This is a genomic window from Variovorax sp. UMC13, assembly GCF_014170375.1.
In the GTDB taxonomy this organism is placed as follows: Bacteria; Pseudomonadota; Gammaproteobacteria; order Burkholderiales; family Burkholderiaceae_C; genus Variovorax.
The window spans coordinates 1-46,583 of the sequence record NZ_LZZW01000034.1 but is presented as its reverse complement, the minus strand read 5'-3'; the positions used below and the strand labels follow the sequence as shown (position 1 = coordinate 46,583).

Below are 46,583 nucleotides of genomic sequence, written 5' to 3'. Positions count from 1 at the left end.
GGAAGGGAGTCCACACCCAGCACCCACGATGACCACCGCCACCCCCCTGATCGAAGTCCGCGGACTCAAGAAGTACTTCGGCTCCGGCGCGCGCCCGGTGCGCGCGGTCGACGACGTCTCCTTCGCCATCCGCCCCGGCGAGACCCTGGGCCTGGTGGGCGAATCGGGCTCGGGCAAGAGCACCATCGGGCGCACCGTGCTGCGGCTGGTGGAGCGCACCGACGGCGCGGTCTTCTACCGCGGCGAGGACATCGGGAGCTTCTCCGGCGAACGCCTGCGCAAGCTGCGCGGCAAGCTGCAGATCATCTTCCAGGACCCGTACGCCAGCCTGAACCCCAAGATGCGCATCAGCGCGATCCTGGGCGAGGCGCTGTCCACCCACGGCCTGCACAAGGGCGCCGCGGCGCGCGATGCGCGCATCGCCGAGCTGCTGGAGACCGTGGGCCTGCGGCCCGAGCACGCCAGCCGTTTCCCGCACGAGTTCTCGGGCGGCCAGCGCCAGCGCATCGGCGTGGCGCGCGCGCTCGCGGTCGAGCCCGAGTTCATCGTGGCGGACGAGCCGCTGTCGGCGCTCGACGTCTCGATCCAGGCCCAGGTGATCAACCTGCTGGCCGACCTGCGCGAGCGTCTGTCGCTCACCATGCTGTTCATCTCGCACGACCTCGACGTGGTCGAGTACCTGTGCGACCGCGTGGTGGTGCTGTACCTCGGCAAGGTGATGGAGGTGGCGAGCACGGCCGAACTGTTCGCGCGGCCCACGCACCCCTACACCCAGGCGCTGCTGGCCGCGAGCCCCAAGCCCGACCCGCTGCAGCCGACGCAGCATGTCGCGCTCCAGGGCGACATCCCGAGCCCGATCGCGCCGCCCTCGGGCTGCGTGTTCCGCACGCGCTGCCCGCATGCGATCGAGGCCTGCGCGCAGACCGTGCCGCCGCTGGTCGAAGTTTCCCCCGGGCATCATCGCGCCTGCCTCCGCACCGATCTGCTGGCGCACACCGCCGAAGGACGACTTCCATGACCTCTCACCCGACTGACAGAGACTTCCTCGACCCCCTGCTCGACGGCAGCTACAAGGGCTACCCGCGCACCCAGGCCGCGCGCCCGCGCAGCGCCGTCGGCGACGCCGGCTGGAACCTGCTGGCCGGCGACCTGCCGCTGCCGCTGGCCGTGCTCCGGCGCGAGGCGCTGGCGCACAACCTGGCCTGGATGCAGACGCGGGTGGACGCCTGGGGCGTGAGCTTCGCGCCGCACGGCAAGACCACGATGTCGCCGCAGCTGTTCCGGCGCCAGCTCGAGGCCGGTGCCTGGGGCCTGACCTTCGCCACCGTCACGCAGCTGGCGGTGGGCGTGGCCGCCGGCGCGCGGCGCACGCTGATCGCCAACCAGGTGCTGAGCGACGAGGACCTGGGCGGCATCCAGCAGCTGCTGCGCGCGCATCCGGGCCTGCGCATCGTGTTCCTGGTCGACTCGCTCGCGCAGCTGGCGCTGATCGACGACTGGGCCGCGCGCCATCCGGGCAGCCTGCCCTTCGAGGTGATGGTCGAGATCGGCATCGACGGCGCGCGCACCGGCTGCCGCACCCACGCCCAGGCGGTGGCGCTGGCCGCGGCTGTCAAGGCCAGCGCCGCGCTGCGGCTGGTCGGCATCGAATGCTACGAAGGACAGGGCGCGACCGGCGACAGCGGCCACGACCGCGCCTACACCGACGCGCTGATGGACCGCATCGACGCCGTCGCGCGCGAGGCCGTCGCGAACGACTGGTTCGAAGCCGAGGAGGTGCTGGTGTCGGCCGGCGGCTCCGCCATCTACGACATCGTCTCGGCGCGGCTCGCGCCGGTGCTGGGCCGGCCGGTGCGCGGCGTGCTGCGCTCGGGCTGCTACATCACGCACGACCATGGCACCTACCAGCGCTACCAGCGCGCGGTCGATGCGCGCCTGGGCTGCGCGGCCGGCGAGAGCCTGCGCGCGGCGCTGGAGGTCTGGGCGACGGTGCAGTCGGTGCCCGAGCCCGGCCTGGCGATCGTCGCCATGGGCAAGCGCGACGTGTCCTTCGACCTGTCGATGCCGGTGCCGATCGCGCGCGCCGCGCGCGGCGCCGTCGCCACCGCGCCGGTGCCGCCGGGCTGGACCGTGAGCGGCCTCAACGACCAGCATGCCTACCTGCGCTGGGAGGCCGGCGAAGAAGCGCTGGCGCCGGTGGTGGGCGAGCGCATCGGCTTCGGCATCTCGCATCCCTGCACCACCTTCGACAAATGGCACTGGATGCCGGTGGTCGAGAACGACTACCGCGTGAGCGACGCGGTGGTCATGCACTTCTAGCCATGACGAACCCTTCTTGCCCGCGCGCGCTGTGCGCCGCCTTTCCCCTTCCCCTGCCGGCGGCCCGGCCCCGGAGCCACTGATGTCACCGTCCCTTCTTCAACGCGTCGCCGAGATCCGCAGCGGCGCACCCGCGACGCGGCGCGCCATCCTCGACCTGATCCTGGAAGACCCGGACCGGGTGCTCGAAGAGAACTTCGAGATGCTGGCCGAGCGCTCGCGCAGTTCGGTGCCGACCATCATGCGCACCTGCCGCGACCTGGGCTTCGCCGGGCTGCGCGAGTTCAAGCTCGCGCTGGCGCAGGAGCTCGCGCTCGGCGGCTCGCCGCTGCACCGGCGCGTCAACATCTCGGACGCGGCCGACGAGGTGGTGGCCAAGATCTCGCGCAGCGCCGCGGCCTCGGTCGCGGGCGTGCGCAGCCAGCTCGACATGGCGGTGCTCGACGGCGCGGTGGCCGCGATCGCGGCGGCGCCGCACGTCGACCTGTACGGCGCGGGCGCCACCTCCTGGTTCATGGCCAGCGACCTGCAGGCGCGGCTGTTCCGCCTCGGCCTGTCGGCCAACGCCTGGTCCGACTACCACCTGCAGCAGGTGGCGGGCGCGGCCCAGCGGCCGGGCGGCGTGGTGATCGCCATCTCGCACGTGGGCGGCATGCCCTCGCTGCTCGATGCGGTCGACATCGCCCGCGGGCAGGGCGCGCGCGTGGTCGCGCTCACGCGGCCCGGCACCGCGCTGGCGGCCAAGGCCGACTTCCTGCTGGGCCTGTCGGTGCCCGACGATGCGGTGATGCACGTGGGCATCGACGCCTACCTCACGCACCTGACGGTGATCGAGATCCTCACGGTGCTGGTCGCGCAGCGCCGCGGCGACCCCGCGATGCAGCGCCTGCAGCGCGCGCGCGAGGCCTTCCAGCGCCACGGCATCGATGCCACCACGCACCCGCTGCAGAGCTGGGACGGCGGCGGGCTGGTGAGCGGCCCGGCCGCCCACGAGACGCCCGGCGGCGGCCGCGGGAGCGCCTCGTGAGCCGGCCGGTGCTGCTCGAGCACGGCCTGGTGATCGACGGCTCCGGCGGCCCGGCCTGGCCCGGCGACGTGCTGCTGGTCGGCGACCGCATCGCGGCCCTGGGCGAAGGCCTGCGCACCCGCCTGCCCGCGGGCATGGCGCCGGAAGAGCTCGAGGTGGTCGACTGCCGCGGCAAGGTCATCGCGCCCGGCTTCATCGATGCCCACACCCACGACGACGCGATCGTGCTGCGCGACCCGCTGTGCCTGCCCAAGGTGTCGCAGGGCATCACCACGGTGGTGACCGGCAACTGCGGCATCTCGCTCGCCCCCTACCGCACGCCGCAGTCGCGCCCGCCGCTCACGCTGCTGGGCGCCGATTCGTTCCGGCATGACACCATGGCTTCGTACCGCGCCGCGGTCGATGCGGCGCAGCCGGCGCTCAACGTGGCCGCGCTGGTCGGCCACACCACCCTGCGCTTCGCCGCCATGGCCGCGCTGGACCGGCCGGCCGATGCCGAGGAGGCGGCACGCATGGCGGCCCTGCTCGAGGGCTGCATGGCCGATGGCGCGCACGGCCTGTCCTCGGGCCTGTTCTACGAAGAGGCCTTCCAGGCGCCGGCCGAGGAGGTGACCGCGCTGGCGCGCATCGTGGCCCGGCATGGGGGCGTGTATGCCACCCACCTGCGCAGTGAGATGGCGAGCATCCTCGAGGCCATGCACGAGGCCGGCGACACCGCCTTCAGCGCGGGCGTGCCGCTGGTGCTCTCGCACCACAAGTGCGCCGGCCCGGCCAACTGGGGCCGCACGAAGGAGACGCTGCCGCTGGTCGAGGCGCTGGCGCTGCGCCAGCCGATCGCGATGGACGTCTACCCCTATGTCGCCGGCTCCACCGTGCTGCGCGAGGACCTGGTCGACGGCGTGATCGACGTGCTGCTGACCTGGTCCGACCCGCATCCCGAAGTGACCGGGCGGCTGCTGTCCGACGTGGCGGCGGAATGGGGCGTGGACCAGCAGGCGGCCTGCCGAAGGCTGCAGCCCGGCGGCGCCTGCTACTTCCAGATGAGCGAGGACGACGTGGAGCGCGTGATCGCCCATCCGCTCACCATGATCGGCAGCGACGGCCTGCCGCACGACCGCCATCCGCACCCGCGGCTGTGGGGCGCCTTCCCGCGCGTGCTGGCGCGCTACTGGCGCGAGCGCCGGCTGTTCACGCTCGAGCAGGCGGTGCACAAGATGACCGGCATGACCGCGCGCAACCTGCGCATCGGCGAGCGCGGCCTGCTGCGCGTGGGCCTGATGGCCGACGTGGTGGTGTTCGACCCCGAGACCGTGCGCGACACCGCCACCTACGACCGGCCTCACGGCGTCAGCGAAGGCATCGACCATGTCTTCGTCAACGGCCAGTGCGCCTACCGCGGCGGCGAGGCCCGGGTGCTGGCGCGCGCCGGCCGCATGCTGAGCCGCGCCGCCGCCTGAGCGCGTCTTGCGGGGCCGCGGCGGCGGCCTTCATCCCCTGACGCCGTCCTGGCATGCACCAGGTCAAAGCAGGGCGCCGCACCAAACAGGCCTCAAAATGCACGTTTTTTGACAAAGTGCACCTTTGAGGAGCGAGATGAAGCACGCGACCGTCGAACAGTTCATGGCCCATGTGGCGCAACGCAACCCCGGGCAGCCGGAATACATCCAGGCCGTGACCGAGGTCATGCAGAGCCTCTGGCCCTTCATCGCTCGCCATCCCAAGTACCTGACACACAGCCTTTTGGAACGCCTGGTCGAGCCCGAGCGCATCGTGATGTTCCGCGTGTCCTGGACCGACGACCACGGCGAGGTGCAGGTCAACCGCGGCTACCGCATCCAGCACAGCCTGGCCATCGGCCCCTACAAGGGCGGCCTGCGTTTCCACCCCTCGGTCAACCTGTCGATCCTCAAGTTCCTGGCCTTCGAGCAGACGCTCAAGAACGCGCTGACCACGCTGCCCATGGGCGGCGGCAAGGGCGGCTCCGACTTCGACCCCAAGGGCAAGAGCAACGGCGAGGTGATGCGCTTCTGCCAGGCCTTCGCGAGCGAGCTGTTCCGCCACGTGGGGGCCTACACCGACGTGCCGGCCGGCGACATCGGCGTGGGCGGGCGTGAAGTGGGCTACCTGACCGGCATGGTCAAGAAGCTCACCAACCGCGCCGACTGCGTGTTCACCGGCAAGGGCCTGTCCTTCGGCGGCTCGCTGATCCGGCCCGAGGCCACGGGCTACGGCAACGTCTACTTCGCGCAGGAGATGCTCAAGCGCCAGGGCCGCAGCTTCGACGGCCTGCGCGTGAGCGTCTCGGGCGCGGGCAACGTGGCGCAGTACACCATCGAGAAGGCCCTGGCGCTGGGCGCCAAGGTGGTGACGGTGTCCGACTCCAGCGGCACGGTGATCGACGAGGAAGGCTTCACGACCGAAAAGCTGGCCGAACTCATGGAGGTGAAGAACCACCTCTACGGCCGCGTGAGCGACTACGCCGAACGCGTGGCCGGCACCCGCTTCGAGGCCGGTGCCACGCCCTGGCACGTGCCGGTCGACGTGGCGCTGCCCAGCGCGACCCAGAACGAACTCGGCGAGGAAGACGCGAAGACGCTGGTCAAGAACGGCGTGGTGTGCGTGGCCGAAGGCGCCAACATGCCTTCGACCATCGAGGCGGTGCATGTGTTCGAGTCCAACGGCGTGCTGTTCGCGCCGGGCAAGGCCAGCAACGCCGGCGGCGTCGCGACCTCGGGCCTGGAGATGAGCCAGAACGCCTCGCGCCTGTCGTGGCCGCGCGAGGAGGTCGATGCGCGCCTGCTGCAGATCATGCAGAGCATCCACGAGGCCTGCCTGCATTACGGCGAAGGCGAGGGCGGGCGCATCAGCTACGTCGACGGCGCCAACGTCGCGGGCTTCGTCAAGGTGGCCGACGCCATGCTGGCGCAGGGCGTGGTCTGACGCGACCCGGTTCCGCGCCAAAGGCGGCAAGATCCTTTCTTTTTCTCAGCCTCTTGAGAAGCCATGAAAGACCTTGCCGCGCTTCCCGATCCGGTGCGATGGCCCGGACCTGACCCGGCGCCCCTGCTGCAGCGGCTGCGCCTCGGCCTGCTGGCCTTGGCGCTGCTGCTGTGCGGCGCGGCGCATGCCGCGGGCCAGGCCGGCCCGGCGCCGTGGATCGAACTGCGCGCCGGCAGCGTGGTCAGCACCGTCGACGGCGTGACCGGCGGCGAGGCCGTGACCCTGCCCTACCACTGGGACCGTCGGCACGACGGGCGGCCCGGCAGCGCCGTCTTCGACCTGCCCTTCACCATGGCGCAGGTGCCCGCCGAACCCTGGGGCATGTACATCCCGCGCGCGGGCAGCGCCTTCGAGGTCGGGCTCAACGGCCATCTGCTCCAGACCTTCGGCGACCTGGTCCATGGCGGCGGCGCCGACTATGCCAAGACGCCGGTCTACGTGCCGGTGCCCCCGCACATGCTGCGCGCGGGCGACAACCGGGTGCAGGTGCGCATCCGCGCCGACTCCGGGCGGCGCGCGGGCCTGTCGCCGATCACCTTGGGGCCGGCGGTGCAGGTGCGCAACGCCCTGTTCTCGCCGGCCTACGCCTGGCGATTCACCGGCACGGTGCTGCTGACGGCCTTCAGCATCGTGGTGGGGGCGGTCGCCCTGGCCCTCTGGCTCACGCAGGTCGACATCGGCGCCGACGGCCGCCGGCGCCGCGAACGCCTCTACCTGTGGGCGGCGCTGGCGGAGTTCTGCTGGGCGCTGCGGGTGGCGGACGGCGCCATCCGCCACCCGCCGCTGCCCTGGGTCGCCTGGGGCGTGCTGATGACGGCCTGCTATTCGGGCTGGGCCGCCTCGGTCGTGATGTTCTGCCAGCAGCTGGCCGGCTGGCAGGACCGGCCGGGCATGCAGTGGCTGCGGCGCGCCGTGGTGGTGGTGTTCACCATGCCGGTGATCACCTGCTACGTCGCGCTCACCCGCGCCGAGCCGCGCTGGCTCACCGGCTGGCTGGCGCTGGAGATCGTCGCGGTCACGGCCTATGTGCTGTTCTTCATGGGCGCGACGGTGCGGCGGCCGAACCTGGCGCGGGTGCTGGTGGCTTCGGTGGCGGCGCTCACGGTCGCGGTGGCGGCGCGCGACTGGCTGGTGATCCGCATGAGCGACGCCTACGGCGAGACCACCTGGGTGCGCTACACCTCGACCCTGTTCGGCCTGGCGCTGCTGGGCATCGTGGTCGGGCGCTTCCGCCAGGCCAGCGTGCAGGCGCACGAGCTGCTGCACACGCTGGCGGCCCGGGTGGCCGACCGCGAACGCGAACTCGCCTTGGCCTACGCCCAGCTCGAGCGGGGCGCGCGCGAGCAGGAGCGCACGCAGGAACGCGAGCGCATCCTGCGCGACATGCACGACGGCGTGGGCTCGCACATCAGCGCCGCGATCCGGCAACTGCAGTCGGGCCAGGCCACGCAGCCCGAGCTGCTGCGCACGCTGCGCGATTCGCTCGACCAGCTCAAGCTGTCCATCGACTCGATCCAGCTGCCGCACGGGGACGCGGCCGCGCTGCTGGCCGGCCTGCGCTACCGGATGACGCCGCGCTTCGCCAGTTCGGGCATCGCGCTGGAATGGGCGGTGGACGAACTCGATCACGTGCCGCGGCTGGATGCGCCGGCCATGCGGCAATTGCAGTTCCTGCTGTTCGAGGCGATCTCGAACGTGCTGCAGCACGCGCAGGCCAGCGTGCTGCGCATCGAGGCGGCGATGCGGGGCACCGCGGTGTGCATTCGCGTGATCGACAACGGCATCGGCTTCGATGCCGCGCGGCCGCCGCGCGCGCTGCAGGCCCGGGCGCAGGCTCTCGGCGTGCCCTTGCGCATCGAAAGCCGACCTGGGCGCACGGTCGTCCGGATCGATTTCGTGTGAGAGGGGCGCCGGCGCGCCGATAATCGCGGCCCATGTCGGCCGTCTTCCAGCAACCCTCGCTCCTGCGGCGCATCGCCCCCATCTTCCAGGGCTTCGACGGCTTTCTCGCGTTCGCGGTGTTCCTGCTGGCCTGCGCCGGCCTGCTCACCATGTACTCGTCGGGCTACGACCACGGCTCGCGCTTCATGGACCACGGCCGCAACATGCTGCTGGCGGGCTTCATCATGTTCGTGGTGGCGCAGGTGCCGCCGCAGCGCCTGATGAACTTCGCCGTGCCGCTCTACGTGGCGGGCGTGGCGCTGCTGATCGCGGTGGCCATCTTCGGCATCACCAAGAAGGGCGCCAAGCGCTGGATCAACGTCGGCATGGTGATCCAGCCCAGCGAGATCCTCAAGATCGCCACGCCGCTGATGCTGGCCTGGTGGTTCCAGCGGCGCGAGGGGCAGCTGCGGCCGCTCGATTTCGTGGTCGCCACCGTGCTGCTCGCGGTGCCGGTCGGCCTGATCATGAAGCAGCCCGACCTCGGCACCTCGCTGCTGGTGCTGGCGGCCGGCCTGTCGGTGATCTTCTTCGCCGGCCTGAGCTGGAAGCTGATCGTGCCGCCGGTGCTGATCGCCGCGGTCGCGATCACGCTGATCGTGGGCTTCGAGTCGCAGCTGTGCGCCGACGGCGTCGACTGGCGCGTGCTGCACGACTACCAGAAGCAGCGCGTGTGCACGCTGCTCGACCCGACCAAGGACCCGCTGGGCAAGGGCTTCCACATCATCCAGGGGATGATCGCCATCGGCTCGGGCGGCATCGGCGGCAAGGGCTTCATGCAGGGCACCCAGACGCACCTCGAATTCATCCCCGAGCGCACCACCGACTTCATCTTCGCGGCCTACTCCGAAGAGTTCGGCCTGGCCGGCAACCTGGCGCTGATCGGCGCCTTCATCTTCCTGATCTTCCGCGGCCTGGCGATCGCGCTCGACGCGCCCACGCTGTTCTCGCGCCTGCTGGCCGGCGCCGTGACCATGATCTTCTTCACCTATGCCTTCGTGAACATGGGCATGGTCAGCGGCATCCTGCCGGTGGTGGGCGTGCCGCTGCCCTTCATCAGCTACGGCGGCACCGCGATGGTGACGCTGGGCCTGGCGCTGGGCATCCTGATGTCGATTTCGCGCGCCAGGCGGCTGATGCTGTCCTGACCCGGGGCGGTGCCGAAGCCTGGGCGCCGCGCAATGGTGTTCGGGGCGAGCAATAATCCCCCATGATCTCCCGCGAACCCACCATCGAGCGCCTCGCCACGGCGCAGCGCCTCCTGCTCACGCCCTTCGGTCTGGACGAGTCGCACCTCGGCAAGGCGCTGGCCGAAATCAAGGCGCACCAGGTCGACGAGGCGGATCTCTACTTCCAGTACACCCGCAGCGAAGGCTGGAGCCTGGAAGAGGGCATCGTGAAGACCGGCAGCTTCAGCATCGACCAGGGCGTGGGCGTGCGTGCCGTGAGCGGCGAGAAGACGGCCTTCGCCTATTCCGACGACATCTCCGAAGCCTCGCTGATGGACGCGGCGCGCACCGTGCGCTCGATCTCCTCGGCCGCGCGCAGCGGTCGCGCCCGGGTGCCGGCGCGCAAGATCGCGTCGAGCCGCTCGCTCTACGACGGCGTCGACCCGATCTCTACGCTCGACAGCACTGCCAAGGTCAAGCTGCTGGAGAAGGTCGAGCAGCTGGCGCGCAGCCGCGATCCGCGCGTGGCGCAGGTCATGGCCGGCCTGGCCAGCGAATACGACGTGGTGCTGGTGGCGCGTGCCGACGGCACGCTGGCGGCCGACGTTCGGCCGCTGGTGCGGCTCTCGGTGACCGTGATCGCCGAGCAGAACGGCCGGCGCGAGATCGGTTCGGGCGGCGGCGGTGGCCGCTTCGGCCTGGCCTATTTCGACGACGAACACATCGCCGAGTACGTCGACCAGGCCGTCAAGGCCGCGCTGACCAACCTGGAGGCGCGCCCGGCCCCGGCCGGCGAGATGACCGTGGTGCTCGGCCCGGGCTGGCCCGGCATCCTGCTGCACGAAGCCATCGGCCACGGCCTGGAAGGCGACTTCAACCGCAAGGGCTCGAGCGCCTTCTCGGGCCGCATCGGCCAGCGCGTGGCGGCCAAGGGCGTGACCGTGCTCGACGACGGCACCATCGCCGACCGCCGCGGCTCGCTCAACGTCGACGACGAGGGCAACGCCAGCCAGCGCAACGTGCTGATCGAGGACGGCATCCTCAAGGGCTACATCCAGGATTCGATGAACGCGCGCCTGATGGGCGTCAAGCCCACCGGCAACGGCCGGCGCGAGAGCTACGCCCACGTGCCGATGCCGCGCATGACCAACACCTACATGCTGGGCGGCGACAAGGACCCGCAGGAGATCGTCGCGAGCATCAAGAAGGGCCTCTACGCCACCAACTTCGGCGGCGGCCAGGTCGACATCACCAGCGGCAAGTTCGTGTTCTCCGCGAGCGAGGCCTACTGGGTCGAGAACGGCAAGATCCTCTACCCGGTCAAGGGCGCGACCATCGTGGGCAACGGCCCGGACGCGCTCACGCGCGTGAAGCTGATCGGCAACGACATGGCGCTCGACTCCGGCGTCGGCACCTGCGGCAAGGAAGGCCAGAGCGTGCCGGTGGGCGTGGGCCAGCCCACGCTGCGCATCGACGGCCTGACGGTCGGCGGCACCGCCTGACGCGGCGGCGCAACAGCGATCTTCCAAAGCCTGTGCTAGAGTCCTCCCCCATGTCTCTGCGCGCTGCTTTTTATTTTTCGTACTTTTGGTTCCGGATCTCCGGCGGCCTAGAGGCGAGCGCGTAAAGCAAACGTACACCCCCTCCAAAGACCGCCGGCGCTCACGCCCCGGCGGTTTTTTTATGTCCTTTTGTTTTTGATCAGGAGCACACGATGAGTCAGCCCACGGCCCAAGCCAGCGACAGCTGGTATGCGAGCGTCGAGAAAACCAGCCGAACCGACGACGAACGCATCAAGGACATCAACGTGCTCCCGCCTCCAGAACATCTGATCCGCTTCTTCCCGATCCGCGGCACCGCGGTGGAAACGCTGATCTCCGACACCCGCCGCAACATCCACAACATCATGGACGGCAGCGACGACCGGCTGCTGGTGGTGATGGGCCCGTGCTCGATCCACGACCCGGCCGCCGCGCTCGAATACGCGCGCCGCCTCAAGGTGCAGCGCGACAAGTACGCCGATTCGCTGGAGATCGTGATGCGCGTGTACTTCGAGAAGCCGCGCACCACCGTGGGCTGGAAGGGCCTGATCAACGACCCGTACCTTGACGAGAGCTACCGCATCGACGAGGGCCTGCGCATCGCGCGCCAGTTGCTGATCGACATCAACCGCATCGGCCTGCCGGCGGGCAGCGAGTTCCTCGACGTGATCTCGCCCCAGTACATCGGCGACCTGATCGCCTGGGGCGCGATCGGCGCGCGCACCACCGAGAGCCAGGTGCACCGCGAGCTGGCCTCGGGCCTGTCGGCGCCGATCGGCTTCAAGAACGGCACCGACGGCAACATCCGCATCGCCACCGACGCCATCCAGGCGGCGGCGCGCGGCCACCACTTCCTGTCGGTGCACAAGAACGGCCAGGTCGCGATCGTGCAGACCAACGGCAACAAGGACTGCCACGTGATCCTGCGCGGCGGCAAGGCGCCGAACTACGACGCCGCCAGCGTCGCCGCGGCCTGCAAGGACCTGGAAGCCGCCAAGCTGCCGCCCACGCTGATGGTCGACTGCAGCCACGCCAACAGCTCCAAGCAGCACCAGAAGCAGATCGACGTGGCAGGCGACATTGCCGCCCAGATCGCAGGCGGCAGCCGCAGCGTGTTCGGCGTGATGGTCGAGAGCCACCTGCAGCCCGGCGCGCAGAAGTTCACGCCCGGCAAGGACCGGATCTCGGACCTGAGCTACGGCCAGAGCATCACCGACGCCTGCATCGGCTGGGACGATTCGACCGCCGTGCTCGACACGCTGTCGCAGGCGGTCAAGCGCCGCCGCGGCTGAGCGGAAAGAGAAAGAGGCCGCTCAGCGCCCGGCGCGCAGGGCGGCCAGCAGCTTGTCGTGCACGCCGCCGAAGCCGCCGTTGCTCATGCAGACGATGTGATCGCCCGGCTGCGCGGCTGAAGCGACCTGCGTGACCAGCGGCTCGATCGCATCGACCACGCGCGCGCGCTCGCCCATCGGCGCCAGCGCGGCGGCCGCGTCCCAGCCCAGCCCGCCGCTGTGGCAGAAGGACAGGTCGGCCGCCTCCAGGCTCCACGGCAGCTGCGCCGCCATGGTCCCGAGCTTCATGGTGTTGCTGCGCGGCTCGAACACCGCCAGGATGCGCTCGCGCTGCCTGCCCTGGCCGTCGAGCTGGCGGCGCAGGCCGTCGAGCGTGGTGCGGATCGCGGTCGGGTGGTGGGCGAAGTCGTCGTAGACCGTGATCGCGCCGCCGGTGCGCTCCACCGTGCCGCGCAGTTCCATGCGCCGGCGCACGTTGTGGAAGCTGCCCAGCGCCGCGGCCGCCTCGGCCGGTGCCACGCCCAGGTGTTCGGCCGCGGCGATGGCGGCGAGCGCGTTCATCTGGTTGTGCCGGCCCGACAGCGTCCAGGCCACATGGCCGACCTTCCGGCCCGAGCGCAGCACGTCGAAGGCGTCGTGGGCGCCCTCGGCCTGCCATTCGGCGCCTTCGCCGAAGCCCGCCACCGCGCTCCAGCAGCCCTGGGCCAGCACGCGCCGCAGGCTTTCCTCGGTGGCGTTGACCACCACCCGGCCGCTGGCCGGCACGGTGCGCACCAGGTGATGGAACTGCCGTTCGATGGCCGCCAGGTCGTCGAAGATGTCGGCGTGGTCGAACTCGAGGTTGTTGAGGATCGCGGTGCGCGGCCGGTAGTGGACGAACTTGCTGCGCTTGTCGAAGAAGGCGGTGTCGTATTCGTCGGCTTCGATCACGAAAGGTGCCCCCACGCTCGGCACTGGCGTGTCCTCGCTGCCCCCCGAGGGGGCGCTCGCTGGCTTGGGGCGGCCCGGCGCTGCGCTCGGGCCGCCTCCCAGTCTTGCGGAAACGCCGAAGTCCAGCGGCACGCCGCCCACCAGAAAGCCCGGCGCATGGCCCGTGCGCTCGAGCACCCAGGCCAGCATCGAGGTGGTGGTGGTCTTGCCGTGGGTGCCGGCCACGGCCAGCACGTGGCGGCCCTGCAGCACGTGCTCGGCCAGCCATTGCGGGCCGCTGGTGTAGGCCGCGCCGGCATCGAGGATGGCTTCCATCAAGGGAAACTTGGGCGTGCCGTCCGCCAGGCGGGCGCGCGACACCACGTTGCCGACCACGAACATGTCGGGCGCGAGCGCCATCTGGTCGGCGCCGAAGCCTTCGATCAGTTCGATGCCGAGCGCGCGCAGCTGGTCGCTCATCGGGGGGTAGACGCCTGCGTCGCAGCCCGTCACGCGGTGGCCGGCTTCGCGCGCCAATGCGGCCACGCCGCCCATGAAGGTGCCGCAGATGCCGAGGATATGAATATGCATCGGTCGATTCTAGGGATGCTGTCCGGTCTTCTTCTTCGGCTGCTGCAGTGCGGGCAGAATGCCGCCATGGACACGTCCAAGCGTGAAATTGCCGCCACCGCCGCCCGCCTCGTCGTCGAGGAGGGGATGGAGTACGGCCCGGCCAAGCGCAGGGCCCTGCGCGAGCTGGGCTTGCCCGCGCGCACGGCGCTGCCGCACAACGACGACATCGAGGCCGAGGTGCGCGACTACATCGCGCTCTTCTGCGCCGACACCCAGCCGCAGGAGCTCAAGGCGCTGCGCCTGCTGGCGCTGGAATGGATGGAGCGCATGGCCGCGTTCCGTCCGCATCTCGGCGGCGCGGTCTGGCACGGCACCGCGACGCGGCTGTCGGACATCTACATTCAACTCTTCTGCGACGACTGCAAGTCGGCCGAGATCGCCCTGATCGACCACCACGTCGACTACGAGCCCCGCATGGTCGCGGGCTTCCATGGCGAGCAGGTCGAGGCGCTCAGCGTGCATGCCATGAGCCGGCTGCTCGGCGAGGAGATCGGGGTGCACCTGCTGGTGTACGACCTCGACGACCTGCGCGGTGCGCTCAAGCCCGACGGCCAGGGGCGCACGCCTCGCGGAGACCTCGCCGCCCTGCGGCGACTGATCGAAAAGGACACGATATGAATCCCACCTCGACCCGGCGCCGATGGCTGGTCAGCGGTGTGGCCGGTGCCGCCGCCGTGGCCGGCATCGGTGCGGCCTGGTGGCGCCACGAATCGGCGTCCGGCGCGGGCGGCGAGCGCCTGCAGCCCGAGTTCTGGAGCGCGCGCTACGAACGCCCCGAAGGCGGCGAACTCGACTTCGCCACGTTCAAGGGCAAGCCGCTACTGCTGAATTTCTGGGCCACCTGGTGCCCGCCCTGTGTCGAGGAATTACCGATGGTCGATCGCTTCTATCGCGATCATGCCGCCAACGGCTGGCAAGTCGTTGGTTTGGCGATCGACAAGCCCGAGGCCGTGCGCAAGTTCCTCGTTCGTACCCCGGTCTCCTTCCCCATGGGGATCGCCGGCCTGCAGGGCACGGATCTGGTGAGGAACCTGGGCAATACCGCGGGCGGATTGCCCTTTACCTTGGTCGTGGGAGCCGACGGGATTGTTGCGGCACGTAAAATGGGCCAGTTGTCGCCAGCCGACCTCGAGGCTTGGCAACGTGCGGAAGTTCACAGTTAGAATCCCGCCGCACAACCGGTAGTTGGCGTACGAACGCCGAAATAAGCCGGTTTTCAGGTAAGTTCAATCCGAATGACCGGCAAAGCTGGCAATGGAGTCCCATGGATCTGCGCAAACTCAAGACACTGATCGACTTGGTGTCTGAATCGAATATTTCCGAACTGGAGATCACCGAGGCCGAAGGCAAGGTCCGCATCGTCAAGGCCGGCGAAGCCGCCCCGGTGCAATACGTTCAAAGCGTGGCCGCCCCCGCGGCCGCCGTGGCGGCACCCGTCGGCGCCCCCGTGTCCGCCGCTGCGGCACCGGCCGTGGCAGCGCCCGCCGCCGGCCACACCGTCAAGTCGCCGATGGTCGGCACCTTCTATCGCTCGTCCAGCCCGGGCGCGGCCGCCTTCGTCGAAGTCGGCAGCCAGGTCAAGGAAGGCGACACCATCTGCATCATCGAAGCGATGAAGATCCTCAACGAGATCGAGGCCGACAAGTCCGGCACCGTCACGCAGATCCTCGGCGAGAACGGCCAAGCGGTCGAATACGGCCAGCCGCTGTTCATCATCGAGTGACCATGTTCAAGAAGATCCTGGTCGCCAATCGCGGCGAGATCGCCCTTCGGATTCAGCGTGCCTGCAGCGAGATGGGCATCAAGGCCGTGATGGTCTATTCCGAAGCCGATCGCGACGCCAAGTACGTCAAGCTGGCGCAGGAGGCCGTGTGCATCGGCCCGGCGCCGTCGGGGCAGAGCTATCTCAACATGCCGGCGATCATCTCGGCCGCCGAAGTGACCGATGCCGAGGCCATCCACCCCGGCTACGGCTTCCTGAGCGAGAACGCCAACTTCGCCGAACGCGTGGAGCAGAGCGGCTTCCAGTTCATCGGCCCGACGCCGGACAACATCCGCACGATGGGTGACAAGGTCTCGGCCAAGCAGGCCATGATCAAGGCCGGCGTGCCCTGCGTGCCCGGCTCCGAAGGCGAACTGTCGGACGACGCCGCCACCAACAAGCGCATCGCGCGCGCCATCGGCTACCCGGTGATCATCAAGGCCGCGGGCGGCGGCGGTGGCCGCGGCATGCGCGTGGTCCACACCGAAGCGGCGCTGATCAACGCGATCCAGATGACCAAGGCGGAGGCCGGCGCGGCCTTCAACAATCCGGCCGTGTACATGGAGAAGTTCCTCCAGAACCCGCGCCACATCGAGATCCAGATCCTCGCCGACAAGCACAAGAACGCGGTCTACCTGGGCGAGCGCGATTGCTCGATGCAGCGTCGCCACCAGAAGGTGATCGAGGAATCGCCGGCGCCGGGCATCCCGCGCAAGCTGATCGAGAAGATCGGCGAGCGCTGCGCGGCGGCCTGCAAGAAGATCGGCTACCGCGGTGCCGGCACCTTCGAGTTCCTCTACGAGAACGGCGAGTTCTACTTCATCGAGATGAACACGCGCGTGCAGGTCGAGCACCCGGTGACCGAGTTCACCACCGGCATCGACATCGTGAAGACGCAGATCATGGTCGCCGCGGGCGAGAAGCTGCCCTTCACGCAGCGCCAGATCGAGATGCGCGGCCATTCGATCGAATGCCGGATCAACGCCGAGGACGCCTACAAGTTCACGCCTTCGCCGGGCCGCATCACGATGTGGCACGCACCGGGCGGACCGGGTGTGCGCGTCGACTCGCATGTCTACACCAACTACTTCGTGCCGCCGAACTACGACTCGATGATCGGCAAGATCATCGTGCACGGCGACACGCGCGAACAGGCGCTGGCGCGCATGCGCACCGCGCTGAGCGAGACCGTGGTCGAAGGCATCCAGACCAACATCCCGCTGCACCGCGAGCTGATGGTCGACGCCAAGTTCATGGCCGGCGGCACCAACATCCACTACCTCGAAGAGTGGCTTGCGGCGCGAGCCCGGTGACCCGACGTGTTTGAACTCCGCCTCCTCGCCCCCGAAGACCGCATCGAGACCCTGAGCGATGCGCTCGACGCGCTCGACGCGCTGAGCGTGTCGGTGGAAGACGCCGACGCCCAGACCGATGCCGAGCAGGCGCTGTTCGGCGAGCCCGGCATGCCGCCGCCCAAGGATGGCTGGCAGCGCTCGCGCGTGATCGCGCTGTTCGCCGACGAGGCGCTGGCCCGCGGCGCGGCCGCGGTGCTGGCGGCGCAGGACTTCTTCGAGGGCTGCGAGACCATCGGCGTGGCCGAGGTGCCGGAGCAGGACTGGGTGCGCCTGACGCAGTCGCAGTTCGCGCCGGTCGAGATCACGCCCGAATTCTGGATCGTGCCGACCTGGCACGAGCCGCCGGCGCAGGCGCGCCAGGTGATCCGGCTCGATCCGGGCCTGGCCTTCGGCACCGGCACCCATCCCACCACGCGCATGTGCCTGCGCTGGATCGCGACCGCGCAGCGCACGGCTTCGGCCCGCGTGCTCGATTACGGCTGCGGCTCCGGCATCCTGGCGATCGGCGCGGCCAAGTTCGGCGCGGCGTCGGTCGACGCGGTGGACATCGACCCGGCCGCCGTCGAGGCGACACGGCTCAACGCCGATGCGAATGCGGTGCAGCTGCAGTCCGGCCTGCCCGATGCGGCGAGCGGACGCTACGAAGTGGTGCTGGCCAACATCCTGGCCACGCCGCTCAAGGTGTTGGCGCCGCTGCTGTGCGCCCATGTGCAGCCCGGCGGCTCGCTGGTGCTGGCCGGCATCCTCGAGCGCCAGGCCGACGAGCTCAAGCAGGCCTACGCGCCTTATGCCGCGCTCGAGGTCAGCGACAGCGAGGACGGCTGGATCCTCATGACCGCGCGCCTGTAGGCTGCCGCGGGCCCCGGGGCCCGCACCTACAATCCACGCCTCATGAGTCTCGCCACCCGCTGCCCCGCCTGCGGCACCACCTTCCGCGTGGTGCGAGACCAGCTCCGGATCTCGGACGGCTGGGTGCGCTGCGGCCGCTGCAGCCATGTTTTCGACGGTGCGGCCGAACTGCACGATCCGCTGTCGGGACCGCTCCCGGTGACGCCGCCGGCCGTGCCGGTAACCGATACCCCCGCCGCGCCCAGCGCCGGCATCGATTTCTTCAGCGACGCCCTGTCGCGCTTGCAGGCCGACGGACCGCCGCCGGCGCAGCGCGCGCCCGTCGAACCGTCGGCATGGCCGGCGCTGGACATCCCGTCGTCCGCCTGGCCGGCGTCTCCGGTGCGCGAGGACCCGACGCTGGACGAGGTCGCCGAACTCGAAGAAGAGCCGGTGCCAACGCCTGCCTTGGCGTTGCCGGTGCCGCCCGACGACGGCTGGGCGCGCCTGCCCTCGCTGCAGTTGGATGCGGTGCCGATGACGCCTGCCGTCGCGGCCCCGCCGCCGGACCTGCCAGAGGTCGAGGCCGAGATCGAAGACGCAGGGCCCAGCGCCCTGCGGCAGTCGCGCCTCGCGGCGCTTCAGGCGGCGCGCGCCCGTCGTGCCGCCGAGGCCGAACGCCCATCCGCGCTCCAGGACGAGGCGATCACGCTGGCCCTGACGCCCAGCGAGCCCCTGGCGGGCGATGCGACGGGCGTGCCCGTGTTCGGCATCGCGCGCAGCTTCCGCGCCAACCCCGGCGCCCAGCCGATGCAGCCGCCCTCGCGGTGGGCGCCCCGCCTCATGAGCGGCTTCGTCCTGCTGGCCCTGGTGCTGCTGTTGCTCGCGCAGGTGCTCTACCAGCAGCGCAACGCGATCGTCGCGCGCCAGCCGGCGCTGCAGCCCTGGTTCGCGACGGCCTGCGAGCGCCTGGGCTGCCAGCTCTCTGCCTTGCGCCGCATCGCCGACGTCACCATCGACGGCGCCTCCTTCCTGCGCGAGAAGGACGGCGAGGGCTACCAGTTCAGCTTCACCCTGCGCAACCGCGCCGCCATCCCGCTGGCCATGCCGGCGGTCGAACTGTCCCTGCTCGACCTGGAGGAGCGTGTCGTGGTGCGGCGTGTGCTGCGCCCGGCCGAGTACGGCGCGCCGGCGGTGCTGGCGGCGCATGCGGAGCGCATGACGCAGCTGCCGATCGTGCTGGTCGGCGAAGACGCGTCCTCCGCCTCGCGCGTGGCCGGCTTCCGGCTCGATGCCTTCTATCCCTGAGCGCGCCCCTTGTCGCGCGCTCCTTTCATCCTTTCATTCCTCTAACCGGCGGCTCAACCATGGCAGCAGTGATTTGCGGTTCTCTCGCGTTCGACACGATCATGACCTTCGAGGGCCGGTTCGCCGACCAGATCCTCCCTGATCAGTTGCACATCCTCAACGTGTCCTTCCTTGTGCCGGCGCTGCGCCGCGACTTCGGCGGCTGCGCGGGCAACATCGCCTACGCGCTGAACGCGCTGGGCGGGCGCGCGCTGCCGATGGCCACCGTGGGCAGCGACGGCGCGGACTATGTCGCGCACCTCCAGGGCCTAGGCATCGGCACCGAGTTCGTGCGCGAACTGTCCGACACCTACACCGCGCAGTGCTTCATCACCACCGACCTGGCCAACAACCAGATCACCGCCTTCCATCCGGGCGCGATGCAGCAGGCGCACGTCACGCGCATCACGGCGCGCGACGACATCCGCCTGGGCATCATCTCGCCCGACGGCCGCGACGCCATGCTGCAGCACGCCGAGCAGTTCAAGCAGGCCGGCATTCCCTTCGTGTTCGATCCGGGCCAGGGCCTGCCGATGTTCAACGGCGACGAGCTGGCGCGCTTCATCGAGCAGTCCGACTGGGTCACGGTCAACGACTACGAAGGCAAGATGCTGAGCGAGCGCACCGGCTGGGACAACGCCGAGATCTCGCGCCGGGTGCGCGGGCTGGTGGTCACGCTGGGCGAAGAGGGCTGCGACGTCTGGGTCCAGGGCGAGCGCACCCATGTGCCCGCGGTCAAGCCGACGGCGATCGTCGATCCCACGGGCTGTGGCGACGCCTGGCGCGGTGCCTTGCTGTTCGGGCTGGAGCAGGGCTGGCCGCTGGAGAAGTGCGCGCTGCTGGGCAACCGCATCGGCGCCTTGAAGATCGCGCAGCGCGGCCCGCAGAACTACACCGTCGATCGCCAGCAGCTGGGACTCTGAGTCGGCGGCACCAAAGAAAAAAGCCCGGGACCTTGCGGTACCGGGCTTTTGACCTTCAGGGCCCCGAGAAATCTCAGGGCTTGCTGGCGGTCGGGAAGGGCCAAGCGGCCTGTGGGTTCAGCGTCGTCTGCGCAGCAGGGGCAGGCGCTACGGCAGCCTTCGCGGGCGCCTTGGCGGCCTTCTTGGCAACAGGGGCCTTGGCAGCGGGCTTGGCGGCAGGGGCTTTGGCGGCAGGCTTGGCAGCGGGCTTCTTCGCGGCTTTCTTGGCGGCGGGCTTCTTGGCCGCTGCCTTCTTCGCGGGGGCCTTCTTCGCCGGCGCCTTCTTGGCAGCGGCCTTCTTGGCCGGTGCCTTCTTGGCGGCGACGGCCTTCTTTGCCGGAGCCTTCTTCGCTACGACCTTCTTGGCAGCAGCCTTCTTGGCCGGCGCCTTCTTGGCAGCGACCTTCTTTGCCGGAGCCTTCTTCGCCGCGACCTTCTTGGCAGGAGCCTTCTTCGCCGGCGCCTTCTTGGCTACGACCTTCTTGGCCGGAGCCTTCTTGGCGGCGACGGCCTTCTTTGCCGGAGCCTTCTTTGCTGCGGCTTTCTTAGCCGGCGCTTTCTTTGCAGTTGCCATTTCTTTCTCCTTGATCAAGTTGAAAAATCAACCTTTTGAAGCACTCCACGCACGCTTGTGTACGTGAAGCGATCCATGGCGTTGGGAATCAAGCCCCAGCACCATGAACACCTGCGCCCTCGCCACGCCGCGTTCTGTGACGCAGTGGGTGTCGAAGGCAATTCCTGAATTCATCGATTCTTTTCGTTCAAAAGTTCAGTCCCAGGAGAGCGCACCACCCGACTGGTATTCGATCACGCGGGTTTCGAAGAAATTGCGCTCTTTCTTCAGGTCGATCATTTCGCTCATCCAGGGGAACGGATTTTCTTCGTTCGGGAACAGTGTCTCGAGGCCGATCTGCTGCGCACGCCGGTTGGCGATGTAGCGCAGGTAGCCCTTGAACATGGAGGCGTTCATGCCGAGCACGCCGCGCGGCATGGTGTCCTCGGCGTACTGGTACTCGAGCTCGACCGCCTTCAGGAACAGGGCCTTGATCTCGGCCTTGAACTCCGCCGTCCACAGGTTGGGGTTTTCCAGCTTCAGCTGGTTGATCAGGTCGATGCCGAAATTGCAGTGCATCGATTCGTCGCGCAGGATGTACTGGTACTGCTCGGCGGCACCGGTCATCTTGTTCTGGCGGCCCAGCGCCAGGATCTGCGTGAAGCCGACGTAGAAGAACAGGCCTTCCATCAGGCAGGCGAACACGATCAGCGACTTGAGCAGGGTCTGGTCGTTCTCGTGCGTGCCGGTGTGGAAGTTGGGGTCGCTGATGGCATCGATGAAGGGGATCAGGAACTGGTCCTTCTCGCGGATCGACTGCACTTCGTTGTAGGCGTTGAAGATCTCGCTCTCGTCCAGGCCCAGCGATTCGACGATGTACTGGTAGGCGTGCGTGTGGATCGCCTCTTCGAAGGCTTGGCGCAGCAGGAACTGGCGGCATTCGGGCGCCGTGATGTGGCGGTAGGTGCCCAGCACGATGTTGTTGGCGGCCAGCGAGTCGGCGGTCACGAAGAAGCCGAGGTTGCGCTTGACGATGCGGCGCTCGTCTTCGGTCAGGCCGTTCGGGTCCTTCCACAACGCGATGTCGCGCGTCATGTTCACTTCCTGCGGCATCCAGTGGTTGGCGCAGGTGGCGAGGTATTTTTCCCAGGCCCACTTGTACTTGAAGGGCACCAGCTGGTTGACGTCGGTCTGACCGTTGATGATGCGCTTGTCGGCGGCGTTGACGCGGCGTGCGACGGCCGGCACGGCCTGTGGTGCACCAGCGGCTGCGGTGCGCTGTGCGGTGGGTGTTTGCGAAGTCGGGACTTCCATCGAGCGCGCGATCGGTGCGCCGTTCTGCGATGAATGATGCAAGCCTTGTTGCATGTCCTTTGGCAAGGAGGGTTTGACTTCTTCGTCCCAGGTCAACATAGAAAAATCCAATGCTCAAATTATGTGAGCAACGATGTGAGTTGCAAAGTGCCTCTCACATCGTGCTCGGATTATGTCGTGCTTATGTTGCTCGCATGCATCGCATTTCATGTCGGGCGATGCCGCGAATCACATTCGCATCAGGCTGACGTCACTGGCAGGCTTCGCAGGTCGGATCGTCGACGCCGCAGAAGGCGATGTCGGTGGCCGGCATCGCGGCGAGCTGCGCCTGCGCGGCGAGTGCGGCGGCTTCGATCGCGCTCAGGCCCGACGACGATTCGTTGCTGCCGCCGGAAGACACCGCGTTGAGGCGGCCCGATTGCACGGTCGACTTCTCGGCGTGCGTCGCGCTCTGCGTGCGCAGGTAGTAGGTGGTCTTCAGGCCGCGCAGCCAGGCGAGCTTGTAGGTGTCGTCGAGCTTCTTGCCCGAGGCGCCGGCCATGTAGATGTTCAGCGACTGCGCCTGGTCGATCCACTTCTGGCGACGTGCCGCGGCTTCCACCAGCCACTTGGTCTCGACCTCGAAGGCCGTGCCGTAGAGCGCCTTGATGTCCTGCGGCACGCGGTCGATCGGACGCAGCGAGCCGTCGAAGTGCTTGAGGTCCATGACCATCACGTCGTCCCACAGGCCCAGGCGCTTCAGGTCGCGCACCAGGTAGTGGTTGATCACGGTGAACTCGCCCGACAGGTTCGACTTGACCGACAGGTTGCCGAAGCAGGGTTCGATCGAGGCGTCGACGCCGATGATGTTCGAGATGGTCGCGGTCGGGGCGATGGCCGTGCAGTTGGAGTTGCGCATGCCGTCGGCCTTGATCTTCTGGCGCAGCGCGTCCCAGTCGAGCGTGGCCGAACGGTCGACCTCGACGTAGCCGCCGCGGGCCTGTTCGAGCAGGTCGAGCGTGTCGATCGGCAGGATGCCCTTGTCCCACAGCGAGCCCTTGTAGCTCGAGTACTTGCCGCGTTCCTTGGCCAGGTCGGTCGAGGCCCAGTAGGCGTAGTAGCAGATGGCTTCCATCGACTCGTCGGCGAACTGCACGGCTTCCTGCGAGGCGTAGGGGATGCGCAGCTCGTACAGCGCGTCCTGGAAGCCCATCAGGCCCAGGCCCACCGGACGGTGGCGAAGGTTCGAGTCGCGCGCCTTCTTGACCGCGTAGTAGTTGATGTCGATCACGTTGTCGAGCATGCGCATTGCCGTCGAGATCGTCTTCTTGAGCTTGGCCTGGTCGACCTTGCCGTCCTTCAGATGCTGCAGCAGGTTGACCGAGCCGAGGTTGCAGACCGCGGTTTCGGTGTCGCTGGTGTTCAGCGTGATCTCGGTGCAGAGGTTCGACGAGTGCACGACGCCGGCGTGCTGCTGCGGCGAGCGCACGTTGCAGGCGTCCTTGAAGGTGATCCAGGGATGGCCGGTCTCGAACAGCATCGTGAGCATCTTGCGCCACAGGTCGGCCGCCGGCAGGGTGCGCGAGGGCTTGATCTCGCCGCGCTGCGCCTTCTCTTCGTAGGCGACGTAGGCGCGCTCGAACTCGGCGCCGAACAGGTCGTGCAGGTCGGGCACGTTGTTGGGCGAGAACAGCGTCCAGGTGCCCTTTTCCATCACGCGGCGCATGAACAGGTCGGGGATCCAGTTGGCGGTGTTCATGTCGTGCGTGCGGCGGCGGTCGTCGCCGGTGTTCTTGCGCAGCTCCAGGAACTCCTCGATGTCGAGGTGCCAGGTTTCCAGATAAGTGCAGACCGCGCCCTTGCGCTTGCCGCCCTGGTTCACGGCCACGGCCGTGTCGTTCACCACCTTGAGGAAGGGCACCACGCCCTGCGACTCGCCGTTGGTGCCCTTGATGTGGCTGCCCAGCGCGCGCACGCGGGTCCAGTCGTTGCCCAGGCCGCCGGCGAACTTCGACAGCAGCGCGTTCTCCTTGATCGACTCGTAGATGCCGTCCAGGTCGTCGGGCACGGTCGTCAGGTAGCAGCTCGACAGCTGCGAGCGCAGCGTGCCGGCGTTGAACAGCGTGGGCGTGCTCGACATGAAGTCGAAGGACGACAGCACTTCGTAGAACTCGATGGCGCGCGCTTCGCGGTCGATCTCGCCCAGCGACAGGCCCATGGCCACGCGCATGAAGAAGGCCTGCGGCAGCTCGATGCGGGTCTTGCGCACGTGCAGGAAGTAGCGGTCGTACAGGGTCTGCAGGCCGAGGTAGTCGAACTGCAGGTCGCGTTCGGCCTTGAGGGCGGCGCCCAGGCGCGGCAGGTCGAACTGCAGCAGCTTCTCGTCGAGCAGCTCGTTGTCGACGCCCTTCTTGATGAACTGCGGGAAGTAGTCGACGTAGGCCTGCGAGCGTTCGGCCGGCATCACTTCGCGGCCGATGATCTCCTTGAAGATCGTGTGCAGCAGCAGTCGCGCGGTGGCGAAGGTGTAATCCGGGTCCTTCTCGATCAGCGTGCGGGCGGCCAGGATCGAGGCCTTGTAGACCTCGTCGAGCGGCACGCCGTCGTACAGGTTGCGCATCGTCTCGGCCTGGATCGGCGCGGCGGTGATGGTGTCGCCCAGGCCTTCGCAGGCGGACTCGATCAGGCCCTTGAGTTCGTTCAGGTCGAGCGCGACGCGCTCGCCGCGTTCGAGCACGTGCAGCGCGGGCGCGGCCGGCGCGTCCTGTTCGCCCTGCTTGGTGCGTTCCTGTGAACGGCGTTCGCGGTAGAGCACGTAGGCGCGTGCGATTTCATGGTGGCCGCCGCGCATCAGGCCCAGCTCGACCGCGTCCTGCACGTCTTCGATGTGGAAGGTGCCGCCGCTCGGGCGCGAGCGCACCATGGCGCGCACCACCGACTGCGTCAGCGTGTCGACGGTCTCGCGCACGCTGGCCGAGGCCGCACCCTGCGTGCCGTGCACGGCCAGGAAGGCCTTCATCAGCGCGATGGCGATCTTGTTGGGCTCGAAGGGCACGACCGCGCCGTTGCGGCGGATGATCTGGTAGTGCGTGAGCGCTTCGTTGGTGGGCGTGCCTGCGGTGTCGCGGGCGCCGGCGTTCTGCTGCGGCACGTTGGCGCGGGCGGCGGACGGTGTGTTCAGGGCTGTTTGCATGCGGTCCTCTGTTTGGCGATTTCTTGTTGGGGGAACGGCGAGGCGGCTCGGCGTTCGGCCGTCGGGGCCACGCTGCGTTCGTGGCCGTTGGAGCGGGCAGGCACACTATATCTAGTGTGTGGGGTGCCCACAATCACTAGATGTAGTGTTTTTCACGGACTTCAATGCAGGTGGAAGTGCGTGCTTCGCGGCTGAGGCGCGTGCCATGCGGCATGGTTACTGGATCAGTTTGCACGAAGCCAGCAACCACGCCGCTTTCCGGCGCTTTTGGGCTTGCAGGCCCCGTGGTTACTGGGCCGCGCGTCCTGCAAAGCATGCGCAGTCCGGCGCGAGTCGCAGGGCATCGCCGATGCCCGAGCGATTGAAAATCTTTAGCGCCCCACTGTGCCCGCAGGGAACATCGCGGCCGGCCAGCCGGTGTCGGCCTGCAGCCGCGGCCAGGTGAAGCCCGGGCCCGGATCGATCTTGCGGCCCGGTGCGACGTGCTCGTGCCCGGCCACGAAGGCGATCGCGTAGTGCTGCGCGATCGCCGGGCAGAGGCTGGCCAGCGTCTCGTATTGCGCGTCCTCGAAGCGTTCGCCTTCCAGGCCTTCGAGCTCGATGCCGATCGAGTCGTCGTTGCAGTTGCTCCGGCCGCGCCAGGCCGAGGGGCCCGCATGCCAGGCGCGCGCGTCGCAGCTCACGAACTGCCAGAGCTCGCCATTGCGCCGCACATAGAAGTGCGCCGACACCTGGGTGCCGCGGATCTGCTGGAAATAGGGGTGCGCATCCCAGTCGAGCTGGTTGGTGAACAACTGCTGCACCTCGTCGCCGCCGTAGCGGCCGGGCGGCAGGCTGATGGAGTGCAGCACGATCAGGTCGATCTGCGCGCTCTCGGGCCGCGCGCCGAAGTTGGGCGAGGGCATCGCCCGGGCGAAGCGGTACCAGCCCGCCTGCCACAGTGCGTCGGCCTCATCCTTCATCGCCGGCACCCGCGCTTTCCTCGCCACCCGGGGTGCTGATGCCCAGGCGCGCGATGCGGTAGCGGATCTGGCGCAGGCTCAGGCCCAGGCGCGCGGCCGCGGCGGTGCGGTTGAAGCCGCTTTCGCGCAGCGCGCGCACCAGGATCTCGCGCTCCTGCTGGTCGAGGTAGGTCTGCAGGTCCGGCGGCACGGCGGGCGGCACGGCCGCTGGCGGGGCCTGCGGCGTGGCGGCCACCGGCAGCGCCGCGGCGGCCGGACGTTCGAGCGGCGCCGCGCCGCTGGCCTCGAAGTCCAAGTGCAGCTCGTCGCCGTCGTTCAGTGCGACCGCGCGGTGCAGCAGGTTCTCGAGCTCGCGCACATTGCCCTGCAGCGGATGGGCCGTCAGGCGGTCGACCACTTCCGGCGAGAGCACGGGCACGCTCATGCCGGCGTCGCGGGCGATGCGGGCCAGCAGCGCGGCGCACAGCAGCGGCAGGTCCTCGCGCCGGTCGCGCAGGGCCGGCACCGCGATCTCGATCACGTTGAGCCGGTAGAACAGGTCCTGCCGGAAGCGGCCGCCCTGGACCTCGGCCTGCAGGTCCTTGTGGGTGGCGCTCACGATGCGCACGTCGACCGCGTCTTCCTGCGTCGAGCCGATCGGCCGCACGCTGCGTTCCTGGATCGCGCGCAGCAGCTTGGACTGCATGGCCAGCGGCAGGTCGCCGATCTCGTCGAGGAACAGGGTGCCGCCGCGCGCCGCCTGGAAGTAGCCGTCGCGGTCCTGCGACGAGCCGGTGTAGGAGCCCTTGCGTGCGCCGAAGAACTCGGCCTCGAGCAGGTTCTCGGGAATCGCGCCGCAGTTGACGGCGACGAAGGGGCCTTCGCTGCGCTGGCTGCAGGCATGCACCGCGCGCGCGACCAGCTCCTTGCCGGTGCCCGATTCGCCGCGCACCAGCACCGGCGCCATGCCGCGCGCCACCTTGGCGATGCGCGACTTGACCAGGCGCATCGGTTCCGAATCGCCGACCAGGCGATCGAGCGCGGCCGTGCCGCTGCCGCCGACCGCCTCGGCGCGGCCCGATGGTGCGGCGGGCACCGCGCGCGCGGGCACGGCCGGGGGCTGCACCGCCGAAGCGACCACGGCGCGGAACTGCTTGAGGTCCACCGGCTTGGTGAGGTAGTCGAAGGCCCCGGCCTTCAGCGCCTCGACGGCGTTCTCGGCCGAGCCGTAGGCCGTCATGACCACGCAGCGCTCGCCGCGCTGCTCGCGCTGGATGCGTTGCAGGATCTCCATGCCCAGCCCGTCGGGCAGCCGCATGTCGGTGATCACCGCATCGAAGCGCTGGCCTTCCAGATGCTGCCAGGCCTCGGCCACGCTGCCGGCGGCCTCGACGCGGTAGCCCTCGCGCAGCAAGGTGAGCTCGTAGAGCGTGCGCAGGTCGGGCTCATCGTCGACGACCAGGATCTGCGCCGTGCGCGCGGCGGGGGGATGGTTGGAACTCACGGGGCTATTGTGTCAGTCGCCCTTCGGCTTGCATGAAGCTCACGAAGAAGGCATTGCCCTCCGGCCCGGTCGGCGAGACGGCGCGCCGCTCGTAGCCGATGGTGGCGCCGTGGCGTTCGCAGAGCTCGCGACAGAGAAAGAGGCCGAGGCCGCTCGAGCGGCTCTCGGACGAGAAGAAGGGTTCGAACAGGTGGCGCTGCACGGCCGGCTCCAGCGGGGCGCCGTCGCTCCAGACCTGCAGGCCCGCGCGGCCCTTGGCGTTGCGCCGGGTCGTCAGCTGGATCGAGCCTTCGCGCTCGCCCGCGTAGCGCGCCGCGTTGTCGAGCAGGTTCACCAGGATGCGGCGCAGGTGCTCGATGTCGAAGCTCACGTCGCTGCCGCCGGCCTCGAGCATCAGCAGCACGCCGTGGCGCCGGGTCTGGCGCACCCATTCCTCGGCGATGGTGCGCACCGTCGGGTCGAGCGCGAACTGCTCGCCCAGCGGCAGCACGCGCTGCTGGCGCACGCGGGCGACGTCGAGCACGTCGTCGACGATGCGCGAGAGCCGTTGCGCGTTCTGCTCGACCATCGCGATCAGGCGGCGGTGCGCGGGGTCGGTCAGGTCCTCGCTGAGCAGTGCGCCGGCCTGGGTGATGGCGGCCAGCGGGTTGCGGATCTCGTGCGCCACCGCCGCCGACATGCGGCCCATGGCGGCCAGCTTCTCGGTGCGGATGCGGGCCTCGAGCTCGCGCAGGTCCTGCAGGAACATCACGCAGAGGCCGTCGGCGCGGCCCTCGGTGGCGGGCGTCAGGCGGGTGCGCACGCGCACCTCGCGCGCCGCGCCCTGGGCCTGGGCCACCGGCAGTTCGCGCATCTGCGCGGCCTGCCGGCTGAAGGTCTGTTCGGCCACCGCCGCGAGCGGCCGCCAGGCGGGCTGCGTGCCCAGCGCGAAGGGCAGCACCATCGAGGCCAGGCCCTGGCCGAGGATCGCGTCGGCCGCGGGATTGGCCGCGTGCACCCGGCCGTCGGCACCGATCACCAGCACGCCTTCGCTGAGCGTCTCGATCACCAGGTCGTTGACCTGGGCGTGCATCTGGGCGGCGCTGCGCCCGCGCTGCGCCAGCGTGACCTCGCGCGCCAGCCGGCGCGACAGTTCGTTGGCCAGCAGCGCCACCACGAACAGGCCGGTGCCGGTCAGCGCGGCCTGCACGAAACGCGGGCTGACGTCGCCGCTCATGTCGAGCCAGCGCCAGCCGGCATCGGCCAGCAGCAGCAAGGTGACCGCGGCGGTGGTGCCCAGCCCGACGATCAGCGTGCCCAGCACGGCGCCCATCAGCACCGGCAGCGCGAACAGCGGCGTGTAGTTGATGCTGCCGATCTGCAGCAGCTGCAGCGCGGTGAAGGCGGCCAGGTCGATCGCGATGGTCGTGCCCCAGGCGATGCCGAAGCTGCGCAGCGGCAGGTGGAAGGGCGCGAAGCGCGCGCTCAGCAGCGTGGCGACCAGGTAGCCGGCCGAGATCAGGGCCGCCACCGTGTGCACCGTCTGGCCGAGGGCGTAGGCCAGCAGCTGCAGCAGCAGCAGCACCATCGCGACGAAGCAGCGCGCGGTCATGAAGCCGCGCCACAGCCGATGCAGCGCGGTGTCGCGGTCGGCCAGCGGTTCGAGCTCGGCCCAATCGGTCGCAGGCTCGCCGCGGGACCAGATGAAGGGGGCCATCGCGCCGCGGGTCAGCCGGCGCCGGCGCGGCGGTGGTCGACGCTGCAGTAGACCCCGCCCGGGCCCGGCAGCGCATCGGTGGCGGGCAGGTGCAGGCCGCAGTGCGCGCAGCGCACCATGGCTTGCGGCGGCCCGACGGCCGGTGCGGCCGGCTTCTTGGGCGCGGCGGCGCGCTTCTCGCGCATCTCCTCGCGCCGGCCTTGCCGCCAGGCCCAGATGCCGATCGCGACGACCAGCAGCACCAGCAGGTACTTCATGCGATGGCTCCCCGGTTCAGCAGCACCTCGAGCACGAAGCGCGAGCCCACGTAGGCCAGCAGCAGCAGCGCGGCGCCGGCGTAGAGCACGCGCCGCGCGGTGCGGCCGCGCCAGCCGAAGCGCGCCCGGCCGACCAGCAGCACCGCGAAGGTGAGCCAGGCCAGCACCGAGAAGGTCGACTTGTGGTCCCACTTCCAGGCGCGGCCGACCGCGCCGTAGAGCGTCTCGCTGAACAGCAGGCCGGCCAGCAAGGTGGCCGACAACAGCACGAAGCCCGCGGTCACGAAACGGAAGGTCAGGCGTTCGAGCGTCAGCAGCGGCACCTCGGCCTGCGGCGCGGTGGCCATGCGGATCTGCTTCTCGGCGCGGGTCGTGAGCCAGGCGTGCACCACGGCCGCGCCGAACAATCCATAGGAGGCGATGCCCAGCGCCAGGTGCAGCGGCAGCCAGGGCGAGGCCGCCACATGCAGCGGCGTGCCGGGGAACAGCACGGCCAGCAGCACCACCACGGCGCCCAGCGCGGCCAGCACGCGGCGCACCGTGAGCTGCGGGAACATGCGGCTCTCGACCGCGTACACGGTGAGCACCAGCCAGGCCATGACCGACAGCGCCGGCGCGAAGCCGAAGCGCGGCACGGCGCTGACCAGGCCGACGGCCAGCGCCAAACCATGCAGCAGCCACGCCAGCCCGAGCGCGGATTGGGTGGCCTGGCGGTTGAGCCGGGAGGCAGCGGCCGCCGTCAGCCCGTAGGCGGCGGCGGTTGCGATGCCCAGCGCCACGCCGAGTGGGGAGGGGATCGCTAAAATCATGGGGTCAGTTTATCTCCCCCAGGCGTCCGTTCTGCGTGACGCCGCGCCAGCCCCTACACAGGGCCCATGATGCGGAACGGCCCGGCCGCACCCGCGATCGTTGGTGCAGGGGAGCGGCCGCGACCGGGCTTCGGGTCACGACTTTTCACAGCTTCGCCGCGAGCGGAGAACCAGGTACTTTCCTTCATGGCCACCGCCCTTTCCGAAAAATTCTCCCGCCTCGTCAAGACGATGAGCGGCCAGGCGCGCATCACCGAGAGCAACGTGCAGGACATGCTGCGCGAGGTGCGCATGGCGCTGCTCGAGGCCGACGTGGCGCTGCCCGTGGTGCGCGACTTCGTCGCCCGCGTGAAGGAAAAGGCGCTGGGCCAGGAGGTGCTGGGTTCGCTCAAGCCGGGCCAGGCGCTGGTCGGCATCGTCAACCGCGAACTCGCCGCCACCATGGGCGAGGGCGTGTCCGACATCAACCTCGCGGCCCAGCCGCCGGCGGTGATCCTGATGGCCGGCCTGCAGGGCGCGGGCAAGACCACCACCACCGCCAAGCTGGCCAAGCACCTGATCGAGAAGCGCAAGAAGAAGGTGCTCACGGTCTCGGGCGACGTCTACCGGCCGGCCGCCATCGAGCAGCTCAAGACGGTCACGAAGCAGGCCGGCGCCGAGTGGTTCCCGAGCACCGCCGACCAGAAGCCCATCGACATCGCGCGCGCCGCCATCGACCATGCGCGCCGCCACTTCTTCGACGTGCTGCTGGTCGACACGGCCGGCCGGCTGGCGATCGACGAGGTGCTGATGAAGGAGATCAAGGAGCTCCACGCCGAACTGAAGCCGGTCGAGACCCTGTTCGTGGTCGACGCGATGCAGGGCCAGGACGCGATCAACACCGCCAAGGCCTTCAAGGACGCGCTGCCGCTGACCGGCATCATCCTGACCAAGACCGACGGCGATTCGCGCGGCGGCGCGGCGCTGTCGGTGCGGCAGGTCACGGGCGTGCCGATCAAGTTCGCCGGCACCAGCGAGAAGATCGACGGCCTCGAGGTGTTCGACGCCGAACGCCATGCAGGCCGGATCCTGGGCATGGGCGACATCGTCGCGCTGGTCGAGCAGGTCACGGCCGGCGTCGACGTGGCGGCAGCGCAGAAGCTCGCGGCCAAGGTCAAGAGCGGCGCGGGCTTCGACCTCAACGACTTCCTGTCGCAGCTGCAGCAGATGAAGCAGATGGGCGGGCTCTCCAGCATCATGGACAAGCTGCCGCAGCAGATGGCGGCCAAGGCCACCGAGGCCGACATGACCCGCGCCGAGCGCGACATCCGGCGCAAGGAAGGGATCATCCAGAGCATGACGCCGCTGGAGCGCCGCAAGCCCGAGCTGCTCAAGGCCACGCGCAAGCGCCGCATCGCGGCCGGCGCGGGCGTGCAGGTCCAGGAAGTCAACCGCCTGCTCAACGAGTTCGAGCAGATGCAGGGGATGATGAAGAAGATGAAGGGCGGCGGCCTGATGAAGATGATGAAGAAGATGGGCGGCATGAAGGGCATGGGCGGGGCGGGCGGTCCCAAGCTGCCCTTCTGAGAAAGCGCACTTTCCCAACGATCGAAGCCCGCCGGGGTCTGCCCCGGCGGGCTTCTTCGTTTGCGCTGGCCCAATGGGGGCCTTCTTCGGCACCATGAAAAAAGCCGACCCGGAGGTCGGCTTCGTGTCGCGGAGGCGGGACGCTCAGGCGGTGGCCAGCGCCGCCGGACGCGCCAGGCGGATCGCATGCATCCAGGCGCGGCGCAGCACGGCCGGCGAACGCGATTCCTCGGGGATCAGCAGGAAGCCGCGGTCGCGCAGCGTGGTGCCCAGCGCGATCTGGCTGGTCAGCACGGTCAGCGGGATCGCCAGCAGCAGCGGCAGGCCCACGGGCATCAGCCAGATCAGCGCGCTCGGGTCGATCAGCGCGATGCCGACGGCCAGCAGGGCGATGATCGCGGTCATCGGCGCCAGCTGCGAGAAGGCGATGCGCCACGGCACGGCAGCGGCTTCACGCGGGGGCGACTTCCAGTTCAGCTTGACGCCGGTGAGGGCGACCAGCACGAACAGCGAGTGGGCCAGCATCCGGACCGGTGCCTGCACGATCGCCAGGCCGCTCTCGAGCATCGAGCTCTTGGCCAGGCCCCAGACGCCGCCGTACTGGCGTTGCTCGCCGCGCATCAGCACGGCGGCGATGCCCAGCAGGCGCGGCAGGAACAGCAGGGCCAGCGTCCAGATCCACAGGCCGGCGAGTTCCATCGGCAGCACGTTCCAGCTCGACACGATGCTCGAGCCGCTGAGCCACAGGGCCGTGCCCAGGGTCAGGAAGGCCAGCCACAGGGGGGCCGAGACATAGGCCATGGTGCCGGTCACGAACATCGCGCGGTGCACCGGGTGAATGCCGGGTTCGGCCATCAGGCGGGCGTTCTGCAGGTTGCCCTGGCACCAGCGGCGGTCGCGCTGCAGTTCGGACAGCAGGTCTGGCGGTTGCTGCTCGTAGCTGCCGACCAGGTCGGACACCAGCCACACGTGGTAGCCGGCGCGGCGCATCAGCGCGGCTTCGACGAAGTCGTGCGACATGATGCCGCCCGACATGCCGCCGGTGCCTTCGATCGGCGCCAGCGCGCAGTGGTCCATGAAGGGCTTGACGCGGATGATCGCGTTGTGGCCCCAGTAATGCGATTCGCCCAGTTGCCAGAACTGCATGCCCAGCGTGAACAGGCGGCCCGTCACGCGGGAGGCGAATTGTTGGGCACGTGCATGCAGCGTGACGTGGCCGATGGCCTGCGTCGCGGTCTGGATGATGCCGGCGGTCGGGTTGGCTTCCATCAGCTTGACCATCGAGGTCAGGCAGTCGCCGCTCATCACCGAATCGGCGTCGAGCACGACCATGTAGCGGTAGTCCTTGCCCCAGCGGCGGCAGAAGTCCGCCACGTTGCCGGCCTTGCGGTGCGTGCGGCGGGTGCGCAGGCGGTAGTAGACCTCGACCTGCGGCTGGTTCGGGCTTTCGGCCAGCGCGGCGCGCAGGTCTTCCCAGGCGGCGCGCTCGGCGGCGGCGGTCTCGGGGGTGTAGCTGTCGGACAGCACGAACACGTCGAACTGCTTGGCGTGGCCGGTGGCGGCCACCGATTCGCAGGTGGCGCGCAGGCCGGCGAACACCGTGGCCACGTCCTCGTTGCAGATCGGCATGATGATCGCCGTGCGGGCTTCCGGGTTCATCGGATGGTCCACGACCTGCTTGGCCGAGAGCGCGTGCTTGTCGCCGCGCACCGAGACGTAGAAGCCCATGAGCGCGGTCACGAAGCCGGTCACGACCCAGCCCGAGAGCAGGCCGTAGAGGCCGATCTGGCCGTATTCGAGCCAGACGTTGTCGTAGTCGGGCTGGACGCCGGCGAACAGCGTCGAGGCGATCGCGGTGCTGACCAGCGCCAGCAGCATGAAGGCCAGGCGGCGCTGCTTGGCGGCGCGCTGCCAGGGTTGTTCGGGGCCGAGTTCCTTGGCCTGCTCGCGGGCGGTGGTGCCGCCGGCGCCGAGCTTGACCAGCATGGCGGTGCCGATGCTGTTCCAGAAACCGCGCCACGGACGCGGCGCCATCGAGCCGCGGTTGACCGGCGGGGCGGTCACGGCGTTCGGGTGGCGGTCTTCGCGCAGCGTGCTGCGCTGGCGCAGCTCGACTTCGTTGGCGAGAACGTTCAATTGGGAGAAATCGTTGGGCTTCATGTGCGGCTCACCCACGTTGCTTGGAAAGGGAAGGCGTGTCGCCAATTGCCGGAAAGCGCTTGAAGACGCTGTCGGCAGCGGTACCACCCAGGCCGTCGTAACCCGGCGTCGAAACACCGGCGGCACGGCTGCGCGAGAGGGAAGACTGCTTGGAACGCAGGCTGTCACGCTGCGGGCGCAGTGCAAAAGAGGGGCTGGAGAGGGCTGTCATGCGAGTACTAGGGCAAAGCCCGTGCCAGCATGGAAAACCCCAATGAAATCAGCGACTTGCGGGCGCTCGGCCGGCTGTGGCGGCCTTTTGACGGCGCGGATGGCCTGAAAAGCCCTCTTTTTGTCGCCAAACCCCGACAGCCAAGCGGGGGGCTGGGCCAAAGCCCAGCAAAATCAACGACTTACTTGCGTCGCTCGTCAGCGACAGGCTCGGCGCCCCCGGCCGGCGGCGTGTCGGCCTTGAAGTGGCCGGGCGTGAGTTCGTGCTTCTGCAGCAGCCGGTAGAACTCGGTGCGGTTGCGGTCGGCCAGGCGCGCGGCGTCGGCCACGTTGCCGTCGGTCAGCTTGAGCAGGCCCACCAGGTAGTCGCGCTCGAAGCGCTGCTTGGCGTCGGCATAGGTCTGCACTTCCACGCTGGGCACGCGCAGCGCGCGCTGCACCAGCGCCAGCGGGATCAGCGGCGAACTCGAGAGCGCGCAGACCTGCTCGACCACGTTGAACAGCTGGCGCACGTTGCCGGGCCAGGAAGCGGTGGTCAGGGCCTTGAGCGCCTCGGGCGCGAAGCCCGACAGCCGCTTGCCGTACTTGGTCGACAGGCGCTGCAGGAAGTGGTTGGCCAGGAGCGGGATGTCCTCGCGCCGCGCCGACAGCGGCGGCAGCGTGAGCGTCACCACGTTGAGGCGGTAGTAGAGGTCTTCGCGGAACTGGCCGGCTTCCATGGCCGCGTCGAGGTCGCGGTGGGTCGCCGAGACGATGCGCACGTCGACCGCGATCGACTGGGCCGCGCCCACCGGCCGCACCGCATGCTCCTGCAGCACGCGCAGCAGCTTGACCTGCAGCGCAGGCGGCATGTCGCCGATCTCGTCGAGCAGCAGCGTGCCGCCGTCGGCCTGCTGGAACAGGCCCTTGTGGTTGGCGTGGGCGTCGGTGAAGGCGCCCTTCATGTGGCCGAACAGCTCGGACTCAAGCAGGGCCTCGGGGATGGCGCCGCAGTTGACCGCCACGAAGGGCTTGTCGGCGCGTGCGCTGGCCTTGTGGATGGCGCGCGCGAGCACTTCCTTGCCCGCGCCGCTGTCGCCGCGCAGCAGCACGCTGGCGTCGGACTTGGCGATCATGCGGGCCTCGGCCAGCACTTCGGCCATGCGGCTGCTGCGGCTCACGATCTCGGAACGCCAGCTTTCGTCGCCGCCGCTGCTGGGCGCGGCCGAGGGCGCGCCCAGCGCCAGCGCCTGGCTGATCTTCTCGAGCAGCTCGCGCGCGTCGTAGGGCTTGGTCAGGTAGGTGAACACGCCGCGGGCCGTGGCCTCGACCGCGTCGGGGATGGTGCCGTGCGCGGTCAGCAGGATCACCGGCAGCGTGGGGTGGTGCTTGCGGATCTCGTCGAACAGCGCGAGCCCGTCGCGCCCGGGCAGCCGCACGTCGCTGAGCACCAGCTGCGGATGCTCGATCTCGAGCTGGGTGAGCGCCGATTCGGCCGAGGTCACCGCGGTCACCTGGTAGCCGGCGGAGTTCAGCCGCATCGAGAGCAGGCGCAGCAGGTCGGGGTCGTCGTCGACCACCAGCAGGCGGGCGCCCTTGGCGTGCACGTCGGTCGGCTTGGATTCGCTCATGGTGCAGGCGTGGTGGCGGGCTTGCCGCCATTGGTGTGCGGCGCGGGCGCGCTGGCGGGCCGCGCGAAGCTGCGCTCGATGGCGCGCAGCGCCTCGATGCGGTCGTTGAGCTGGTCGATGCGGCGCTGCGCGTCGCGCGCCTGCTGGGCCTGCCGGTCGCGTTCGTCCTCGACCTTGCGCTGTTCCAGGTAGCGCGCCGCCAGCACGCGCGCCAGCGGCTGCAGCGGCTGCGCGTCGGCCGTGGGGTTGGCGATCACGCGTTGCAGCAGCCCGAGCGAGCGGGCCAGGTCGGCCGGCACCCGGGTCTGGGCCAGCACCAGCGCCAGCTGCATCTGCACGACGGGCGCGTCGCCGGGGTCGCCCAGGCGCGCGATCTCGGTCGCCAGCTCGGGCGTGCCCAGCGGGCGCAGCTTGTCGGCATAGGCCAGCATGGCGTCGACGGGCGGCGTGCCGCGCGGCGTGAAGGCCAGCGCGGGCTGGGTGGCGGGGGCGATGGGCTCGGCCTCGACCGGCCTCACCTGGATCACCGGTGCGGGGGCCGGGGCCAGCACGGGCGGCGCGGGAGGGGCCGAGCGCGGTGGCGTGACGCAGGCCGCCAGGGCCATCGACGAGCAGATCGCCGAGGTCAGGGCAGCGCGGCGGACGAACGAAAAAGACATGGTTCGGAAAACGCGGGGTGCGGGCTTGTGTTCTGGAAAAAAGCGAGAGGGCGGGGGCGGCTCAGACGGAGCGGGGCAGCTCGATGCGGAAGCGCGCGCCGGGTCCGCCCGGCAGCAAGGCGATGCGGCCGCCGTGGGCACCAATGTACTCCTGCACGATCGACAAGCCGATACCGGTGCCTTTCACCGTGTGCTCGGGCTGGCGTTCGCCGCGGTAGAAGGGCTCGAAGATCCGGTCGCGGTCGCCCTCGGCGATGCCCGGCCCGGCGTCCGCGATGTCGATGCGGGCGGTGTCGCTGGTGCTGGAGACCTCGACCTGGATGGTGCCGCCGCTGGCCGAGAAGCGGATCGCGTTCGACAGCAGGTTGGCCACCGCGGTGCCCAGCTTGGCCGGGTCGACCGTGATCGACAGCGGCTCGCCCTCGACCCGCACCTGCAGCCCGTGGGCCTGCCACTGCAGGCGCTGCGCCTCGACCTGTTCCTCGATCAGCGGCAGCAGCGCGGTGCGCTCGCGGTGCAGGTCGCGCGCCTCGAAGGCGGCCGCGTTGAAGCGCAGCAGCGCCTCGATCTGGCCCTGCAGCGAGATCGCGTTCTGCTGCAGGATCTGCGCGACCTCGCGCTGCGCCGGGTTGAGCGCGCCGGTCACGCCATCCTCCAGCAGCGAGATGCCTTCGCGCAGCGCGGCCAGCGGCGTCTTGAGTTCATGCGACACATGACGCAGGAAGCGTGCCTTGTCGGCATCCAGCTCGGTCAGCCGCAGCCGCAGCCACTCGAGCTGCTGCGACACGCGCCGCACGTCGGCCGGGCCGCGGATGTCGATCGGCACGTCGAGCCGGTTCTCGCCCAGGCCGACGATCGCGCGCTCCAGCCGCTTGAAGGGCCGTGCCAGCCAGACGCCGAAGGCCAGCGCCAGCGCCACCGCCAGCGCGCTGGCCGCCAGCACCTGGCGCATCAGGCGGGTGCGGGCGTCCTCGATGCGGGTCGACAGCGCGGTGTTCTGCGCCTCGATCTGGGTCTGCGCCTGCTGGGCGATGTCGGTGTTCACCGCATCGAGGTCGCGGAATTGCATCGCCAGCGTGCTCTCGCGCGCCAGCGCGGTCTCGGCCGGGCCGGCCAGCAGGCGCTCCATGGCGTCGAGCTGCATGCGCCAGGCGTCGATCGAGCTGCGCGGCACGCCGTTGTCGGCCAGCCGGGTCAGCACGTTCTGCGCATCGCGCGCCGCGTCCTCGAAGCGCCGGCGCAGCACGCCGTCGTTGAGCACCAGCGACTGGCGGCCGGCGCGTTCCATGGCGGCGCTGCGCTCGGCCAGCGACTGCGCCGCGCCCGAGAGCGCCAGCGCGCGCGAGGCCGCGTTGCGGCTCTGGGTCATCAGCGCGTCGTACTGGAACACCGAGCGCAGCGCGACGCCCACCAGCAGCGCGGTGATCAGCAAAAAGGCGAACAGCAGCAGTTGCTGGAACGAGCCGCGGGCGGATTTCAGCGGCGTCATCAGAGGGCCAGCGATGCCGTGGCGGCCGCCGTGCCCGCGCGTTCGCGGGTCGGCACCTCGCCGCGCAGCGTGTAGGCCAGCGAGCGCGTGATGTCCAGGTCGATCATCTGGCCGACCAGGCGGGCGTCGCCCTCGAAGTTCACCACCCGGTTGCAGTCGGTGCGGCCCATGAGCTCGTTCGCGTCGCGGCGCGAGGCGCCTTCGACCAGCACGCGCTGCGTGGTGCCGACCAGCGCGGTGCCGAAGCGCTTGACGTTGCGGTCGATCACGGCCTGCAGCTCGTGCAGGCGCGCCAGCTTGACCTCGTGCGGCGTGTCGTCGTGCAGGGCCGCGGCCGGTGTGCCGGGACGCGGGCTGAAGATGAAGCTGAAGCTGGCGTCGAAGTCGAGGTCGATGATCAGCTTCATCATCTTCGCGAAGTCCTCGTCGGTCTCGCCGGGGAAGCCGACGATGAAGTCGCTGCTGAGCGCGAGCTCGGGCCGGATCGCGCGCAGCTTGCGCACCGTGCTCTTGTATTCCATGGCGGTGTAGCCGCGCTTCATCGCCATCAGGATCCGGTCGCTGCCGTGCTGCACTGGCAGGTGCAGGTGGCTCACCAGCTGCGGCACCTTGGCATAGGCCTCGATCAGCCGTGGCGTGAACTCGTTGGGGTGGCTGGTGGTGTAGCGGATGCGCTCGATGCCGGGGATCTCGGCCACGTACTCGATCAGGAGCGCGAAATCGGCGATCTCCGAGGTGCCGCCCATCGTGCCGCGGTAGGCGTTCACGTTCTGCCCCAGCAGCGTGATCTCGCGCACGCCCTGGTCGGCCAGGCCGGCGATCTCGACCAGCACGTCGTCGAGCGGCCGGTTGACCTCCTCGCCGCGGGTGTAGGGCACCACGCAGTAGCTGCAGTACTTGGAGCAGCCTTCCATGATCGAGACGAAGGCGGTCACGCCCTCGACGCGCGCCGGCGGCAGGTGGTCGAACTTCTCGATCTCGGGGAAGCTGATGTCGACCTGCGGCTTGCCCTGCATCTCGCGCTGGGCCAGCATCTCGGGCAGGCGGTGCAGCGTCTGCGGGCCGAACACGATGTCGACGTAGGGCGCGCGCGCGATGATGGCCGCGCCTTCCTGGCTGGCCACGCAGCCGCCCACGCCGATCTTTACGCCCTTGGCCTTGAGGTGCTTGACGCGGCCCAGGTCGCTGAAGACTTTTTCCTGCGCCTTCTCGCGCACCGAGCAGGTGTTGAACAGGATCAGGTCGGCCTGCTCGATGTCCTGCGTGGGCTCGTAGCCTTGGGCGGCGTTCAGCACGTCGGTCATCTTGTCCGAGTCGTACTCGTTCATTTGGCAACCGAAGGTTTTGATAAAGACTTTTTTGCTCATGGCGTGGGGGGATGGCGGGCCATCGGGGAAAGCGGCCGGCGCGCCGGTGGCGCGGGCGGAAAGAGGAAGTAAAAGGCGTGTCGGGCGCCGTCGTGGGACCAGGCTATTCGCCGAACTTCGGCAACTGGTCGAAGGGCGTCTTGCCGTCGTCGCGCGGTTGGCTCGCCGCCACGAAGGGCCAGAAGTTCAGGAAGGGCCGTTCGACCGAGGCGCGCGCGACGCTGGCCTCGGTCGGCGTGAGGATCCACACCTCGCGCACCAGCCCGGCGGCATCGCGGGTGTAGTTGACCAGCAGGTCCTGGCCGGTGATGGCGCCGGTCGTGACCACCATGTTCTGGGCGCTGCGGATGCGCGCGCCGGGCGACAGCCGATCGGGCTGGCCGTCGAGGCGGATCTCGGGCGCGGCCACCACCGTGAGCTTGCCGCGCAGCGTGCCTTCGGGGAAATGACGGCCGCCCTTGGTGGCCTCGTTCTGCACCTGCCCTTCGAGCGCGTCCTGCGCCAGCGCCTGCGACGCGGCACCGAGGCCGGCCGCCAGCGCGCACGCCAGGGTCAGGGCGGCGTAGAGGGCGGGGGGCTTCTTCGGGGGGCGGTGGCAGCGGTTCATGGCATCTGTCCAGAGGCTGTGGAGCCCCCGATTTTAGCGGCGCACCTCCGGCGCGCCGTGCAGGCTCAGCTGCAGGACGCGAGCGCGGACGCGGGGCGCCGGCCGGGCGACGGTCCCTGACCGAGGCGCAGCGCGAGCGAGGCGACCAGGCCCTCGCCGAGCGCGAGCGGCTGCAGCCAGATCCGCTCGACGCCGTCGGTGGTCGCGATCTCGACCGCCCGCTCGTCGGTCCCGGTGCCCACCTCGAAGCCGGCGGTGGCCAGGTGCAGCCCGATGCCGATCGCCTTGAGGCTGGCCTCCTTGCGGGTCCAGCAGCGCAGGAAGGCCGCATCGCGAACGGTCGTGTCGTCGATGGCCGCGATCGCCGAGCGTTCGGCGGGCGCGAAGTAGGCATTGGCCAGCGTGATGGCGTCGGGCATCGGCCGCAGCAGCTCGACGTCGATGCCCATGTGCTGGCGCTCCGACAGCGCGAGCACGCCGGTCGCGCCGCTGTGGCTCAGGTTGAAGTGCAGCCCGGGGGCCGTGGCCAGTGTCGGCTTGCCGAAGGGGCCGGCCGTGAACGCCAGCGCCGCGGGCGACAGCCCGGTGCGCTGCGCGAGCAGCTGGCGCAGCGCGGCCCGCGCCGCCATGAAGTGGTGCCGGTCCTTCTCGAACACGAAACGGCGTGCGCGTGCGATCTCGTCGGGCGAGAGCGTGGCGATGGCCGCGGCCGGCAGGTACTGGTCCAGCGGGAAGCGCCAGAGTTCGCAGGGCTCGGGAGTGGAGGCCTCGACGGGCGAGACGATCAGCCGCATCAGTGTTTCCAGAAGGGCAGGGCGCGCAGCCGGGCGAGCAGGCGGCGCACGGGGGTCTGTGCGGCGGCATGGCGCGGGCGCGCGGCCAGCTGGGCCAGGGTTTCGGAGAGGTAGCGGCTGGGTTCGGTGCGCAGGCCCAGCAGTTCCTCGGCCTGCTGGATCACGCGCATCGCCAGCACCGAGTGGCCGCCCAGCGCAAAGAAGTTGTCGCCGCTGTGGATGTCGTTCACGTCCAGGCCGATCGCGCTGGCCCAGAGCTGGGCGAGCTGGGCCTGCTCGGGCTGCAGCAGGGGGCGCGTGCTCGGCATCGGGCTGATGCTGCTGCTCGGGCGAGGTTGCTGTTGCTGCTGCTGTCGGGGCGGCGCGGGCGGCGCAGCCACCGCGCGCGGCGGCTCGAGCGCCGCGGCCGGGCCCGGCTGCCGGCCCCGGAACTCGATGCTGCCGTCGGGCCGCAGGCGTGCGCGGTCGCCGGTGCGGTAGAGCCGGCCTTCGGCGGCGAAGGGGTCGGCGACGAAACGCTCGGCGGTGAGCGTGGGGCGGCCAATGTAGCCGCGCGCCACGCCGCGCCCGCCCAGGCACAGCTCGCCGACCAGGCCGGCCGGCAGCAGGTCGAGCGTGGGGCCGGTGATGTAGGCCGTGGTGTCGGCGATGGGGTGTCCGATCGGCAGGCTGGCCGTGTCGTCCGGCAGCCGGGCAGGCACCGTGTGGGTCAGGGCGATGGCCGTGCATTCGGCCGAGCCGTAGGCCTGGACCAGCTGCAACGCCGGCAGCGCCGCGAGCGCCCGCCGCACATGCGGCACCGAGAGCGGCTCGCCGCCGACGAACAGCTGGCGCAGTCCGCGCAGCGAGGCCGGGTCCTCGTCGACCAGCCGGTTGAACACCGTGCCGGGCAGGAACGCGGCGCTCACGCCGTGCTCGGCGATCGTGCGCGCCAGGCCGCGCCCGGTGGGCGGGGCTTCGTCGTGCACCACGCAGCAGCCGCCGTTGAGCAGCGGACCCCAGATCTCGGCGGTCGACACGTCCATTCCAGGCAAGGCGGCGTGCAGCACCACCGCCCCAGGCTGGAAGCCCAGGTCGCCGGGTCCCACGGCCAGGATCGCGCGATGCAGGATCTCCGTGCCCTTGGGCACGCCGGTCGTGCCGGCGGTGTAGAGCACGCAGGCCAGCGAATGGCCGTCGAGCGCGACCGGGGCCGGCGGCAGCGCGGCGTCGGTGTCCTCGGTGTGCAGCAGGGTCACGCCGGCCGGCAGCGGGTGGGGCCATCCCCCGGGGCCGAGCAGCAGCCGGGCCCCGGCGTCGTCCATGCGGAAGGCCAGCGCTTCGTGCGGCAGCCGGGCCTGCAGCGGCAGGTAGGCCGCGCCGGCCTTGAGCACCGCGAGCAGCGCGACGATCGAGGCCGTCGACTGGTCGAGCAGCACGCCGACGGTGGTGCCCGGGGCGGCGCCCGCGGCCTGCACACGCGCCGCCAGCCGGGTGGCGCGGGCCTCGAGCGCCCGATAGCTCAGGCGTTCGTCGCCCCGGGCCAGCGCGATCGCATCGGGCCGGGCCGCGACCTGGGCGCCGAACAGCGAGACGACGGTGCGCGTCGCATCGCAGGGCGGCGTCGGCCGGTTCCAGTCGTGGAGCTGTTGCGCGCGCTGCCGTGTCGACAGCGAGGCGATGTCGCCCAGCGTGCGCCAGGCGGGCGCTTCGGACAGATGTTCCGCGATGGCCGCGACCGCCTCGAGCAGTTCCGCGGCGGTGGCGTCGTCGACCAGGCCGGCCTCGCGGTCCAGTCGCAGGCGCGGCGCCTCGGCGTTGTCCAGCCCGATCAGCAAGGGCGGCGTGCGGCCAGCGCCCTCGCCCTGCGGGGGCAGGCCCCAGGCGTGGACCGGCATGCGGGCCTCGTTGAAGGTGCCGGAGGCGGCCATGCGGGAGGCGTCGAGGGCGGCCAGCCAGGCGCCCGTGGCCAGCGTGCTGCCGCAGTCGATGGCGCGTCGCAGCCCGCGCGGCCATTCGGTCAGCGCGGGGGCGGCGGCGCCGGTCCAGCGCGACAGGGCCAGGATCCAGGCGCCCAGGTACACGGTGTCGGGAAGGCGGCCATGCTCGGCCGCCTGCGAGCGCGTGCGCTCCACCAGCGCGGCGGGCAGTGTCAGTGCGGTCGCTTGCCGCGCGCCGTCGCGCACCGGCTCGCCGCGGGCGAACAGGTCCAGCAGCGCGTCGGACGCCTGCAGCGGCTCTGGCAGTGTGGCGTTTGCCATCGATAGGGCGGTGTGAAGAAAAGCGGGCCCGGAAGGGCGCTCACAGTGTGTCTAACTGTAATGTAAACATAAAGTACTCGTGTAACCAGGCTTTTCTGCACGATACAGTCATTTGGCAACGCGCGACGGACGGATCGGTGGACCGTTGCGGTAAAAGGCGCGCGCGTTCGTCCGGAGGAGGTCCATCACCGGCCCCGCAGGCGGTGAGGGGGCGGCGATGCCGTATCAGGCCAGGTGGCCGACGTCGCCCCAGCCCACCAGCGAGAAGCCCTGCGGCGTCCAGAGCAGGCGGTTGATGGCGGCATTGCCCAGGTGCCAGGTGCGCGGTGCCTGCAGCTCCTGGCCGGTGGCGGCGCGGTAGAGCACGTCCATCACGCCGCCGTGGGCCACCAGCACCACCAGGGCGCCGGGATGGCGCGCCGCGAGTTCGGCGGCCACGGTCGTGACGCGATGGCGGAAGGTGATCAGCGACTCGCCGCCCTCGGGTTCGAATTCGGGGTCGCGGGTGCGCCAGCGCCGGGCCTCGTCGGGCGAGTTGGCCTCGATGTCGGCAAAGGTGCGGCCCTCCATCTGGCCGAAGGCGCGCTCGCGCAGGCGCGGCTCGGCGATCACCTCGAGGCCCCGCGGCGCGGCCACGGCACGGGCCGTGTCCCAGGCGCGCGCCAGGTCGCTGGCGTAGATGGCCTCGATCGATTCGTCCGCCAGCGCCTGGCCCAGCTGCCGTGCCTGGCGCTGGCCGGTGGCGTTGAGCCCGATGTCGAGCTGGCCCTGGATGCGGGTGTCGACATTCCAGGCGGTCTCGCCGTGGCGGATCGCGATCAGGCGGGTGACGTCCATCTCAGGCGGGTCGCGTCACTTGGACGCCGGCGGGATCTCGATGTCGACCCGGCGCTCGCCCTGCGGCGGCGTCGGGAAACCCTGCAGCGCGGCCTGGAACATCATCGGCAGCACGCGCGCATCGAGGTTGTAGGGGCCGTCGTTGCGGGCCCGGGTCTCGTAGACCACCTTGTTGGAGCCGAGCTCGCGCAGCACCACGCTGACCTCGCGCAGGTACCAGGGGTTGGCCGGCGGCGCGAATGCCGGGCCGTACCAGCCGCCGCCGTACCAGCCGCGGCCATAACCGTAACCGTAGCCGGGGCCCCAGCCGCCATAGCGCGGGCCCGGTCCCCAGCCCGGATGGAACCAGGGATCGGCCCAGGGCGACAGCACGGGCGTGACCCGCGCGCCGATCTGTGCGGTGTAGCGCGGCGAGGCATCGTCGCGCTTGAGGCCCGCGCCTTCCAGCGCTGGCGTGGCCATGGCCTCGAGCGCCTCGGCGCCGCGCGCGCCCGCGCCGTCCTGTTGCGAGGGCAGCCGTTCGAAGCGGTAGGTGGCGCCGGCGCCCAGGTCGGCCGCCGGCAGGTTGGAAAAGCTCTGCACGTCGCTGTCCACCACCCAGCGGGTGGCGCAGCCGCTGAGGGCGGTCAGCAGCGCGAGGGCGGACAAAACTCGCTTGATCGTCATGTCAGGATCTCCGGACGGTGGCTGGTAACGCCGCCACCGTCGGGCGCATCAGAGCTGAACGATGCGCAGCGGCGAGGGCGCCGTGAACTCGGGGGCGTCGAAGGCCTTGTCGCCTTCGGGATCGGGCACCCCGGTCGCCTTGAGACCCTTGAAATCGAAAGACGTTCCGTCGAGCAGGTGCGAGGGCACGATGTGCTGCAGCGCGCCGAACATGTTCTCGATCCGGCCCGGGTGCTTCTTCTCCCATTCGCGCAGCATCTCGCCGACCTGCTTGCGCTGCAGGTTCTCCTGGCTGCCGCAGAGCGTGCAGGGAATGATCGGGAATTCGCGGTGCTGGGCCCAGCGGATCAGGTCCTTCTCGGCCACGTAGGCCAGCGGGCGGATCACGACGTGCCTGCCGTCGTCGCTCACCAGCTTCGGCGGCATCGACTTGAGCCGGGCCGCGAAGAACATGTTGAGGAAGAAGGTCTGCAGCATGTCGTCGCGGTGGTGGCCCAGCGCGACCTTGGTGGCGCCCAGCTCGTCGGCCACGCGGTACAGGATGCCGCGGCGCAGCCGGCTGCACAGGCCGCAGGTGGTGCGGCCCTCGGGGATCACGCGCTTGACGATGCTGTAGGTGTCCTGCTCCTCGATGTGGAAGGGCACGCCCAGCGCCGTGAGGTAGGTCGGCAGCACGTCTTCCGGGAAGCCCGGCTGCTTCTGGTCGAGGTTGACCGCCACGATGTCGAAGTGGATCGGCGCGCGCGCCCGCAGCTTGAGCAGGATGTCGAGCAGCGCGTAGCTGTCCTTGCCGCCCGAGACGCAGACCATGACCTTGTCGCCTTCCTCGATCATGTTGTAGTCGACGATGGCCTGGCCGACCTGGCGGCACAACCGCTTCTCGAGCTTCAGGGTCTCGCGCTCGATCTTGAAGCGCTCGCCGGGGGCGGCGGTGGCCGTCGTTTCTTCTTCGGTCCAGATGGCGCTCATGCGAACTTCTCCGTGCTGCGTTGTTGGGGAGGCATGGCGCTCATGACCACTGCCCCGTTTCCACGCGAATCGCCACTTCGCAGTCGTCGAAGATCTCCAGCTTGGCGATCTTGACCCGCACGCCCAGCACGCCGGGCAGTTGCATCAGGCGGTGCGCGAGCTTGCCGATCAGGCTCTCGAGCAGGTTCACGTGCACGGCGGTGCACTCCTCGATGATGATGCGCCGCACCTTGCGGTAGTCGAGCACATGCATGATGTCGTCGTCGGCCGGCAGCAGTGGCTGGCTGCCGAGGTTGAGCTCGGCGTCGACCTGGATCTTCTGCGGCGTGTCTATTTCCTGGTCGAGGATGCCAAGGCTGGCGTCGAAGCGCAGCTTGGTCAGCGTGAGGATCTGGGTGCCCTTGGTCAGCATGGTCCGCTTCCGGTCTTACATCAGCGAGAAATCGCGTTCGAATTTCATGAGGTGCTGGCCGCCATCCACCAGCAGCGTGGTGCCGGTGATGGAGCGGTTCTCCAGCGCGAATTTCACGGTGGCCGCCACATCGGCGGCGGTCGAGGAGCGGCCCAGCGGGCTGGCCGAATGCAGGTCGCGGAACTTCTCTTCGCTGAGCATGTGGCTGGTCAGCGTCAGGCCCGGTGCCACGCCCACCACCCGCAGCTGCGGCGCCAGCGCCAGCGCCAGGATGGTGTTGGCGGCCTCGAGCGCGGCCTTCGACAGCGTGTAGCTCAGGAAGTCGGGGTTCTGGTTCCAGAGCTTCTGGTCGAGCAGGTTGACCACCGCGCCCTGCGCGTCGGCGCCGCGTGTGAGCAGGTGCGTATGCAGCGCCTGCGCCAGCAGCACCGGCGCGGCGGTGTTGGTGCGCAGGTGCGCGTCCAGCGTGGCGAAGCTCAAGGTGGCGGCATCGTCGTGCTCGAACAGCGAGGCGCTGTTGACCACCGCATCGAGCTGGCCGAACTGCGCCACCACCTGCGGCACCAGCGCGCGCACGGCAGCTTCATCGGCCAGGTCGGCGCCGACCAGCGCCGCGGGCCGGCCCGAGCGCGCGGCGCAGTCGGCCGCGGTCTGGCGGGCCTCGTC

General features: G+C 69.8%; 40 protein-coding genes. 17 read left to right on the top strand and 23 right to left on the bottom strand.

What is annotated here, in order from left to right; genetic code table 11:
• Positions 1 to 28 precede the first annotated feature (28 nt).
• From A9977_RS28965 to A9977_RS28925, 9 genes are all read left to right on the top strand, one after another.
• On the top strand, positions 29 to 1,018 hold the full coding sequence (locus A9977_RS28965; RefSeq protein ID WP_183028268.1) for an ABC transporter ATP-binding protein: 990 nt from the start codon (positions 29 to 31) through the stop codon (positions 1,016 to 1,018).
• Entirely contained in the window at positions 1,015 to 2,319 is a 1,305-nt protein-coding gene (locus tag A9977_RS28960) for an amino acid deaminase (protein ID WP_183028267.1), read from the top strand. Before A9977_RS28965 ends, A9977_RS28960 begins: the two co-directional genes overlap by 4 nt.
• 82 nt (positions 2,320 to 2,401) lie before the next feature.
• A complete protein-coding gene (locus A9977_RS28955) occupies positions 2,402 to 3,346 on the top strand; it encodes a MurR/RpiR family transcriptional regulator (RefSeq protein WP_183028266.1) in 945 nt (314 codons plus the stop codon).
• Positions 3,343 to 4,803, top strand: coding sequence for an amidohydrolase family protein (locus A9977_RS28950; RefSeq protein WP_183028265.1), 1,461 nt, complete (start codon positions 3,343 to 3,345; stop codon positions 4,801 to 4,803). Before A9977_RS28955 ends, A9977_RS28950 begins: the two co-directional genes overlap by 4 nt.
• Before the next feature lie 136 nt (positions 4,804 to 4,939).
• Positions 4,940 to 6,286, top strand: coding sequence for an NADP-specific glutamate dehydrogenase (gene gdhA, locus A9977_RS28945; RefSeq protein ID WP_183028264.1), 1,347 nt, complete (start codon positions 4,940 to 4,942; stop codon positions 6,284 to 6,286).
• A gap of 63 nt (positions 6,287 to 6,349) precedes the next feature.
• The gene (locus tag A9977_RS34715; protein ID WP_183028263.1) at positions 6,350 to 8,248 is read left to right on the top strand and encodes a histidine kinase; all 1,899 of its coding nucleotides are present in this window, start codon (positions 6,350 to 6,352) and stop codon (positions 8,246 to 8,248) included.
• A 32-nt stretch (positions 8,249 to 8,280) separates the two neighbouring features.
• Positions 8,281 to 9,435, top strand: a complete 1,155-nt coding sequence (rodA, locus tag A9977_RS28935; protein WP_183028262.1) for a rod shape-determining protein RodA — start codon at positions 8,281 to 8,283, stop codon at positions 9,433 to 9,435.
• Between the two features lie 62 nt (positions 9,436 to 9,497).
• Positions 9,498 to 10,958, top strand: coding sequence for a metalloprotease TldD (gene tldD, locus A9977_RS28930; RefSeq protein WP_183028261.1), 1,461 nt, complete (start codon positions 9,498 to 9,500; stop codon positions 10,956 to 10,958).
• Positions 10,959 to 11,170: 212 nt separating this feature from the next.
• The gene (locus A9977_RS28925) at positions 11,171 to 12,289 is read left to right on the top strand and encodes a 3-deoxy-7-phosphoheptulonate synthase (RefSeq protein WP_183028260.1); all 1,119 of its coding nucleotides are present in this window, start codon (positions 11,171 to 11,173) and stop codon (positions 12,287 to 12,289) included.
• 21 nt (positions 12,290 to 12,310) lie between these two features.
• Here A9977_RS28925 and mpl read toward each other — a convergent pair whose 3' ends face one another.
• On the bottom strand, positions 12,311 to 13,789 hold the full coding sequence (gene mpl / locus A9977_RS28920) for a UDP-N-acetylmuramate:L-alanyl-gamma-D-glutamyl-meso-diaminopimelate ligase (RefSeq protein ID WP_183028259.1): 1,479 nt from the start codon (positions 13,787 to 13,789) through the stop codon (positions 12,311 to 12,313).
• A gap of 66 nt (positions 13,790 to 13,855) precedes the next feature.
• Between mpl and A9977_RS28915 the strand changes: the two genes are divergently transcribed.
• From A9977_RS28915 to A9977_RS28885, 7 genes are all read left to right on the top strand, one after another.
• On the top strand, positions 13,856 to 14,449 hold the full coding sequence (locus A9977_RS28915) for a hypothetical protein (protein WP_183028258.1): 594 nt from the start codon (positions 13,856 to 13,858) through the stop codon (positions 14,447 to 14,449).
• On the top strand, positions 14,446 to 14,994 hold the full coding sequence (locus A9977_RS28910) for a TlpA disulfide reductase family protein (protein WP_183028257.1): 549 nt from the start codon (positions 14,446 to 14,448) through the stop codon (positions 14,992 to 14,994). The genes A9977_RS28915 and A9977_RS28910 overlap by 4 nt, the downstream gene beginning before the upstream one ends.
• Before the next feature lie 101 nt (positions 14,995 to 15,095).
• Positions 15,096 to 15,554: an acetyl-CoA carboxylase biotin carboxyl carrier protein gene (gene accB / locus A9977_RS28905; RefSeq protein WP_183028256.1), complete on the top strand. Its 459-nt coding sequence runs from the start codon at positions 15,096 to 15,098 to the stop codon at positions 15,552 to 15,554.
• 2 nt (positions 15,555 to 15,556) lie between these two features.
• Positions 15,557 to 16,906: an acetyl-CoA carboxylase biotin carboxylase subunit gene (gene accC / locus A9977_RS28900; protein WP_183028255.1), complete on the top strand. Its 1,350-nt coding sequence runs from the start codon at positions 15,557 to 15,559 to the stop codon at positions 16,904 to 16,906.
• A gap of 6 nt (positions 16,907 to 16,912) precedes the next feature.
• Positions 16,913 to 17,797 carry a 50S ribosomal protein L11 methyltransferase gene (prmA, locus tag A9977_RS28895; RefSeq protein ID WP_183028254.1) on the top strand — a complete coding sequence of 295 codons (885 nt, stop codon included), beginning with the start codon at positions 16,913 to 16,915 and terminating at the stop codon, positions 17,795 to 17,797.
• A gap of 42 nt (positions 17,798 to 17,839) precedes the next feature.
• The gene (locus A9977_RS28890) at positions 17,840 to 19,084 is read left to right on the top strand and encodes a zinc-ribbon and DUF3426 domain-containing protein (protein ID WP_183028272.1); all 1,245 of its coding nucleotides are present in this window, start codon (positions 17,840 to 17,842) and stop codon (positions 19,082 to 19,084) included.
• A gap of 59 nt (positions 19,085 to 19,143) precedes the next feature.
• Positions 19,144 to 20,046: a carbohydrate kinase family protein gene (locus A9977_RS28885; RefSeq protein ID WP_183028253.1), complete on the top strand. Its 903-nt coding sequence runs from the start codon at positions 19,144 to 19,146 to the stop codon at positions 20,044 to 20,046.
• A gap of 73 nt (positions 20,047 to 20,119) precedes the next feature.
• Here A9977_RS28885 and A9977_RS28880 read toward each other — a convergent pair whose 3' ends face one another.
• The 8 genes from A9977_RS28880 to A9977_RS28845 all read right to left on the bottom strand — a co-directional run bounded on the left by A9977_RS28880 (position 20,120) and on the right by A9977_RS28845 (position 30,331).
• The gene (locus A9977_RS28880; protein WP_183028271.1) at positions 20,120 to 20,659 is read right to left on the bottom strand and encodes a histone H1-like DNA-binding protein; all 540 of its coding nucleotides are present in this window, start codon (positions 20,657 to 20,659) and stop codon (positions 20,120 to 20,122) included.
• Between the two features lie 195 nt (positions 20,660 to 20,854).
• Entirely contained in the window at positions 20,855 to 22,051 is a 1,197-nt protein-coding gene (locus A9977_RS28875) for a ribonucleotide-diphosphate reductase subunit beta (protein ID WP_183028252.1), read from the bottom strand.
• Between the two features lie 151 nt (positions 22,052 to 22,202).
• Positions 22,203 to 25,124: a ribonucleoside-diphosphate reductase subunit alpha gene (locus A9977_RS28870; RefSeq protein ID WP_183028251.1), complete on the bottom strand. Its 2,922-nt coding sequence runs from the start codon at positions 25,122 to 25,124 to the stop codon at positions 22,203 to 22,205.
• 371 nt (positions 25,125 to 25,495) lie between these two features.
• Positions 25,496 to 26,086, bottom strand: a complete 591-nt coding sequence (ampD, locus tag A9977_RS28865; protein ID WP_183028250.1) for a 1,6-anhydro-N-acetylmuramyl-L-alanine amidase AmpD — start codon at positions 26,084 to 26,086, stop codon at positions 25,496 to 25,498.
• Entirely contained in the window at positions 26,076 to 27,569 is a 1,494-nt protein-coding gene (locus A9977_RS28860; protein ID WP_183028249.1) for a sigma-54 dependent transcriptional regulator, read from the bottom strand. Before A9977_RS28860 ends, ampD begins: the two co-directional genes overlap by 11 nt.
• 4 nt (positions 27,570 to 27,573) lie before the next feature.
• On the bottom strand, positions 27,574 to 29,265 hold the full coding sequence (locus tag A9977_RS28855; RefSeq protein WP_183028248.1) for a nitrogen regulation protein NR(II): 1,692 nt from the start codon (positions 29,263 to 29,265) through the stop codon (positions 27,574 to 27,576).
• Positions 29,266 to 29,276: 11 nt separating this feature from the next.
• A complete protein-coding gene (locus tag A9977_RS28850; protein WP_183028247.1) occupies positions 29,277 to 29,522 on the bottom strand; it encodes a PP0621 family protein in 246 nt (81 codons plus the stop codon).
• Complete coding sequence (locus A9977_RS28845) at positions 29,519 to 30,331, bottom strand: inner membrane protein YpjD (protein ID WP_183028246.1); 813 nt, start codon at positions 30,329 to 30,331, stop codon at positions 29,519 to 29,521. Before A9977_RS28845 ends, A9977_RS28850 begins: the two co-directional genes overlap by 4 nt.
• Positions 30,332 to 30,517: 186 nt before the next feature.
• On the opposite strand from A9977_RS28845, the gene ffh reads away from it, so the two are divergent.
• The gene (gene ffh / locus A9977_RS28840; RefSeq protein WP_183028245.1) at positions 30,518 to 31,897 is read left to right on the top strand and encodes a signal recognition particle protein; all 1,380 of its coding nucleotides are present in this window, start codon (positions 30,518 to 30,520) and stop codon (positions 31,895 to 31,897) included.
• 144 nt (positions 31,898 to 32,041) lie between these two features.
• Here the strand turns inward: ffh and mdoH are convergent, their stop codons facing one another.
• From mdoH to A9977_RS28770, 14 genes are all read right to left on the bottom strand, one after another.
• A complete protein-coding gene (gene mdoH / locus A9977_RS28835) occupies positions 32,042 to 34,057 on the bottom strand; it encodes a glucans biosynthesis glucosyltransferase MdoH (RefSeq protein WP_183028244.1) in 2,016 nt (671 codons plus the stop codon).
• 7 nt (positions 34,058 to 34,064) lie between these two features.
• Positions 34,065 to 34,268 carry a hypothetical protein gene (locus A9977_RS28830; protein ID WP_183028243.1) on the bottom strand — a complete coding sequence of 68 codons (204 nt, stop codon included), beginning with the start codon at positions 34,266 to 34,268 and terminating at the stop codon, positions 34,065 to 34,067.
• Between the two features lie 181 nt (positions 34,269 to 34,449).
• A complete protein-coding gene (locus tag A9977_RS28825) occupies positions 34,450 to 35,877 on the bottom strand; it encodes a sigma 54-interacting transcriptional regulator (protein WP_220812173.1) in 1,428 nt (475 codons plus the stop codon).
• A complete protein-coding gene (locus A9977_RS28820) occupies positions 35,874 to 36,536 on the bottom strand; it encodes a hypothetical protein (protein ID WP_183028242.1) in 663 nt (220 codons plus the stop codon). Before A9977_RS28820 ends, A9977_RS28825 begins: the two co-directional genes overlap by 4 nt.
• A gap of 61 nt (positions 36,537 to 36,597) precedes the next feature.
• The gene (locus A9977_RS28815) at positions 36,598 to 38,025 is read right to left on the bottom strand and encodes a sensor histidine kinase KdpD (RefSeq protein ID WP_183028241.1); all 1,428 of its coding nucleotides are present in this window, start codon (positions 38,023 to 38,025) and stop codon (positions 36,598 to 36,600) included.
• Positions 38,025 to 39,392: a tRNA (N6-isopentenyl adenosine(37)-C2)-methylthiotransferase MiaB gene (gene miaB / locus A9977_RS28810; RefSeq protein ID WP_183028240.1), complete on the bottom strand. Its 1,368-nt coding sequence runs from the start codon at positions 39,390 to 39,392 to the stop codon at positions 38,025 to 38,027. Before miaB ends, A9977_RS28815 begins: the two co-directional genes overlap by 1 nt.
• Positions 39,393 to 39,495: 103 nt before the next feature.
• Positions 39,496 to 39,999 carry a hypothetical protein gene (locus A9977_RS28805; RefSeq protein WP_183028239.1) on the bottom strand — a complete coding sequence of 168 codons (504 nt, stop codon included), beginning with the start codon at positions 39,997 to 39,999 and terminating at the stop codon, positions 39,496 to 39,498.
• Between the two features lie 65 nt (positions 40,000 to 40,064).
• Entirely contained in the window at positions 40,065 to 40,793 is a 729-nt protein-coding gene (locus A9977_RS28800; RefSeq protein ID WP_183028238.1) for a 4'-phosphopantetheinyl transferase superfamily protein, read from the bottom strand.
• On the bottom strand, positions 40,793 to 43,033 hold the full coding sequence (locus A9977_RS28795; RefSeq protein WP_183028237.1) for a non-ribosomal peptide synthetase: 2,241 nt from the start codon (positions 43,031 to 43,033) through the stop codon (positions 40,793 to 40,795). The genes A9977_RS28800 and A9977_RS28795 overlap by 1 nt, the downstream gene beginning before the upstream one ends.
• A 225-nt stretch (positions 43,034 to 43,258) precedes the next feature.
• Positions 43,259 to 43,870: a histidine phosphatase family protein gene (locus A9977_RS28790; RefSeq protein ID WP_183028236.1), complete on the bottom strand. Its 612-nt coding sequence runs from the start codon at positions 43,868 to 43,870 to the stop codon at positions 43,259 to 43,261.
• 15 nt (positions 43,871 to 43,885) lie between these two features.
• Positions 43,886 to 44,536 (bottom strand): DUF4136 domain-containing protein, encoded by a 651-nt coding sequence (locus A9977_RS28785; RefSeq protein WP_220812172.1) that lies wholly within the window; start codon positions 44,534 to 44,536, stop codon positions 43,886 to 43,888.
• Positions 44,537 to 44,584: 48 nt separating this feature from the next.
• Positions 44,585 to 45,505 carry a tRNA 2-thiocytidine(32) synthetase TtcA gene (ttcA, locus tag A9977_RS28780; RefSeq protein ID WP_183028235.1) on the bottom strand — a complete coding sequence of 307 codons (921 nt, stop codon included), beginning with the start codon at positions 45,503 to 45,505 and terminating at the stop codon, positions 44,585 to 44,587.
• A 40-nt stretch (positions 45,506 to 45,545) separates the two neighbouring features.
• Positions 45,546 to 45,917 (bottom strand): dihydroneopterin aldolase, encoded by a 372-nt coding sequence (locus A9977_RS28775; protein WP_183028234.1) that lies wholly within the window; start codon positions 45,915 to 45,917, stop codon positions 45,546 to 45,548.
• A gap of 15 nt (positions 45,918 to 45,932) precedes the next feature.
• Positions 45,933 to 46,583: SDR family oxidoreductase (locus A9977_RS28770; protein WP_183028233.1), on the bottom strand; the 651-nt coding region annotated here is incomplete at its 5' end.

What these genes read in the sequence shown, in the direction of transcription:
- A9977_RS28965 (WP_183028268.1), top strand. Translation starts at nt 29, where the DNA reads ATGACCACCGCCACCCCCCTGATCGAAGTCCGCGGACTCAAGAAGTAC.
- A9977_RS28960 (WP_183028267.1), top strand. Translation starts at nt 1,015, where the DNA reads ATGACCTCTCACCCGACTGACAGAGACTTCCTCGACCCCCTGCTCGAC.
- A9977_RS28955 (WP_183028266.1), top strand. Translation starts at nt 2,402, where the DNA reads ATGTCACCGTCCCTTCTTCAACGCGTCGCCGAGATCCGCAGCGGCGCA.
- gdhA (WP_183028264.1), top strand. Translation starts at nt 4,940, where the DNA reads ATGAAGCACGCGACCGTCGAACAGTTCATGGCCCATGTGGCGCAACGC.
- A9977_RS34715 (WP_183028263.1), top strand. Translation starts at nt 6,350, where the DNA reads ATGAAAGACCTTGCCGCGCTTCCCGATCCGGTGCGATGGCCCGGACCT.
- rodA (WP_183028262.1), top strand. Translation starts at nt 8,281, where the DNA reads ATGTCGGCCGTCTTCCAGCAACCCTCGCTCCTGCGGCGCATCGCCCCC.
- tldD (WP_183028261.1), top strand. Translation starts at nt 9,498, where the DNA reads ATGATCTCCCGCGAACCCACCATCGAGCGCCTCGCCACGGCGCAGCGC.
- A9977_RS28925 (WP_183028260.1), top strand. Translation starts at nt 11,171, where the DNA reads ATGAGTCAGCCCACGGCCCAAGCCAGCGACAGCTGGTATGCGAGCGTC.
- mpl (WP_183028259.1), bottom strand. Translation starts at nt 13,789, where the DNA reads ATGCATATTCATATCCTCGGCATCTGCGGCACCTTCATGGGCGGCGTG.
- A9977_RS28915 (WP_183028258.1), top strand. Translation starts at nt 13,856, where the DNA reads ATGGACACGTCCAAGCGTGAAATTGCCGCCACCGCCGCCCGCCTCGTC.
- A9977_RS28910 (WP_183028257.1), top strand. Translation starts at nt 14,446, where the DNA reads ATGAATCCCACCTCGACCCGGCGCCGATGGCTGGTCAGCGGTGTGGCC.
- accB (WP_183028256.1), top strand. Translation starts at nt 15,096, where the DNA reads ATGGATCTGCGCAAACTCAAGACACTGATCGACTTGGTGTCTGAATCG.
- accC (WP_183028255.1), top strand. Translation starts at nt 15,557, where the DNA reads ATGTTCAAGAAGATCCTGGTCGCCAATCGCGGCGAGATCGCCCTTCGG.
- A9977_RS28890 (WP_183028272.1), top strand. Translation starts at nt 17,840, where the DNA reads ATGAGTCTCGCCACCCGCTGCCCCGCCTGCGGCACCACCTTCCGCGTG.
- A9977_RS28885 (WP_183028253.1), top strand. Translation starts at nt 19,144, where the DNA reads ATGGCAGCAGTGATTTGCGGTTCTCTCGCGTTCGACACGATCATGACC.
- A9977_RS28880 (WP_183028271.1), bottom strand. Translation starts at nt 20,659, where the DNA reads ATGGCAACTGCAAAGAAAGCGCCGGCTAAGAAAGCCGCAGCAAAGAAG.
- A9977_RS28875 (WP_183028252.1), bottom strand. Translation starts at nt 22,051, where the DNA reads ATGTTGACCTGGGACGAAGAAGTCAAACCCTCCTTGCCAAAGGACATG.
- A9977_RS28870 (WP_183028251.1), bottom strand. Translation starts at nt 25,124, where the DNA reads ATGCAAACAGCCCTGAACACACCGTCCGCCGCCCGCGCCAACGTGCCG.
- ampD (WP_183028250.1), bottom strand. Translation starts at nt 26,086, where the DNA reads ATGAAGGATGAGGCCGACGCACTGTGGCAGGCGGGCTGGTACCGCTTC.
- A9977_RS28855 (WP_183028248.1), bottom strand. Translation starts at nt 29,265, where the DNA reads ATGGCCCCCTTCATCTGGTCCCGCGGCGAGCCTGCGACCGATTGGGCC.
- A9977_RS28850 (WP_183028247.1), bottom strand. Translation starts at nt 29,522, where the DNA reads ATGAAGTACCTGCTGGTGCTGCTGGTCGTCGCGATCGGCATCTGGGCC.
- A9977_RS28845 (WP_183028246.1), bottom strand. Translation starts at nt 30,331, where the DNA reads ATGATTTTAGCGATCCCCTCCCCACTCGGCGTGGCGCTGGGCATCGCA.
- ffh (WP_183028245.1), top strand. Translation starts at nt 30,518, where the DNA reads ATGGCCACCGCCCTTTCCGAAAAATTCTCCCGCCTCGTCAAGACGATG.
- mdoH (WP_183028244.1), bottom strand. Translation starts at nt 34,057, where the DNA reads ATGAAGCCCAACGATTTCTCCCAATTGAACGTTCTCGCCAACGAAGTC.
- A9977_RS28830 (WP_183028243.1), bottom strand. Translation starts at nt 34,268, where the DNA reads ATGACAGCCCTCTCCAGCCCCTCTTTTGCACTGCGCCCGCAGCGTGAC.
- A9977_RS28825 (WP_220812173.1), bottom strand. Translation starts at nt 35,877, where the DNA reads ATGAGCGAATCCAAGCCGACCGACGTGCACGCCAAGGGCGCCCGCCTG.
- A9977_RS28820 (WP_183028242.1), bottom strand. Translation starts at nt 36,536, where the DNA reads ATGTCTTTTTCGTTCGTCCGCCGCGCTGCCCTGACCTCGGCGATCTGC.
- A9977_RS28815 (WP_183028241.1), bottom strand. Translation starts at nt 38,025, where the DNA reads ATGACGCCGCTGAAATCCGCCCGCGGCTCGTTCCAGCAACTGCTGCTG.
- miaB (WP_183028240.1), bottom strand. Translation starts at nt 39,392, where the DNA reads ATGAGCAAAAAAGTCTTTATCAAAACCTTCGGTTGCCAAATGAACGAG.
- A9977_RS28805 (WP_183028239.1), bottom strand. Translation starts at nt 39,999, where the DNA reads ATGAACCGCTGCCACCGCCCCCCGAAGAAGCCCCCCGCCCTCTACGCC.
- A9977_RS28800 (WP_183028238.1), bottom strand. Translation starts at nt 40,793, where the DNA reads ATGCGGCTGATCGTCTCGCCCGTCGAGGCCTCCACTCCCGAGCCCTGC.
- A9977_RS28795 (WP_183028237.1), bottom strand. Translation starts at nt 43,033, where the DNA reads ATGGCAAACGCCACACTGCCAGAGCCGCTGCAGGCGTCCGACGCGCTG.
- A9977_RS28790 (WP_183028236.1), bottom strand. Translation starts at nt 43,870, where the DNA reads ATGGACGTCACCCGCCTGATCGCGATCCGCCACGGCGAGACCGCCTGG.
- A9977_RS28785 (WP_220812172.1), bottom strand. Translation starts at nt 44,536, where the DNA reads ATGACGATCAAGCGAGTTTTGTCCGCCCTCGCGCTGCTGACCGCCCTC.
- ttcA (WP_183028235.1), bottom strand. Translation starts at nt 45,505, where the DNA reads ATGAGCGCCATCTGGACCGAAGAAGAAACGACGGCCACCGCCGCCCCC.
- A9977_RS28775 (WP_183028234.1), bottom strand. Translation starts at nt 45,917, where the DNA reads ATGCTGACCAAGGGCACCCAGATCCTCACGCTGACCAAGCTGCGCTTC.